Below are 57671 nucleotides of genomic sequence, written 5' to 3' on the forward strand. Positions count from 1 at the left end.
ATACGTGGTTTAGTGGTGCGTGCGTAGCGGTTGGGTTTGATCTATCGCTCTGTTTTATATGTTTTTTATATCAAATTAATAAAGGCGTGACCGGTGTCACCCTGCCAGCGAGCGCCGACAGGGTGGCAAGGCATTCAGCGTTCTGACATGGCCAGTTGGAATTCAGGAGATTGCTGGCGCAGCCAGCGTAGGCGTAACCCGAGCAGCACCGCGGCACTGGATAAGCCAATGATGATGCCTATCCAAAACCCATGCGCGCCCATGGCTGGGACGAGCCAATCTGTCATTCCGAGTACATAGCCAAGCGGCAAGCCCAAACCCCAGTATGCGATCAGAGTGCGCTGGAAAATGGCACGCATATCTTTGTAGCCACGCAGGGCACCAGCCGCGACCACTTGAATGGCGTCGGTGATCTGATATACCGCGGCCAATAACATCAGTGATGACGCCAACGTTGCCACGTCTGGATTATCGGAATACAGGGCGATAATTGGATCGCGCAGCCAAACGGTCAGTAGCGCGGTAATAACAGCTGTGCTCACCCCCAGCCAAATCCCAATTTTGGCGGAGTTGCCTGCTCCCTCGGTGGTGCGCTTGCCCAGCAGGTGGCCGACACGAATACTGACGGCGACACCCAAACTCATGGGTAACATGAAAATCATGGTGGAGAAGTTAATGGCCACTTGGTGCGCTGCGACGGTAATAGAGCCAAGTGGTGCGATTAAAATGGCAATCGCCGCAAATAAGGTCACCTCAAAAAACAGCGAAGCAGCGACTGGGAACCCGAGTCGAAAGAGGCGGATTTGCTCTTTGAGTGCTGGCGCGTAAAGCGAGGCAAAAAGCTGAAGACCACTGAGTTTTTTGCTCACTGCTACATATAGCGCCATAAGGATAGCCATGATCCAATACACCAGCGCGGTAGCGACACCGCACCCCACGCCGCCAAGCTCTGGCGCGCCGAGTTTGCCGTACACAAACATCCAGTTGAGTGGAATGTTTGCCGCAAGCCCGATAAAGCCAATGACCATTGCGGGAATGGTGAGCGACATTCCCTCGCATAAGTTACGAATGGATTGAAACACCAAGAAAGCCGGCACCGCCCAGATTACCGCATGTAAGTAACCGATGGTTTTTTCAGTTAGCGCTGCTTCCACATCCATGAGATTAATAATAAAACCGGCTTTATAAAGAATAAGCCCAATGGGTATGCTCAACAGCAATGCCATATACAGACCTTGCTGAAATTGAAACGGGATCGCAGTGGCTTTGCTCGCCCCATTAAGTTGCGCAATCATAGGGACCATGGCCATTAGCAGGCCAATCCCAAACAAGATGGCTGGCATCCATATACTCGAGGCAACCGCTACGGCGGCCATATCGGTGGCGCTATATCCGCCCGCCATGACGGTATCGACAAACCCCATCGAGGTTTGCGCTATTTGGGCAATAAAAACAGGCACACTGAGCCGAATAATGGCTCTTGCTTCATCGTGGTATTGCTGCACGTTGGCCTCAACATGTTTAAGTGAAAGGGAGGGAGGAATCGATTGCGCGCAATTATACGTGCCAGGAGGCGCGAAAAGGAAGCAAAAGCCGTGTCAATTTTGCATCCCGAACGAGAGCAAACAATGATGACACAAAGAATAGCCCATCAAGACAATGCGACCCTGATACGAGTCGCGTCGGTTAGCTTTGTGTTTGCACTTGGTGATAACGTTACACTGATTTATGGCGCTGCATTCAGTGGGCGTTATAGGGTGCGTGGGCTAAAAAATTTGCTCGTCATCCGCATCGACAAATAAGTTAACGGTTTTATGTAACTCGTCGATTTGCATGTTGTAGTGCACCGCATTGCAGCAGTTGGGGCAATCTTCGTAAAACTCTTGATTGCCGCCACTGAGATCCAGTGTGAGATCAATACGGTGTCCACAGTGCGGGCAGCTTACTAGCCGGTCAGTTATATCATCCATCGTCACAGCCCTTCTTTTATGACAAAGCGGTTACTGTCAGTATAGATGAGGATCGTAAGATGGATAAATGATGAGCGCTGCTCTAAAAGGTGGCATTAACCACTGTACCCGCTTAATGCCACCCAGGAGACGATCGCTACAGCGACGAAAGATTATCCGCACTAAAAGCTTTTAGGCTGGCAAGCTTTTGATCGGCAATCACAAAGCGAGGATCTTCCCACTCATGCGCGGCCGGCACCACAATGGTTTTCATCGAGGCGGCTTTAGCCGCAAGTAAGCCGGTAAAGGAATCTTCAAAGGCGACGCAAGCGTCGGGCTCGACGCCCAAGGCGTTAGCGGCATTAAGATACACTTTAGGGTGGGGCTTACCGTATTTTAAATCCCCCGCCGACTCGACAATTTCAAATGCGTCGCTAAGCCCTAGCGCATCCAATGTCGGATGGATTAGGGTCAGTGGAGACGATGAGGCCAGACCGATTTTTAAGCCAGCTTGACGGCAAATTTGCAACGCGTCTTTAACGCCGGGCATCATGGGTTTTTCATCTTTAACCAGTTCAACCACGCGTGCGACGATCCGCGCTTGCACGTCAGCATTCGATGGCCCCTGCCAAGGCTGGGTACGTGCGTAGTGTTTCACAATTTCATCAATCCGCACGCCTGTGGTATCACGCGTATCTTGTAAACTGATAGAAACGCCGAGCTCGGTCAATACATCAATTTGCGCCCGTTGCCAGAACGGCTCTGAGTCGACCAATAGGCCATCCATATCAAATATTGCGGCAGATAACATCGCCAACCTCTATCTCAGTGTGTGTGTCTGGCATCCTACACCGTGAGTGCGAGTTTTGTCAGCAATTGTTCGGCTTGGTCAAGGTAGGGGCCGCCGAATAAATTGACATGGTTGAGCACATGATAAAGGTTATAAATATCTTTTCGTTGTTGATAACCCTCGTCTAATGGCCATTCAGTCTGGTAGCCGTTGTAAAAGCTTTGCGAGAAACCGCCGAATAGCTCTGTCATGGCGATATCGGCTTCGCGATCGCCCCAATAACAGGCCGGATCAAATAGTACTGGGCCGTTGACGGATAAACCGACATTGCCTGACCACAGATCGCCATGGAGGAGTGCAGGTTTGGGGCGATGGTTAGCCAGTTGCGCTTTGACGCCGTGAATGATGGTATCAATGTCGCCCAAATGCAGTGATTTTTCCGCTGCTAGTTGTAGTTGCCAGCCAATTCGTTGCTCAGCAAAGAAGTGACACCACTTGCGGTGCCAGCTGTTTCTTTGCTCGCTGGTGCCGATGAAGTTATCGTCATCGAATCCGTATTCGACTTGCTCTCCCCAGCGGTGATGACGCGCCAGTTGCTGACCGAATAAATAGGCTTGGGTATCGTCGAGCGATTTAATGGGTAGGAAATTGAGTACCAATGCTGCACTGTCTTTTACCGGCCCGACAAAATACACCCGCGGAACATGAATGTGCTCACTCATTGCCAGTTGGCGCAGGCCTTCGGCCTCGGCCTCAAACGCGGGCAGACATTCTCGCTGGTTGGTTTTAACGAAAAAGCGCTGCTCGCCCCCATCGCTAATGCAATAGGCGTCGTGGATGTCGCCACCGCCGATGGCGGTTTTTTCTCTGATCTCAAAATCAATATCGAGCTGTTCGGATAAATGTAGAGACAGTGCATGCCACATAAGCGACTCCGTTACATCGAGGTGAGGGGAGGTAACTGCCTACATATTAGTCTATTTTAGCTTTAGTGTTCTGTGGAGATGGCGGCAAATTGAATAAAAAACGGCTCATAAGGAGCCGTTTTTGCGGGTAAATACTTTACAGGCTAGGGAGTAAGCCAGAGGGCATTAGTCGGTTATAGGTACCGGTTTGCACCAGCGCATTGGCCTTTTCGATATCAGGCGCAAAGTAGCGGTCTTTGTCGTAAAACGGCACCACGCCGCGTAACTCGGCTTTGGCTTGCTCTAAGCGCTGAGAGGTTTTATTGGGCGCGCGAAAATCAATCCCTTGGCTGGCCGAAAGTAGCTCAACGGCCAAAATGCCGCGGGTGTTGGCACTCATGTCATGCAAGCGACGCGCAGCGAAAGTCGCCATGGAGACATGATCTTCTTGGTTGGCAGACGTGGGCAAGCTATCGATAGATGCCGGGTGAGCCAAGGTCTTATTTTCGCTTGCCAGTGCAGCAGCGGTGACTTGGGCGATCATAAAGCCGGAGTTGACCCCGCCGTTGTTGACCAAAAATGGCGGGAGTTTACTCAAGTTGCTATCAATCAGTAAGGCCATGCGGCGTTCTGATAAGCTGCCGATTTCGGCAATTGCGAGGGCTAAGTTATCCGCAACCATCGCGACCGGCTCGGCGTGGAAGTTGCCGCCGGAAATAATATCGCCATCGTCTGGGAACACGAGCGGGTTGTCAGATACGGCATTTGCCTCGGTGGTGAGCACGTCAGCGGCATGGCGAATTTGTTGCAAGCACGCGCCCATCACTTGTGGTTGGCAACGCAATGAATAGGGGTCTTGCACTTTTTCACAATTTTGATGGCTGTTGCCAATGTCGCTACTTTCGCCCAGCAAGTGACGGTAAGCGGCAGCGGCATCCATTTGCGTTTGATGGCCACGCACGGCATGAATGCGTGGGTCAAACGGCCGTCGGCTACCAAGCGCGGCCTCTACCGACAATGCGCCACAGACAGTAGCCGCGGCGTATAAATCTTCGGCTTCAAACAAGCCTTCAAGCGCAAAAGCGGTAGAGGCTTGCGTACCATTGAGCAGCGCGAGTCCTTCTTTTGGTCCAAGAGTGATGGGCGATAGGCCCGCAATTTTGAGTGCAGCCTCTCCAGAAATGACTTCCCCTTTGTACCGGGCTTGGCCTTCGCCGAGCAGTACTGTGCTCATATGCGCCAATGGTGCAAGATCGCCCGAGGCGCCGACTGAGCCTTTTTTGGGAATGCAAGGATACACCTGGTGATTAACCAGCGCTGCCAGTGCTTTTACGACTTCGAAGCGGATCCCGGAGTAGCCGCGCGCCAAGCTGGCTACTTTCAGTACGATCATAAGACGCACGGTGGCATCATCCATAAACTCGCCAATACCAGCGGCATGAGAGAGCACGATTGAGCGTTGCAGGGTTTCTAAATCGTCTAATTCAATCCGAGTATTAGCCAGCAAGCCAAACCCTGTGTTAATGCCATATACGACGCGGTCTTGAGCGAGGATGTCGGCGACGGTGTCGGTACTGGCTTTCATGGTGGCTTCAATGCCATCCGCAAAAGCAATCTGTACAGATTCACGGCTTACTTGCCGCAGTTGGGAAAGGGTGAGTTCGCCCGGTTGTAATGTCAGTGTGGTCATTTTGCTCTCCTTAGCGCAGCGGCTGGTTAGGTAAATCCAGCAGCGGCAGATCGAGTTGTTCTTCTTTGGCGCAATCAATGGCAATGTCATAGCCGGCATCGGCATGGCGCATCACCCCGGTGGCCGGATCGTTTCTGAGTACTCGCGCCACTCGTTGATGCGCATCGTCGGAGCCATCACACACAATCACCACGCCTGAGTGCTGAGAAAAGCCCATGCCAACACCACCACCGTGGTGCAATGATACCCAGGTTGCACCGGATGCCGTGTTGAGCATGGCGTTCAGCAATGGCCAGTCTGACACGGCATCAGAGCCATCTAGCATGCCTTCGGTTTCACGGTTGGGACTTGCGACTGAGCCTGAGTCAAGATGATCACGGCCAATGACGACCGGCGCTTTGAGCTCGCCATTTTTTACCATATCGTTAAAGGCAAGCGCTAAGCGTGCACGATCTTTGACCCCAACCCAGCAGATACGGGCAGGTAAACCTTGAAATTGAATACGTTCTTTGGCCATATCAAGCCAGTTGTGGAGATGCGGATCATCAGGGATCAGCTCTTTCACTTTTTGGTCGGTTTTATAGATATCTTCTGGATCACCAGATAACGCCACCCAGCGGAACGGGCCAATGCCTTGACAGAATAATGGACGAATATACGCCGGTACAAATCCTGGAAAATCAAAAGCATTATTGACGCCAACTTCTAGCGCCATTTGACGGATGTTATTGCCGTAATCCAAGGTTGCTGCGCCGCGTGTTTGCAGATCGAGCATCGCTTTAACTTGTACGGCCATCGAGGCTTTCGCGGTTTTGACCACCTCGGCTTCGTTGTCTTTACGCTGTGCCGCGGCTTGCTCCATGGTCCAGCCTTGCGGCAGATAACCGTTAAGGGGATCGTGGGCCGAGGTTTGGTCGGTGACCACATCGGGGGTGATATGACGTTCCACCAGCTCTGGGAAAATATCGGCTGCATTGGCCAATAAGCCAATCGACACGGGCTTGCCTTGTCGTTTTGCTTCTTCAATCATGCCGAGTGCTTGGTCCAAGGATGTCGCTTTGCGGTCGACGTACCCCGTACGTAAGCGGTAATCGATGCGGCTTTCATCGCATTCAACCGCAATCATAGAAAAGCCTGCCATGGTCGCGGCGAGTGGCTGCGCGCCCCCCATGCCCCCCAGACCGCCAGTTAAGATCCAGCGGCCTTTGGCGTCGCCATTAAAGTGTTGTTTCGCCACCGCGACAAACGTCTCGTAGGTGCCTTGCACAATGCCTTGCGAGCCAATGTAAATCCAGCTGCCTGCCGTCATCTGGCCGTACATCATCAGCCCTTGCTTATCGAGCTCGTTAAAATGTTCCCAGTTTGCCCAATGCGGGACCAAGTTGGAGTTGGCAATCAATACACGTGGCGCATCTTTGTGGGTGGGGAAGACACCCACCGGTTTGCCGGATTGCACCAGCAAGGTTTGATCGTCGTTCAGGCGTTTTAGTACCTCGACAATCTTGTCGAAACATTGCCAATTGCGGGCAGCTCGGCCAATGCCACCATAGACCACCAAACCATTAGGATGCTCGGCCACGTCAGGGTGTAGGTTATTCATCAGCATACGAAGCGGCGCTTCGGTTAACCAACTTTTTGCATTAAGCTCAGGCCCGGTAGGGGCTTTCACGGTGCGTGAATCGAAACGTGGGTCCGTCATGGTTATTCTCCTTGATCGTTGATGGGGTGCGAGCCTGCTTGCTGCGGACAAGATTGCTGCGGACAAGCTGTGTGAATCATGGTCCACGCCATACGCGCGGCTAAGCGACTGGTTTGCTGGTCGCGGTCATAATGGGGGTTTACTTCTGTGATATCGCAAATAGGGACGGGAATGTGCTGCTTCTGCGCAACGGTGAACAGGTGCCGAATTAACGGCTCAATCACCGCGACTGGCACGCCGTAAGCTGCAGGGGCGCTCACTCCAGGCGCGATACTAGCGGGAAACACATCCATATCGACAGTAAGATAGAGATAATCACAGCCTTGAATAAACTGGGTTAATCGCGCTTTTAACGCCGGTAATGCGTCTACCTGCATATTGATATCTTCTTCTACCCAGCAATGGCGTTGCTCGGCTTTATCGAACAGCGCTTGGGTATTGCTGGTGCGGCTTACGCCAAGGCAGGCATAGTGGAATGGCCAACCTTTTTTGTCACAATATTGGGCGATTTGTGCGAAGGGTGTGCCTGAGCTGCCGGCGTGACTGCGCCCTTGTGGCGTGCGCAAATCAAAATGAGCATCAAAGTTAATAATACCAATCTTAGGCGGCTGCGCGGGGTCGTTGACATGGGAGTGTGTCAAATGACGGGATAAGCCCTGAAAGCTCGCCCATGCAGTTTCATGGCCGCCGCCTAGGGTTAAGACCCGGTGCTGTGGCAACGAACGATGGATTTGCTGACTTAATCCTTGCTGGGCCAATACCAGATCTGCGTCATCACATACCACGGTTCCGCCGTCATAAAGCGGATGACTGTTATGCCAGGCGAGGTTTGCCAGTGCTTGTCGCACCGTTTCAGGGGCAAGGGCTGCACCGAGGCGGCCTTGATTACGCGCTACCCCTTCATCGCAGGCAAACCCATAGATCACGACACCTGGCGGCTGTTCGACGCTGTTATCGTAGGCGCTGATGGTTTGGTGCAAACGCAGACCGCGCTCCCCATCCTCTGGATCAATACGTCCTTGCCACACGGTCATATCAGCAGGAAGATGTTTCATTCTTGATTCTCCTGGTGGGGCGTGCTCTGCGGAGTCGGTGTTGCGGGATACCAGATCCCGTTGACCACTCTTCCGACTAAGGGCGCCGTGCCGACCATATAACTGAGCTCGGCTGGGGTGTCGCACTGCCAAACGGCAAAATCGGCATCAAACCCAACCGCAATTTGACCTTTGTTTGTTAAGCCCAGTGCTTGGGCGGCATGACGGGTAACGCCGTAAAGGTTCTCTTTGGGCGTGAGGCCAAATAAGGTGGAAGCCATGTTCATCATGAGCGTCAATGAGGCAAAGGGCGAGGTGCCGGGGTTGAAGTCAGTGGCGAGCGCAATGGGGACATGATGTTCACGTAATGCTTCAATCGGTGGCATTTGGGTTTCACGTAAAAAGTAAAACGCGCCGGGAAGCAGGGTTGCCACAGTGCCAAATTCGGCCAAAATCTGGGTGTCAGCCTCTGACAAATACTCAATATGATCCACCGAGTAGGCTCCGGCTTTGGCCGCCGCCACACTGCCGCCCAGGTCGCTTAATTGCTCGGTATGGGCTTTAATGTTGAGTCCATGAGCATTGGCAGCCGCATAGATTTTTTCGGCTTGGTCGACGCTAAAGGCAATGTTTTCACAGAACACATCCACGGCGTCAGCAAGCTGTTGCTCCGCCGCGGCCGGGATAATGGATTGACAGATATGCGCAATGTAATGATCCGCATCGTGTTGATATTCCGGCGGTATAGCATGAGCGGCGAGCAAGGTCGTAGAGACATTCACGGGTAAATGCTGCTCGATAGCTTTCGCCACCCGAAGCATTTTTAGCTCATCCTCGAGGGTTAACCCATAGCCTGATTTAATTTCAATTGTTGTGACACCGTCACGCATTAAAGCTTCGGCACGTGGCAAAGCGAGGGCAAGTAATTCTGCGTCACTCGCCGCCCGCGTCGCTTGCACTGTGGAGAGAATTCCGCCGCCTTGTTCAGCTATGGTTTGGTAAGGCACGCCATTAAGGCGCTGCTCAAACTCACCCGCGCGATTGCCCGCAAAAACAAGGTGAGTGTGGCTATCAATGAGTCCGGGTGTCACCAATCTTCCGTTTAACGACTGCTTCGGCCAGTCAAGCTGCTCGGCATCTTGGCCAAGTGCAACAATTTTGCCGTTTTCAACCGCAATCGCGCTAAGGTCTTCGCATTGGTAGCCGTCGCTATTGTGGATATCGCTGGCCATCGTGACCAGTTTTGCATCGGTATATAGGTGTCTCATGATGATGGCCTACCGCTTATTAAATGTCTATACAAATGTATAGACAAATAAAGTGGCAGACACAAGAGAGAATGTAAAAGAACGGTAAAAAATTGTGATCGGTTCGATCTAAATGAAGTTATCTATCCGTTCTCGATGTGAGCTTATAGCGCGATCCTGGATGGTACAGCAAGGCGGCACTGACGAGGGTTTGTTGGCTCCAGGTCCGACGGTGTAATAATAAACAGGGTTCGTCTGATCGCATCGCGAGGGCTTGCTGAATGGTCGAGCTCGCTTGAATGGCTTCGACTGTATGCTCAATGGTATTCACCGGGCAAACCGTCGATAAATACTCGTTTGGGGTGGTTTGATTAAAGTCTTGTGCTAAGTAGTCGGGCGCCAAAGCCGGATTGACCCAGCGCTGTTCAAGTTGCAACGCGATCGCATCACCGTAATGAACAATCTCACTATAAAAGACGGAGGTACCCACCATAACGCCTAAGCGCATAGCAACATCAGCCGGTGCAGAAATGCGTTTCAATGTGCGAATATCACTGTGGTAAGTTTGCCCGCGAGCGTTAACCTCATCGGCGATATTACGAATATCCATTAATGGGGATTCGGCTTTGGGCTCAGTGACAAACGTCCCCAATCTAGGTGTGCGCTCCAGTAAGCCTTCAGCGACTAAATCGCGTACGGCTTTGTTCACCGTCATACGGCTGACGTTAAATTGATCGCATAATTCGTATTCGGTCGGAATACGTGTCCCCACTGGCCAAACCCGTGTCTCAATTTTCTCTTGAATAAAGGTTTTAATTTGTTGATAGCGGGGCGCATTGGCCATAGATTGTTCCTGTTATTATTGTGTATACAAATCAGCATTGCTGAAGTCTAGTGCAAAATCAAGCGGATGATAGGGCGATACTCGTGAATCATTCGTTGGACGGCGAAGAAATTCTTGACGGGATGACTTGCATCACAAATGTCGGATCTTCATAATCAAAACCCTACTCACACTGTGCGGTTACTTACTAATCGCAAAATACACGTTCATGTGCCACTTGGTGTGTGGCACCACTGAGAAGGATTGTTATCAATGCCTCTAATTACTCTCCCTGACGGCAGTCAGCGTTCTTTTGACCACCCAGTTTCAACCTACGACGTTGCCAATGACATTGGTCCTGGCCTCGCTAAAGCTTGTATTGCGGGCCGTGTTGACGGCAAACGCGTTGATGCGTGTGACTTGATTGAGCACGATGCACAGCTCGAAATTATCACCGCAAAAGACGATGATGGGCTTGAGATTATTCGCCACTCGTGTGCGCACCTTTTAGGGCATGCGATTAAGCAACTTTTCCCTGATACCAAGATGGCGATTGGCCCAACCATCGATAGTGGTTTCTATTACGATATCGATATGGATCGCTCGCTCACCCAGGATGACCTGGATGCAATTGAAAAACGCATGAAAGAGCTGGTGAAAACCAAGTATCAGGTTGTGAAGAAAACGGTCAGCTGGCAAGAAGCACGTGATACCTTTGAATCACGTGGTGAACCGTACAAGATTGAAATCTTGGACGAGAATGTCTCTCGCGATGACCGTCCGGGCTTGTATCACCACGAAGAATACATCGACATGTGTCGTGGTCCACATGTACCGAACATGAGCTTTTGTCAAAACTTTAAAATTTTGAACGTGGCTGGCGCGTATTGGCGTGGTAACAGCGACAACAAGATGCTGCAACGAATCTACGGCACCGCCTTTCCCGATAAAAAGCAACTGAAAGCACACCTGGTGCGTTTAGAAGAAGCGGCGAAGCGTGATCACCGTAAACTGGGTAAGCAGCTTGATTTGTATCATATGCAGCAAGAAGCGCCTGGGATGGTATTCTGGCATCACAATGGCTGGACGATTTTCCGTGAGCTTGAGCAATTTATCCGTGCGAAGTTGACCGAATACGACTATCAAGAAGTGAAAGGTCCGTTGATCATGGACCGCGTGTTGTGGGAGCGCTCTGGCCACTGGGACAAATATGCTGATTACATGTTTACCACCCAGTCAGAAAGCCGTGAGTATGCACTTAAGCCAATGAACTGCCCAGGTCACGTACAGATTTTTAACCAAGGGTTAAAGTCTTACCGTGATTTACCGCTGCGTATGGCAGAATTTGGTAGTTGTCACCGTAATGAGCCATCCGGTGCGCTGCATGGTTTAATGCGTGTGCGTGGCTTTACCCAAGACGATGCGCATATCTTCTGTACCCCAGAACAGGTACAAAAAGAAGTCAGTGCGTGTATCGAAATGGTCTACGAGACGTACCAAACCTTTGGTTTCAACAACATCGAAGTCAAACTTTCTACACGTCCAGAAACGCGTGTTGGCTCTGACGAGATGTGGGATCGTGCAGAAAAAGCCTTGCACGAAGCCTTAACGGCGATGGATATTCCGTTTGAAATTCAAGAAGGTGAGGGGGCGTTTTACGGGCCTAAGATTGAGTTTACGTTACATGATTGCCTGGATCGTGCTTGGCAATGTGGTACAGTACAACTTGATTTCGCGCTTCCTGAGCGCTTAAGTGCCACGTATGTAGGCGAAGACAACGAACGTCACACACCTGTGATGATTCACCGTGCTATTCTCGGTTCGTTGGAACGCTTCATCGGTATTCTGATTGAAGAATACGCTGGACACTTCCCAACGTGGCTATCACCGCAGCAAGCTGTGGTGATGAATATCACGGATAAACAAGCAGATTATGCGCAAGAGATTGCGAAAAAACTGCAAAAAGCTGGATTTAGAGCCTCTGCGGACTTGAGAAACGAGAAGATTGGCTTTAAAATCCGCGAACACACTTTGAAGCGTGTACCGTATATGCTCGTTTGTGGTGACCAGGAAATGGAAGCTGGCGAAGTAGCAATACGTACCCGTAAAGGTAAAGATTTGGGTAAAATTAAGATTGATGACTTCCTTGCTCAATTGCAGCAAGAAGTGCAAGATCGAACACTCAATATTGTGGAGGAATAAGGTATTAAAGGCGCAAGAAAAGCCCCGGCAAAGAAAAACGCTCATCGTCTAAACAACGAAATTCGTGGTGTCAAAGAAGTTCGATTGTCTGATGACAGCGGCGAACAACTCGGTATCGTCCCTTTTGATGAAGCACTCGCCAAAGCAGAAGAGGCGACTCTTGACTTGGTTGAGATCAGTCCGAACGCTGAGCCGCCGGTTTGTCGTATCATGGATTACGGCAAATTCCTTTACGAGAAGAGTAAAGCTGCGAAAGAGCAGAAGAAAAAGCAAAAGACTATTCAGGTTAAGGAAGTTAAATTCCGTCCTGGCACAGATGTAGGCGACTATCAGGTAAAACTACGCAACCTGGTTCGCTTCATTGAAGAGGGCAACAAGGTCAAGGTCACTATCCGATTCCGCGGGCGCGAAATGGCGCACCAAAGCATCGGTGTTGACGTGCTGAACCGCTTGAAGGAAGACACTGCTGAAATCGCTTCAGTAGAAAGTTTCCCGACTCGCATCGAAGGCCGTCAAATGATCATGGTCCTGGCCCCAAAGAAGAAGTAATTCTGGCTTCCAAGTAACAAGCGGCTGCGCCTGTTAGGTGCAGCCGCTTTGTTCGCCAAATTGCTATATTATTAACACAATGCGGAGTTATCATCATGTCTAAGATGAAATCCAACAAAGGTGCTGCTAAGCGTTTCAAGAAAACTGCTGGTGGCTTTAAGTACAAGCGTGCAACCAAGCGTCATATCTTGACTAAACGTACTACTAAGAACAAGCGTCAGCTGCGTCCAAATGCTGTTCTGCCTGCGTGCGAAAACGCGCAAGTAGCTCGCATGCTGCCATACGCATAAGTTTTTAGTTTTATAATTTAGTTTAGGAGAGAGATAATGGCTCGCGTAAAACGTGGTGTACAAGCTCGTGCACGTCACAAGAGTGTAATGAAGCAGGCGAAAGGTTACTATGGTGCGCGTTCACGCGTCTACCGCGTAGCTTTTCAGGCGGTAACGAAAGCAGGTCAATATGCTTATCGTGACCGTCGCAACAAGAAACGTCAATTCCGTCAACTGTGGATCGCGCGTATTAACGCAGCGGCTCGCCAAAACGGTATGTCATACAGCCGTCTGATTAACGGTCTTAAAAAGGCATCTATCGAAATCGATCGTAAGATCCTTGCCGATATCGCGGTATATGACAAAGCAGCATTCTCTGTGCTGGTAGAAAAAGCGAAAGCTTCACTGTAAGTTTTACAGTAAAGAATTGCTAAAAAAGGAGAGCCTCGGCTCTCCTTTTTGCTATTCATACCTGCCTATATAATTTAACCCCCCAACTACCTTACTGAAAAAGAAGCATTGTTAGAGCAGGGATTGAGCATCGAAAGGGATGTGATATTAAAAAAGAGGCCAATCGGCCTCTTTTTGATTTAACTATCACCATAGGGGTTAGGCAATTTGTACTTGTTGTTGCTCGATTTCTTCACTGGGCGTAGCATTGGATTCAGCGCCGTGCATCCAGCGGATCAGCGTACCGGATAGAGTCAGCAAGATCAGACCTGAAATCGCTGCTGTCGCGGCAATGCCACCGAAGATCGCCATGGCTCCATAGTCACCCACATGCGAACCAATAATACCTGCAACATAGTTAGCAATCGCGTTAAAGCCAAACCAGGCGCCCATCATTAGAGAGGCCAAACGCAGTGGTGCGAGTTTGGTGACCAGCGATAAGCCAATTGGAGAGAGGCAAAGTTCGCCTAACGTGTGGAAGAAGAACGCGCCCACTAGCCAGAACATCGAGGTTTTCACCGTGGTGTCGCCGCCTTGCTCTAACACGGCCCCGATCATGCACAAAAAGCCAAGCGCCAGCATGAATAACGCCATGGCAAATTTGACCGGTGAACTAGGCTCCTTAGAACCCAGACGCACCCACAATGATGCCGCTATAGGCGCACAGACAATGATGAAGAAAGGGTTGAGTGACTGGAACCAAGCCGCTGGGATTTCAAACCCACCCACCATGCGATCCGTGTACTCCTGGGTGTAAATATTCATCAACCCGCCAGCCTGTTCAAAGCCAGCCCAGAAAATGATCACGAACAAACCCATCAATAAGATGACTTTAAGGCGATCGATTTCTTGCTTGGTCAATGGTGCATTGGTCTTAGAATGATTGGCATCTCGTGCTTGTTGTGCTGCGGGAACACGACCGATATTACCTAGCCAAGTGTTGGCCATGGTTAGCTGGATGATCAAGCTAATCACCATACCAATACCGGCAGCAAAAAAGCCATATTGCCAGCCGTAAGCGCTGCTCACTGTGCCCGCAACAAAGCCGGCTAATAATGAGCCAATGTTGATGCCCATATAAAAGATGGTAAACGCACCATCACGACGATGATCGCCTTCATGATAAAGGTCACCCACCATCGTCGAGATGTTGGGTTTAAATAGGCCAGAGCCCGCAATCAGTATGGCTAAGCCAGCATATAAAGTGTGTACCGTATCTAAGCCATATTGGTGAGCAGGGAAAGCCAGAGTAAATTGACCAATGGCCATTAAGGCACCACCTAGAATCACGGCTCGACGCTGACCGACAAAGTTATCGGCAAACCAACCGCCGATGAGTGGCGTGATATAAACGAGGCCGGTGTAATAGCCATACAGCTCTAGCGCGTCTTTGGTGGACCAGCCTAAACCGCCATTGATGGTTTGATCGGTGAGGTAAAGCACCAAAATCGCACGCATCGCGTAGTAGGAAAAGCGCTCCCACAGTTCCGTGCCGAAGAGTAAAAAAAGTCCCCGAGGGTGACCGAGTATTGTTTTTTGGTTTTCCATAACTATCTAATTATTCGTGAGTTTTGTTGGGCCTGCATTTCTTCAATCGGCGTGCAGTACATTGCCGAAACGTTTGTTGGAAAGATCACCTCGCTACAGTTTGTAACAAAATATGTAAAACTAGATTAATGCTTTTTTATCAAAATTAAAAACTATTATTCAAGCAATAATGCCGTCATTAATGATGGGTTTTATCCGAATGATGAAATTTTGTCGCACTGAACAGCTGCCACCTATAGTGACGTGACAGCTGCTTGCGTCTTTGCGTGGGATCAAAAACAGAGGGAATTATGTGATGGGAGTCACTATTAATATGTTAGCTATCAAGCGAGGGCGTGGCGCAGCCAAAGGGCAATATCCTGATACATGGCCTGGTGGCTTGGATTTGCCTCTGCCTGGCTGGTGACAAATTGATAGAGTGTTTCCGAGTGATAGGTTTGCCCGATCAACTGGCTTGCCAGTATTTCTATCGGCCCTGGCGTTAAGCTATCGGTGAATAGCTGACAGTCGGCGATTTCGCCATTTTTTACATCTAAATGCAGCTCAACGCCCCCCCATTCGAAGCGTTCATCAAACGTATGCATAAATTGCAGGCTTTTGCCAAAATTCCATTCCCAACTGCACTGTTTTTCATAGATGGCGTTAAAGCCTTCGACATCGGGTTTGGCCTCAGGAGAAATGTATTCAATCTCAGCGGTATTGCCATAGTGGTTAAAGAATGCAGCTTTGATCGCATCACACAAAGCTTGGTGGGTGATCTCCGGGACATAATCGGAAATATTCGCTACCCGCGCGCGTACAGAGGTAATGCCCTTGGCTTGCAGCTTTTTGGGATCAGGGTTGAGGTAATCGCCCAGTCGCGACAAGTTGGCATTAATCAATAGGGTGCCGTGGTGAAAGCCGCGATCTTTGGTTTCTTTATAGGCAGAGCCCGATATTTTTCTTGGGCCTTCGGGCGTCTTCATGGTGAGGTCATTACGTCCACTGGCATCGGCATCTATTCCCAGGTTTTTCAGCGCGTCGAGTACAATTTGTGTTGATACCGACTTGTCGTAACCGGGCTTGCCGGCCATAAAGGTAAAGTTAGTATTGCCGAGATCATGAAACACGGCGCCACCACCGCTTTGGCGTCGGGCTAACACAACGCCGTCTTGTTCCATTTTACGAGTGTTGCATTCGCGCCATGCATTTTGACCACGCCCGATCACCACCGTATTGTCGTTACGCCAAAGAAAGAGCACATTTTGCGCTGATGACATGGTACGGAAAATCGTATCTTCCACCGCCAAATTAAACCAAGGGTGGGTCGAGGTGGATACAAACACGCGTAAAGGATGATTGTTGTCTTGCATACTGACTCCAAATTCGTCGAGATCTCGGCTCGTAGCATAGCAAACTCTTCATCTATGCCAACAAAATGGATAAACCGGTAGCTGATGGCGAGGAAAAATGGCTTAAATGCCGTTTAGCGTTTGGCATTAGTCGTGGCATTAATTAGTATGTAAGGTCAATTTATTACCTGTTCTCTCAGTCAATTGGCATTGAGGCGTATAACAAGACGACTCTGTCAGTTTGCTCAGACAATGGGTGAAACCATGATGTCAGCAGGTATTGTCACGCACCTACCTGGTTTGGACTGCCCAACGGGTCGACGAGGAAACAATGCAACAATTAGAAGAAATTCTTGCGAATGCAACCAATGCGGTGGCCGATGCTGCCTCTGTGGCTGCATTGGATGAAGTCCGGGTAAAATACCTAGGAAAGAAGGGTGAGTTAACCGCACAGCTTCAGGCTTTAGGCAAATTGCCTCCTGAAGAACGCCGCGAAGCGGGTCAGAAGATTAATCAGGCTAAGCAAACCGTGCAGCAGACGATTGCTGAACGTAAGCAAGCACTAGAACGTGCTGAGCTAGAAGCCAAACTGGCCGCCGAAACCATTGATGTGAGCCTGCCAGGCCGCCGGATTGAAAACGGTGGGTTGCATCCGGTAACGCGCACCATTGAGCGTATTGAGCAATTTTTTGGTGAGCTTGGTTTTTCGGTGGAAGCTGGACCCGAAGTGGAAGATGGCTTCCATAACTTTGATGCATTGAACATCGCAGCCGATCATCCCGCGCGTACCGATCATGACACCTTCTTCTTTAACCCTGATTTGATGTTGCGTACCCATACCTCGGGCGTTCAGATCCGGACCATGGAAGCCGGCAAGCCGCCATTCCGTATTATTGCGCCAGGCCGTGTTTATCGAAACGATTACGACCAAACGCACACGCCCATGTTCCACCAAGTAGAAGGTTTACTGGTCGATAAAGACATTACCTTTGCCGATCTAAAAGGTATTTTGAACGACTTCCTTCGCAACTTTTTTGAGGAAGATCTCGAAGTACGTTTCCGTCCTTCCTATTTCCCGTTTACTGAGCCCTCAGCGGAAGTCGATGTGCGCCGTAAAGGTGGCAAATGGCTAGAGATCTTAGGTTGTGGCATGGTTCACCCCAATGTCCTGCGGTCGGTGAACATTGACCCAGAGGAATATCAAGGTTTTGCTTTTGGTATTGGGGTTGAACGCCTAACCATGTTGCGCTACGGCGTGAATGATCTTCGTGCGTTCTTCGAGAACGATCTGCGCTTTTTGAAACAATTTAAGTAATCAGTGGGGCAAGGTAATAATGAAATTCAGTGAATCTTGGTTGAGAGAGTGGGTAAATCCAGCAAACGACACCAACGCGCTTGCCCACCAGATCACCATGGCCGGTCTTGAAGTTGACGAGATTGCCCCCGTGGCTGGCGAGTTTAGCGGTGTGGTTGTGGGTGAAGTGGTGGAATGTGGTCAACACCCTGACGCAGACAAACTGCGGGTCACTAAAATTAATGTAGGTAACGATGAGTTACTGGATATTGTCTGTGGTGCGCCGAATTGTCGCCAAGGCTTAAAAGTGGCGGTAGCCATGGTTGGAGCGGTATTGCCGGGTGATTTTAAAATCAAAAAGGCCAAGCTACGCGGCCAGCCATCATTCGGTATGTTGTGCTCGTTCACCGAGCTGGGTATCGATGTGGAATCGGATGGCATTATCGAATTGCCCGCTGACGCGCCGATTGGTACTGACATCCGTGATTATCTTGCACTCAACGATGTCACCATCGATGTGGATTTGACCCCAAACCGCGCTGATTGTTTGAGCCTACGTGGCTTGGCGCGTGAAGTGGGCGTATTAAACCGCACCGATGTAACAGAGCCTACCATTACGCCTGTTGCTGCCAGCATTGAAGACAAAGTATCGGTGCGCATCGATGCGCCGCAAGCGTGCCCACGTTATCTGGGCCGTGTGGTAAAAAACGTTGATCTTAATGCGCAGAGCCCGTTGTGGATGCAAGAAAAACTGCGTCGCAGTGGTATTCGTTCTATCGATCCTGTGGTGGATGTCACCAACTATGTGATGCTTGAGCAAGGTCAGCCAATGCATGCGTTTGATCTTGGCAAGATTGAAGGTGGCATCGTGGTGCGTTTAGCCAAAGAAGGCGAAGCACTGACCTTACTTGATGGCAATGAAGCCAAACTAAATGCGCAAACGCTCGTTATTGCGGATAAGAAAAAAGCGTTGGCGATGGCGGGCATTTTTGGCGGCCAAGAGTCAGGTGTGACCACAGAAACCCAAGATATTCTGTTAGAGTCAGCCTTTTTTGCCCCGGAAGCGATTCGTGGTCGTGCACGTAGCTATGGTCTACACACAGATTCATCTCACCGCTTTGAGCGCGGGGTTGATCCGGCACTGCAAGCCGCAGCGATGGAGCGAGCCACTGAATTATTGCTGGCTATCTGTGGCGGCGAAGCGGGCGAGATTGTGACGGCTGAGTCCACTAACACCTTGCCGGTTCGTGACACTGTCACGCTTCGTCGTACCAAGCTCGATGGTTTACTCGGGCATGCTATTGACAACAAGGATGTCGATGCCATTTTGACCCGCTTAGGCTGTGCGGTGACGACCACCGATCAAGGTTGGGAAGCAACGGCACCAAGCTGGCGTTTTGATATTGCCATCGAGCAAGATTTGATTGAGGAAGTGGGTCGTATCTATGGCTACGACAATATTCCGACCCGTGCGCCGAAAGCTGCGCTCACCATGCGCGAATATAAAGAAGCGGCGATGCCACTCAAGCGTGTACGTGATCTTCTGGTTGACCGTGGTTTCCATGAAGCGATCACTTATAGCTTTGTTGAGCCCAAGCAACAGGCGTTGATTGTGCCGAATGTGGCGCCGTTAATCCTGCCAAGCCCCATCTCGGCGGATATGTCCGCGATGCGCTTAAGCTTATTACCTGGTTTGCTCAATACGGTGGCCTATAATCAAAAGCGTCAACAACCGCGCGTGCGTTTGTTTGAGTTTGGTTTACGCTTCACGCCTGAAGGCGATATGAGCGGTGACATACGTCAAGATAACATTCGCCAAGAGCGGATGCTTGCCGGGGTTATTGCCGGACCAAGTAGCGAAGAGCATTGGGATCTGACCAGCGCAACGGTTGATTTCTTTGACTTAAAAGGGGATCTGGAAGCGGTGCTTGAGCTAACCGGTCAGTTGAATGATTTCCGCTTTGTGTCAGCCTCTCATCCCGCGATGCACCCAGGCCAAACTGCAGCGATTGAGTTTGATGGCAATGTTGTCGGCTATATTGGTACGCTACACCCAGAGCTAGAACGCGAGTTTGGCTTAAATGGGCGCACCGTGGTGTTTGAGCTGGAATGGCAAGCGATTGATACGCGCTTTATTCCTGAAGCGGCCGGTCTGTCCAAGTTCCCTGCAAACCGTCGTGATATTGCGGTGATTGCTGATGAGTCGCTCGCATCAGGCGATGTAGTCGCTGCGTGTTTACAAAGCGGTAATGCGCTGATTAAAGATGCGCAACTTTTCGACCTGTATACCGGTAAAGGGGTAGAAGACGGGAAGAAGAGCTTAGCGATAGCACTTATTTTGCAATCGGATGAGCGCACCCTAGAAGAGGCCGATATCAGTGACGCGGTGTCGGGTGTCGTGCGCAACCTCTCAGAAAAACTGGGCGTGGTCTTGCGAGATTAGCCCCATTTAAGTGAAAAAAGCAGCGGTAACGCTGCTTTTTTTATGCCTAAATGGCCTAACATCTATACGTTTGAAAAACTGAATAAATTCGCTATATTTGTTTATTAATTGTTCAATTATTGATAAAAGCGTCTAATATTGACCACAGAGGTTGTCCATCTATAGACGTACCGGCAGATAAACGTGTAACGTATTGGTTTAAAAGGTCAATTTTTTGGACATGGCGCTATTTTTTTTCATGTAAAAAAGTTGGCGCAAATCAGCCAGTTGGCATACACTTGTTTTTAAGTGGTTTTCGAATGTTCCTAAAATACAAGGGCTAAAGACGCGTAGACCACGTGTAGAATGGCGGTGTCGATACTGCGGTATTGCCAATATGTTAAACAATTCTTGAGGGAAAACCTATGGCGCTCACGAAAGCCGATTTGGCTGAGAACCTGTTTGAAAATATCGGGATTAGCAAACGGGACGCCAAGGATACAGTCGAAGTGTTTTTTGAAGAAGTACGAAAAGCGCTTGAAAGTGGCGAGCAAGTCAAACTGTCCGGTTTTGGTAATTTTGATTTGCGAGACAAGAATCAACGCCCCGGTCGAAACCCTAAAACAGGGGAAGATATTCCGATCACGGCGCGTCGTGTTGTCACTTTTCGACCCGGCCAAAAGCTTAAAGCACGAGTTGAAAATGCAGAAGTTGAAAAGTAAGCCTATATCAACTTGTCGGTGGTGATAGCACCACAATAGAAAGCCGTGTGCCTTTGGTTCACGGCTTTTTAATTTGTCTATACATGATCACATTGTCAGGATAAAACACTGGGGTTATTGGTTATCTCGTTGTAACGTTTTGTTGTCTAGTTGTAATAAAAGGAAGCATTATGCTGACAGCACGCCCAGGCGCCTTTATTGATGCCGCCCTGACCGCGCCTCACGCGTTCCAAGCCGACCAATGGCAGCAGTCGTCTCTGACCTTTACACACCACATGCCCGGTGTGGTTCGCATCCAACCTGACAACCCCACGGTCTCGCGTTGCGTGGTTTTATCTTCGGGGATCCATGGCGATGAAACCGCACCGATTGAGCTGATTGACGGGTTGCTGGCCGATATTCTCAGTGGCGCATTGATTCCGACGGTGCCGTTACTGCTTATTATTGGTCATGCAGAAGCCATTAAAGCCCATACCCGGTTTATCGAAGATAACTTGAACCGACTTTTTGGTGGCTGGAATCAAGAAAAAAACGAAGAACACCACTTGGCTAACCAGCTACAGCAAGCAGTCAGTGACTTTTTTGCGGCGCAGCCCGCGTCAATGCAGCGTTGGCACTTGGATTTACACAGCGCTATTCGCGACTCTTTCCACTATATGTTTGGCGTGATCCCCACGACGTCTAAAGCGACGGATGTACGCCCACTGGCGGCCTTGCTCAACGATGCGCAAATGGATGCGAGTGTTCTGTCACAATCGCCATCCCCCACATTCAGCTGGTACAGCGCCAACCATCATGATGCCTTGGCGGCGACCTTAGAAATGGGGCGTGTTGCGCCACTGTATGAGAACGACATGCGTGAGTATGCACCGCTTAATCAGACATTACGCACGCTCCTTAGCGAGACTGCGTTGCCCTCGACACTGACACCCATGCGTTTTTATCGAGTAACACGCACGTTGACGAAACACACCGAGCAGTTTGCGCTGACGTTTTCATCCTCGGCGAAGAACTTTACGCCGTTTCAGCAAGGTGAATGCTTAGCCACGGATGAAGGCATGAGCATTTATGCTGAGCAAGACGGTGAGGTCGTGATCTTCCCCAATGCGAATGTGCCGGTTGGCCATCGTGCTGGATTATTAGCCACGCCTTTTCGCCCTGATGCCGACCAGCCCTTGTATGTGAATACAACATCAGCGTAATTGCGTACTCTTGCCACACGCTGGGCGTTAGCGCTTTTCAACCGTTGATTCAGTCGGTAAAGTACATTGCATTATTATGTGCTAAATAGATGGTCGAACGACCCATGCAAGTGTCATCACTCACCGCCCGCCAACATATCCGTTGGCGGCGCGCGTTATGTCTTTTTTCCTGTCTTTTGTTGTTAGCCAGTGGCGTGGCGCTGAGTGTGGGAGAGCTCTGGATTAATCCGCTCGCGCCCGATTCGCCATTGGCGCAACAACTGCTGATCCAGCTGCGTTTGCCTCGGGTGTTAGCTGCATTATTGATAGGAGCGTCGCTGGCGATGGCGGGAGCCAGCTTGCAAGTATTGCTGGGTAATCCTTTGGCTGAGCCGGGTGTGCTTGGGATCTCCGGTGGGGCGAGCATTGCGGTCGTCTTATTATTGCTGCTTGCACCTACGTGGGTATCAAGCTCGCATATGGCGATTGCTGCGATGCTAGGCGCCAGTGCCTTTACCTTGATATTGGTGATGTTGGCACGCCGGGCATTAGCCACGTCCCGAATTTTATTGGTGGGGGTTGCCCTGAGCATCTTAGCCGGCTCGGGAGTGACATTGGCATTTTATTTCAGCACCGACTTTAACCTACGCCAATTAATGGTTTGGTTAATGGGTTCGCTATCGGGCATGCGTTTAGAGCATGTTGCGATATTGTCGATAACGTTACCTTGTATTGCGCTATTATGGCGCTACGGGCAAAAACTCGATCAACTCATGCTTGGCGACCAACAAGCACAGCAATTGGGACTTGATACTCATCGGCTGCGTTGGCAGTTGATTGTGCTCGTGAGCATACTGGTTGGGGTATCGGTTGCGACGGCCGGTGTGATCGGCTTTATTGGCCTAATTGTGCCGCATTATTTGCGCTTATGGTTGGGCAGCCGTAATAGCTACTTGTTGCCAATGTCGGCGCTTGCCGGCGCATTATTGCTTGTCTGTGCGGATACCATTGGACGGCTTATTATTCCCTCGGCGGAGTTACCTGTCGGCGTGGTAACCAGTGTGATTGGTGCACCTTTGTTTATTTGGATGTTAGTGAGGGCAGGGTAATGGTGGTTCATGCGCAAGATGTGAGTTTGCCGCCGAGGCTTTTCCCCCTTTCCCTATCCGTTGAAGCCGGGCAGGTGGTGCATTTAATTGGGCCTAATGGCAGTGGCAAAAGTACCTTGTTACAGCTTCTGTCGGGATTAGAGATGCCAGAAGCTGGTCACATCGCGATCAATAGCCAACGTCTCAGCGGTCAAACCCGGCAAACATTGGCGCAGTGGCGCGGCTACCTGATGCAGCATCAACGTCCGGCGTTCGTCATGGCGGTGTTTGAATACCTTAATCTGGTGCTTGATAGTTTACCAAGATCAAGCTTACAAGGACAAAGCTTACCAAGACAAAGCTTACAGCAAATGGCTGGCAGTGCACGTGATGAGGCGGTGAATCATATCGCCTCGCGTTTAGCTGTTTCCGATAAACTCCATCGGCGCATTGATAGCTTGTCCGGAGGAGAGTGGCAACGTGTTCGTCTCGCCGGCGCTTTGTTGCAAGTGTTGCCGTCACTTAACCCTCATGCGTGTCTGCTATTACTGGATGAACCGGCAACTGGGCTTGATGTGGCACAACAAGAAATCATCTACCAAGAAATTAGCATGATGGCAGCAACTTATGGCATTGCGATTGTGATGGCGAATCACGATCTCAACCGGACATTGGTACATGCCGATAAGGTATTATTGCTTAACCAGGGACGCCTTGTTGCCACTGGGCGCCCTGGGCAGGTGTTAACCGATCGCCAACTTTCAGAGGTGTTTGCGACCCCGCTCGAGCAAGTCTCCACGGTAAATGGCCCCGTGATTATGCGTGCGCGAACGAGTTAACTACCACGCGTTGCTAGTCACGTTCATCGTTGTCGATAACCGTTAATTTGGCGCGAATAAAGTCAGCATGATCGACATAAAGTAGATCGGCCGTTTTTCGAATCACGGCTTCCTCTAAGGGGTCGATGTTTTCATCAGCGTAAGCCACCGACCACATGGCTTCGATAAGCAAAATCCGTGTGTGCGGGTCGAGATCGCGTAATTTGTCGGTATATTCATAGAGTGACGTTGCATGCTCACTGTGTTGTCGTGCTTGCTCAAGTAACGATTCAGCTTGCGTGGTCTCAAGCGATAACAGTTGGCAGATCCGTGCTTTCTTGGTCTCCTTCTCCCTTTCATCAATATCATGATCCGCCATGGCGACTTCACTGAGCAGGCCAGCCATCGCTTGATGCCGTGATAAGCCTGCCTGATCGCCCTGTTGCCCCAGATCGGCCGCAAAGGCAGATTCTAATTTACTAAATAGCTGTTTAAGCATGGCGCTTCTCCCTACTGCGAAGTCATTTAGGTCTGTCATAGAATACGGCGCGAATCCTATGCAGGTTTGATTCTTTTTACTTTGTGATAGGATGCGACACCAATCAACCTTAWTTATCGGCTGTGACACTGATAAACGCCTTAAAAGATTAAGCAGTAAGCAGGAATCGCCTTGAGTTCACGTCATCACAACACGCCAGACACGCTATTTGCAGCCTTAAACGATTGTATGCTGCAAGACCGTTTTCGCTTTAAAAAACGCATTCACGGTGCGCAGAAAATCAATAAAAACGATGCCAAACAGGCCGTTTACGATCAAATCGCCGCGGATATGGCGCAAAGCATGCAGCGCCTTTTATCACGACAAACGAGCACGCCCACCATTAGTTATCCTGAGGCATTGCCCGTTAGTCAGAAAAAAGACGATATTGCCGAGGCTATTGCCAACCATCAGGTAGTGATTATTGCCGGTGAAACGGGATCGGGTAAAACCACTCAGCTACCCAAGATTTGTATGGAATTAGGGCTGGGTGTTGCAGGGACCATTGGTCATACGCAGCCACGTCGCTTGGCGGCGCGATCTGTTGCTTCTCGCATTGCCGATGAGCTTGATGTCGAGCTTGGCCGTAGTATCGGCTATAAAGTGCGTTTTAACGACAAGGTGTCAGATGCGACTCAAGTAAAGCTGATGACTGACGGGATTTTGTTGGCAGAAATTCAGCATGATCGTTATCTCAATCAGTATGACTGCATTATCATCGATGAAGCGCATGAACGTAGCCTCAATATCGACTTTATTCTCGGCTATTTGCGCGAGTTGCTGCCAAAGCGTCCCGACTTAAAAGTCATCATCACCTCGGCGACCATCGACCCAGAACGTTTTTCTAAGCATTTCAACAATGCCCCCATGATTGAGGTGTCTGGCCGCACTTATCCGGTTGACGTGCGCTATCGTCCGTTGGCTGCTGAAGACGATGAAAGCGACCGCGATCAGCTTGAAGCGATTAGCGAAGCCGTCGATGAGCTTTGCACCGAAGGGCCAGGCGACATTCTGATCTTTATGAATGGTGAGCGAGAAATTCGTGACACGGCCGATCACTTGCAACGTCGCCAGTTACGGGATACCGAGATTTTACCGCTCTATGCTCGGCTTTCTGCCGGCGAACAAAATCGTGTTTTTCAATCTCATTCTGGGCGACGGATTGTACTGGCCACCAACGTCGCAGAAACCTCGTTGACGGTCCCGGGGATCAAGTATGTGATTGATCCGGGTACGGCGCGCATTTCACGCTATAGCTACCGCACCAAGGTACAGCGGTTGCCCATTGAGCCAATTTCGCAAGCCAGTGCCAACCAGCGTAAGGGCCGTTGCGGGCGTGTGTCAGAAGGGATTTGTATTCGCCTTTATAGCGAAGACGATTTTTTAGGTCGACCTGAGTTTACCGATCCGGAAATTCTTCGAACCAATCTGGCGTCGGTGATTTTGCAAATGACGGCGCTTGGTCTGGGTGATATTCAAGCCTTTCCGTTTGTTCAGCCACCTGATAGCCGTCACATTAAAGACGGTGTGCGCTTACTCGAAGAGCTGGGGGCAATTAAATCCGGACAAGTGGCCTCCAAGCGTCAGCTGACGGGAGTGGGCAAAACCCTGGCCAAGCTTCCGATTGATCCGCGTTTAGCGCGCATGGTGATTGAAGCGCCTAAGTATGGGGCACTCAATGAAGTGATGGTGATTGCTGCCGCGCTGGCGATTCAAGATCCGCGTGAGCGTCCGGCGGACAAACAGCAACAAGCCGATGAGCAGCACCGCCGGTTTGCCGATAAAGAATCCGACTTTTTAGCGTATGTCAATCTGTGGGGCTACGTGAAAGAGCAGCAACAATTGCTGTCGAATAACCAGTTCCGCAAGCAGTGTAAAAAAGACTACCTCAACTACCTGCGTGTACGAGAGTGGCAAGATGTCCACTACCAAATTACCCAGGTAATGAAAGAGCAAAACAGCGCATTTAACCAAGAGCCGGCAAACTATCAGGCTGTGCATATGGCTTTACTCGCCGGCATGTTGAGTCATATTGGTTTAAAAGACCAAGAGAAGAACGATTACCAAGGTGCCCGCAATGCACGTTTCCATATTTTTCCTGGATCGGGCTTATTTAAAAAACAGCCTAAATGGGTGATGGTGGCCGAGCTGGTCGAAACCTCCAAATTATGGGGGCGAATTGCCGCGCGGATCCAACCCGAGTGGGTCGAACCCTTGGCGCAGCATCTGATTAAGCGCACCTACAGTGAGCCGCATTGGTCTCGGAAGCAGGCGGCGGTCATGGCAAGCGAAAAAGTGACCTTATACGGGATCCCGATTATTGCCAGCCGCAAAGTAAACTATGGCCCGATTGATCCTGTGCTCAGCCGCGAACTATTTATTCGCTCGGCGCTGGTTGAAGGCGACTGGCAGACTAAGCACGCCTTTTTCCGTCAAAATCAAAAGCTGCTTGCAGAGGTAGAAGAGCTAGAGCTTAAATCGCGTCGCCGCGATATTTTGGCAGACGATGACACCTTGTTTGATTTTTATGACCAGCGTCTCGATCACAGTGTGGTCAGTGGTCGCCACTTTGATAGCTGGTGGAAAAAAGCCCGTCAGGACGATCCCGATTTACTGAATTTCGAAAAAGCCATGCTGCTGCAAGGTGATGCGAGCCATGTCACCGAGTTAGATTATCCCAACGTTTGGTATCAAGATAACGTCAAACTCAAGCTCAGTTATCAGTTTGAACCTGGGCAAGATCATGATGGGGTCACGGTGCATATTCCGTTACCAATTCTCAACCAGGTATCTGAAGAGGGCTTTGATTGGCATGTGCCGGGTCTGCGTCATGAGCTGATTGTCGCATTGATCAAATCCTTGCCTAAGCCGTTACGTCGTAACTTTGTCCCGGCCCCCAACTATGCCGATGCAATCTTACAGCGCGTGACGCCACTAGAGGCGCCTTTGCTAGATAGTATGGAAAAAGCCCTTAAGCAGATGTCAGGGGTGACGATTGCGCGTGAAAGCTGGAACTTCAGCCAACTTCCAGAGCATTTGCGGATGCAGTTCCGCGTCGTCGATGATAAAAATCGAACCCTCGCGGAAAGCGAAGATCTGAACGCGCTCAAGGTGTCACTCAAAGATCAGGTTCAGGCCACCTTGTCGGACGTGGCAGATGATGACATTGAGCAGCAAGGGATCACGCAATGGCACTTTGGCCGTTTGCCATCGCGTTATCAGCAAAAAAAACATGGCTTTGAAGTCAAGGCTTACCCGGCACTGGTGGATGAAAAAGACAGCGTCGCGATTCGCTTATTTGAAACGGAAGATCAGCAACTAAAAGCGATGCAGGCCGGACAGCGCCGGTTGATTTTACTCAATGTGCCATCGCCGATTAAGTATCTTCATGCACATTTACCCAACAAATCAAAGCTGGGGCTGTACTTTAACCCCTATGGGCGTGTGCTGGATTTAATCGATGATTGTATTGCTTGTGGCGTCGATAAATTAATTGCTCAGCACGGCGGCCTTACTTGGGAAGAGGCCGAGTTTGAGTCGTTAAAAGAAACCGTGCGTGCAGAGCTAGGCGATACAGTGGTCGACATTGCTCAGCACGTTGAGCAAATCCTGACGCATGCGTTTACTATCAACAAAAAACTGAAAGGCAAAGTAGATTTGTCGATGGCATTTGCTATGTCTGATATTAAAGCGCAATTGGAAGGCTTGATATACAAAGGGTTTGCCACCTACTGTGGTTGGGAGCGGCTGCCGGATATTTTGCGCTATATGAAGGCGATAGAGCGTCGACTAGAAAAATTACCCGTCGATCCGACGCGCGATCGTAACCATATGCTCAAGATAGAGTCGGTCATGAACGACTATAAAACGCTGTATAACAAGCTGCCAAAAGGAAAGCCGGTGCCTGATGAGGTGAAGGCGATTCGTTGGATGATTGAAGAGCTACGCGTGAGTTACTTTGCTCAGCAATTGGGTACCCCGTACCCGGTGTCTGATAAGCGGATCAAAAACGCAATGGCTGCGCTTTAATTGTGGCAACCTTCTGCCACCGTCGACTTGCGCGTGTACGTCGGTCTGCGGTGAGCTGATTAAATTACTTAACTATCAATAGCTAATGAAACCGTGTCTTTATGGCACGGTTTTTGTTTTTGTCAATACAGGCACGCTAACTAGATAGCCTGTATTGCAGTGGCAAAACAAGGAGCACATCATGATGCGATTCATTCTTCCCTCTTGGGGACTTGGGCTGTTGGGCTTACTTACGTTGAGCATCTCTCATCCCGTATTGGCCAGCTTTAAAGATGACGTCAGTGGGCTATATCAATCCCTTCACCTTGAAGGAGAGGTGTCTTATCACGCTTTTGCCGATGCCTACCGTCACTTTTCCCAGCATCACAGTGCCAAACCTGTGATGACGTTGATTGATTATGGTAAGCCGTCGACCGAGAAACGCTTTTGGGTGATTAATGTCAAAACGCGTAATGTCCTTTTTCGTTCGTACGTCTCGCATGGCAAGAACAGCGGGAATCTGTATGCCAAGACGTTTTCTAATCGCGTCAATTCGCGACAAACATCCCTCGGCATTTATCGTGCAGCGGAAACGTATCACGGCAAACACGGCTATTCGCTGCGCTTAGATGGCCTCTCTGAAGGTTTGAATGATAAGGCGCGTGAACGGGCAATTGTGATTCACGGTGCTGACTATGCCAATCCCGCCATGATTGAGCAAAGCGGTCGTCTTGGACGAAGCTGGGGATGCCCGGCATTACCCACTGATTTATCATCTCGTGTGATTGATGTGATCAAAAATGGCACCTTCATCTATGCCTTTTCCCACCAGGCATAAAAAAGCCCGCAAGTCAGTTATCACGATGCATTGCAAAGCTCACTACCGAACAATAACTGTTGCTAGCTTACTGCCAAAATCATCTTCCTTTTACCGCTTAGGCTTAGATTCTGGTTAGCCTTTAGCCTTATGCGATAAGGAGGACAATGATGCGATATATTAACCGGCTCAGTATTGGTTTGCTTTCTGCTTGTGTGCTATCCCCGGCCATATCATTGAGTGCTCCATCGGCACCGGCATTGATGCACGGCGTGGATGGGCAGTTAGCGTCACAAAGCTATCAAGGCTTTTGGGCGAGTGAGAAGCTAGACGGCATTCCAGGGGAATCCCATTCATGCACCGCAATCGTTTCTGGCTGCCTTGCCTAATGTGCCCCTTGATGGGGAGTTATGGGCTGGGCGCGGTGAATTTCAAACCGTATTGCGAACGGTGCTTGATAAGACGCCAAATGACAGTGACTGGCAACGTATTGGTTTTTACGTGTTCGATCTTCCACAACATCCAGGCCCCTTTGCTGAGCGCTATCTGGCATTAAAACGTCTGGCCGAGCAAGGAGGCGACGTGATCCAGTGGGTTGAGCAGCAGCCGGTGGCCAATGACCAAGCACTGGCCGATCGCTTGGCTCAAATCACCGACGCGGGTGGCGAAGGGCTGATGCTGCATCATCCAGAGAGTTATACCTTGGCGCGCGCGTTGATAGCTTGGTCAAGCTTAAGGCTTACCAAGAAGTCGATGTGTCTGTGGTGGGAATGAATCCGGGGCAGGGACGTTTGACCGGAATGATGGGATCACTCCAAGTGCAGATGGCGGATGGCACTGTGTTTAACGTTGGCTCTGGTTTTACCGATCAACAGCGTCAACGCCCGCCTGAGAAGGGGCAGACCATTGTCGTACGTTATAACGGCGTGACGGATAAAGGGATCCCACGTTTTGCCCGCTTTATACGAGAAAAAGTCGCACTCTAGGCGCGACTTGACTCGCTTGTTGTTCGGCGGCTAGTGAGATGCGGTTGTCGATGAGCCTGACGTTGCTGTCTTGGTCACGGTATCCGAGGTTGGGTGCCCGAGGTTGGGTGCCGCAATTGATGGTCAAGACATTGGCAATCGGTGCTGTACTTTTTCTTGCCGGTTTTTCCGATCCCAGGGTTGAAGCTGTTGGTTGGATCAAGCTGATGATAAAAGTTGGCTAAATCGGGCTCTGCCGCATAAAGGTGTCCCACATTATGCTCTGCCGGATATTTCGCGCCGCGGGTTTCTAATTGCGCCAGCATCTTAGCTTTGATTGCTGCCACGTCTGCGCCTTTTTTGATCACATAGTCTTGGTGAAACACATGACAGAAGAAATGGCCGTAATAGAGCTTTGTCACTATGTTTTGTTCAATCTCTTCGGGCAAGTGTTCTTGCCATTCGGTTTCATTACGTTTTAGTGCAATGTCGAGAGCCAAAATGTCTTCACTATCCCGGTGGTGCATAATGTGATAGCGGATCGCTGCACCGGCGGCGGCAAAACGATGCAACATCGCTTTTTTGGCTTCATCCGCATTACAGGCAAAATAGTCACTGTCTGGGTGCTCGGCAAAAAAGCGGCTTAAAAAGGCGGATATCTCATTAATGCCCTCGTCAGAGGCTTTCACGATCAAGTGATGCTCATATCGATCGCGAAATGCCAACATGCGTTTGGGTAAATGCTGAGGAAATAATTGACTGGCATACTGCATCACTTTGTCGGGTAAGGACTTAGGCAGCAGCGGTACTTTGTCTAACCAGGCGGTGATCTGGGCTTTTAAGGCAAACATCTTGGGGATTGAATCGGTACCCAGTTGCCCAATCGCGAGAAACACGTCTTTTCCGTAACGCTCGGCGATATTAAAGGCATCACGGTGCATGTATTCACCGACCTCTGGCAAATGCGACAATTCAGACAGTACACGTCGACGCAGCGTATTGAAGACATCTGGATCATTGGTACCCAGATAAAAAACTTGCTCGCGCTCAGGGATAGGATAGGTGTCTAGTCGCACAGCGAACACAGCGAGTTTACCGGCACACCCGCTTACTTCATGCAGGCGACGTTTATCTGCGTTATAACGAGCAGGGCTGTCGGCATCGACATCACGCAAGATGTGCTCATAGTCATGGGCGGAGGCTTTACGGTCGTCAAACACAACGTCTTCGCGACGGTAATCCCCTTTTTCAACGCGAGAGAGTATGGTTTCTGGGTCGTCACCCAGGGCAATACCTAAATGGTTGACCAGTACTAATTCACCGTGTTCAGTCAGTTGCGCGAATAGCGAATATTCCGTATAAGCTGGGCCACGCTTCACTAGCGCTCCCCCTGAGTTGTTCGCCACGCCGCCGACAATTGAGGCGCCAATACACGACGAGCCGATGACCGAGTGAGGCGCTCGATGGTGGGGACGCAACGTTTTCTCTAAGTGATGCAGTGTGGTGCCAGGGAAACTGATCACTTGCTTGCCATCATCAATCAATTGTAATCCGTCGAGGCGGGTGGTGTTGATAATAACGACATCACGATCATAGTCATCCCCTTTGGGCGTAGAGCCCTCGGTTAACCCCGTGTTAGCCGCTTGCATAATCATGACCACATCGGCTGCAACACAAGCTTGTAGCACGCGCCATTGCATCACTAACGAGGTTGGAAAGATCACGGCCAGTGCCGATCCGCCCCCAGAGCGCCACCCCATGCGATAGTGCTGGGTTTGGCTTTTATCGGTAAGGAGGTTGTCTTTGCCCACGATGTCCGTCAACGTCGAGAGAAAAGTTTGCTGCTGGGTTGACGACAAACGTGATGGGGTATTCATAAGCGTTCCTTTCCTTCATGTTTCAAAGGCTGGGGTCAGCCTAGCTGGCCCGCTTGTGGTGAGGCAGGCCGAGAGACGCTCGGCCTGATGGATTGAGATTACGCTACAGTGAGCACATCAGCAAATTGCAGTATGTTCACCAATATAATGCCAATAATGCCGGCCGCGACTAAATAATACAGCGTGGGTAAAATCGTTTTTCTGAGCGTCGCGCCTTCTCGCCCAAGTAAGCCAACGGTTGCAGAGGCGGCGACGACGTTGTGTATTGCAATCATATTGCCAGCGGCCGCGCCAACGGCCTGTAGAGCAATGACAACCACCGTCGATGCGCCCAGGGTCTGTGCGACTTCAAACTGAAATTGACTAAACATCATGTTCGAAACGGTGTTTGAACCGGCAATAAATGCGCCTAATGCGCCAATTGTTGCACTCAGCGCTGGGAAGCCATCGCCGACCAGATCAGCGGCAAATCGTGCGGTCATCACGGGCATACTGACGAGTTCGGCACCGTTCACGCCTGAGTTGATAAAAATACGCACCATTGGAATCGTAAAGACCAAGACAAAGCCGGCGCCGATCAGTGTTTTACTCGACTCCCGTGCAGCTGTCATTAGTGGGGCTAATTGACGAGCTTGTAATAAGACGGCGAGTAAGGCCACAAATGCCAGAATGCCCCCAGGGAGATATAAAGGCTGAATGGCGGCATTGATGCCCGTTTCACCAAACAGAGCGGAGAAACTTAAGCTCACATCCGTGAGTGCGGTTTTAACGGTTGGGCTGATGCGGCTAATCACCAAGAAGACAGCTAATAGTATATAGGGCGTCCAAGCCATTGCCATGCTCATGGGTTTATCTTGGATTTTAAGGTCCATTTTTAATGATCCTAGCCAATGTGTCGGCCACGTGGATTCATCATCAAAGTCCCACTGCGTCTTGGGAACAAGAAATCCTTTCCGGGCGGCTATCGTGACCAGCACAATACCGACGAGCCCGCCGAGTAGTGATGGAAACTCCGGGCCGAGCAGCCAGCCGGTGAGCGCGTAGGGAACCGTAAAGGCTAAACCAGCAAAAATCGCAAAAGGCGCGACCGCCAAGCCTTCTTTCCAGCTTTTATTTTTTCCAAAAAAACGGGTCAGCATCATAGCCATGAGCAGCGGCATAAGGGTGCCGATCACCGCATGAATAAACGAGACTTGCGTGGTAATTGCCTGCAAGTAGGTGGCCCAATCGCTGCCGTTGGCGGTGAGGGTCTGACCAATAGCATGACTGTCTAATCCTTTATTAACCCCGACGATAATGGGGGTCCCCACGGCGCCGAATGACACAGGGGTTGACTGGATCATCATGCCGACCACTACCGCTGCAAGCGCAGGGAAACCGATGGCAACCAAGAGTGGCGCGGCAATTGCAGCAGGTGTCCCAAACCCAGATGCTCCCTCAATAAAAGAGCCGAAACACCAAGCGATGATAATGGCTTGTATTCGCCTGTCGTCCGAGATAGTGGTAAAACCATTTCGAATCACGGTGATCGCGCCTGTGTGCTTTAACGTGTTAAGTAAAAGGATGGCACCAAACACGATCCACAGGACAGCGGCGGTGATAATGAGTCCTTGGGCAATAGAGGCCGATACGCGGGCTGCGCTCATTTGCCACTGGAATAGTGCGATCAAGACTGTCATGATAAAGGCAACCGGCATCGCCTTTTTGGCAGGCCAGTTTAACCCCACCAGTAAAATAGCAGCCACCACAATGGGTGAGAACGCAACGAGGGCGTAGAGGGTATCTGTCATAAGTATTCCTTAGTTGGGCGTCTCTTCCGTTAAATCACGTAAAAAAGTGGCGTCACTCATGTGTTGTTATTTTGCTGACAGCTCGGTGACGTAATGTTAACAAGGTGTGACATTACGCGTTTACATTTCTCTGATATATGGAAATAATGAAAATAATTACTTCCATTACTGACACAATATGCCTAAAACAGATGATCTCGTTCTTTTTGCTCAAGTTGTTGAGTATGGTTCTTTTAGTAAGGTCGCGGAAATAAATTCCCTGACAAATTCCGTAGTTAGCAAACGTGTTAAAAAGCTTGAAGAAGGCTTAGGCGTGCAGCTTTTGTACCGTACAACGCGCAAACTGACCCTTACTGATGCAGGGCGTACCTTGTACCAAGGTGCAAAAACTGTGAAGCAGGCCGCTGATGAAGCGTTTGATGCTGTTGCAGGACTTGGAGAAGCGATTACTGGGCAGATAAAGATATCCGTCCCGACAATCTCGGGTGAGTTATTGTTAGCCGAAGCGGTCGCTGAGTTTTGTGGTCAATATCCCGGCTTGAATATTGATATGTCTTTGAACAACCGCTTCGTCGATTTGATTGATGAAGGCTTCGATTTAGTGATCCGTACAGGGTACTTGGAAGACTCGAGTCTTATCGCTCGCCATATTCTCGATTCTCAGTGGGTCGTATGTGCAGCACCAGGCTATATTGCTCGCCACGGCAGGCCTCAGCACCCCATTGAGCTTAAACAGCATAACTGCTTGCAATACGCGTATCAGACCACAGGTGCGAGTGATTGGGAGTTTAAAGGCGAGGATAAAAATCAAGTCATCAAAGTGACAGGTAATCTGTCTACGGATAACCCGATTGCATTGCGCCAGGGAGCGTTGAGTGGTCATGGGATCGCTTATGTGCCGCGCTGTTTGGTGTATAACGATTTAATCGAAGGGGATTTGATTGATCTTTTCCCTGATCAAGTGGGAAAAAAACTTGGGATTTACGCGGTTTATCCGTTTACACGTCAACCGCCGAAAAAGGTACGCTTATTGATTGAGCATATTCGCAATAAGTATTTGGCTATTCAGCACTGCTTCTAGTTGGCACGGCTTCTAGGGAATCAGTATTCACTGGGCGATTTCATCACTGTGAGTGGCCCTGACTAGCGAGCTTCAGGGCCGATAGGACACTATTAAGTCACGGGGCTATATGGTGCTGTAAGCGTCTTTTCGCTGATTAAATCGCTCAACCAGGTCTTGAATTGCCGCTTCGCAATAGGGGCGTAATCCACTGGCTACCATGGTCTTGCATCCGTGACCGACTTGTTGGCCGTTAACGATAAAATCGAAGGCGAGCTCGACTTTTCCTCGTTTTCCGCTGACATGCATTGCTGAATCGGAGAGCTCGACTTGCGCAGAGGCAATCGATAAATCGTCGAATGCTAGGCTCATTTTTTCATACATCACCAATGGGCGATCGGTGTTTATCATCATCTGTTGCTCACGCATCAGTGGCACCATGATGTGGGGGAAGTTCTTACCAGAAAACTGAACATAATGAGTAGCTATTTCGGTCGCCAATGCCTGATCATGGCGCACCGCGCCGCGTCGAGTCATTGTTAGGTAGCGCTTTTGATCATCGTCGACGACAGTGACTTCCTCATCTGTTTCAACGATAGTTAAAGGGGTGTTGGCACTGATCATGCCATTAAACTGAATTTCAATTTCCTCACTGATCCCCGTTTTTGCGAGCAAAATAGAAAGGAGCAGATCTCCCGGCACACAAAATCGTGACGCATCGGTATCATGAATGGGGTTAAAGTCACCGGCAACGCGTTTCGCAAAGTCACTCGCTTGTTGGCGAGTAAAAATCAGTTTTCCATCTTGCTCAGAATAATAATGTTCTAAATTCATAGTGAGTAACAGATACGAGAAATAAGCGGCCATTGTAACCCAAGCAGTACCAAGCATTGGTCTAGCCAGTCGTTACATCGCTTATTTGTGAGTTATGTCAACGACTAAGGTCTAAAACCACAATGCTTCAATGGTAAAGGCGAGAGTGGTATAAATGGCGTAGGTTAATGAATTATCAAGGATAGGCGTATGACATTCCCTTATCAACACATCGTAATTTTAACCGGCGCTGGCATATCAGCGGAATCAGGGATAAAAACATTCCGTGATCAAGATGGCTTGTGGGAAGAACACCACATTGAAGATGTTGCAACGCCTGAGGGGTTTGAGCGCAATCCAACATTAGTGCAGCAGTTTTATAATGATCGCCGTCGACAATTACAGTCGGGAGTGAGCCCAAACCTTGCCCATAACGCCTTGGCTTACTTGGAAAAAACAACCCATGCCTCTGTGCTGGTGGTGACACAAAATATTGACGATCTCCATGAGCGAGCTGGCACCCATCATATTATTCATATGCATGGCGAACTATTAAAGGCACGCTGTAGTCACTCTCAGCAAACCATTGATTGGAAAGGTGATATTTCGGTTTCTGACCACTGTCACTGTTGTCAAATGCCGGCACCTTTGCGGCCTCATGTTGTTTGGTTTGGTGAAATGCCATGGGGCATGGGGAAAATCCATGAGGCGTTAAATAAAGCGGATTTGTTTATCTCTATAGGGACATCGGGGGCAGTGTATCCCGCGGCGGGCTTTGTGCATGAAGCGGCAATGCATGGCGCGCATACAATTGAAATCAACCTCGAACCCAGTGCGGTTGAGAGCGAGTTTGATGAACGGCGCTACGGCAAAGCAAGCACCTTAGTGCCTGAGCTGGTGGATGAGATACTGGCGCTTGAGCGATAAATCAGGGGCGTCTTTGCCCCTGACAGTCTAGTACAGCACGCGGGATCACATACCGGCTTTTAAGCGTTGAAAATAATCTTCATAAAGTCGGTTAGCGTCACCTACATCGTTTTGCCATTCGCCGGCAGCCATCACCGACTGTGGTGGATAAATTTGCGGGTTATTTTTAAACGCGGCAGGCAATAACGGATAGGCGGCTTTCACTGGCGTTGGATAACCTATCTGCAGGGCAAGCTTAGCGGCGTTTTCCGGACGTAAGAGAAAATCGATCATTTTATGCGCGGCATCGACGTTTTTAGCATCCGCTGGAATCGCGAGGCTATCCATCCAAAAAATTGCGCCTTCTTCTGGCCACACCATGTCGATCGATGCGCCTTCTTGACGCGCCATGTAGGCACTGCCATTCCAAAGCATGCCTAGGGTGACTTCGCCCGCTAAAAACGGGTTAGCCGGAAAATCAGAATTAAAGAGCAATACATTTGGCATCAACGTTTTAAGTGACTGATAGGCCGCTTTTATTTCTTCCGGATCTGTGGTGTTGGCAGAGTAACCGAGTTTTCGCAGGGCAATATGAAATAGCTCTCTGGCATCATCCATCATCAACAGTTGGCCTTGCCATTTGGGATCCCATAAATCAGCCCAGCTCGAGACATCGGCTTTGTCCATAAAGTCGGTGTTAACGCCGATACCTGTCGCTCCCCAAATATAGGGCACAGAATAATCATTGTTAGGATCAAAAGGTTTGTTCAAGTTAACCGGATCCAGACCTGAAAAATGCTGGAGTTGCGATTTGTCGATTTTTTGTAGCATGCCTTGCTGACGCATTTTAGCGACATAGTAAGTTGACGGCACCACAAGATCATAGCCCTCAGGATGCGTTTTCAGTTTGGCATACATGGTCTCGTTTGACTCATAGGTGGAGTACATCACCTCAATACCCGTTTCATCGGTGAAATCTTCAATAACCGAATTAGGGATATATTCAGACCAATTGTAGAAATACAAAACATCATTGTTCGCGGCGGTCGCGGTAGACGTGAGTAATGCACCGAACAGGGTAAGCGCAAAAAAGGGGGACCATTTAACCATGGTGAGCTCCTCGTAACACAAAAAGGAGGGCGGCTGACCTGTCAACTGCCCTGGGGAATGGATTATTTTAGTCGATCTTTGGCTAGCCATTGTGAGCACATGACCAGCACGAGTGACACAATCAGCATAATGGTGGCAAGGGCGTTAATTTCTGGCGACACGCCGACTTTTACCATGGAGTAAACTTTGAGCGGCAAGATTTCATAACCTGGCCCGGTGACAAAAGAGCTGACGATGACATCATCCAGTGACAAGGTGAAGCTTAGTAACCAACCCGCTGCAACCGCGGGAGCGGCAAGCGGTAGGATGATTTTGGTCAAAATAACCCATTCGCTCGCGCCTAAGTCACGTGCGGCTTCAAGCATTTTGACATCAAAACCATTTAAGCGGCTGTAAACCGTTACGACTACAAACGGCAGGCAAAAAGTAATGTGTGACAGCAGCAAGGTCAAAAATCCTAATTGTGCGCCCATTAAGATAAAGAGCGCCAACAGCGAGATAGCCATCACGATATCGGGCGACATCATCACCACGAACAGCATACCATTGACAAACTGCTTGCCGCGAAAGCGATAACGAAACAGTGCTACCGCGGTTAAGCTACCTATAATAGCGGCCGCACTAGCAGAAAAAATAGCAATGGTCAGTGAGTTCCCCGCGGCTTGCATCAGGCTATGATTATTTACAAGTTCCTCATACCATTGCCAAGTAAAGCCTTTCCAACTCATCCCAAACTTGCTCGCGTTGAACGAATTGACGATCAAAATCAGAATTGGGATATATAAAAAAGCATAAACCAAAGAGAGGAAGCTGCCTTTAACAAAGCGATTCATGATAATGCCTCCTTACGATTCATCCATTTCCCCACACGCCAATAGGCAAATAGCAGCAGCCCCATGAGCACCGTCAGAGAAATACTGGCCGCGGAACCAAATGGCCAATCGCGAACATTGAGGATTTGGCTCTTAATCACGTTACCGATCAATAGGTTTTTCGCCCCACCTAATAAGTCAGAGACGTAGAACATGCCGAGGGCTGGAAGAATCACCAGTAAACTACCGGCAATAATGCCTGGCGTAGTAAGTGGTAAGATCACGCGCAAGAAGCATTGTAACTTGTTGGCGCCCAGATCGCGTGCCGCCTCTAAGTAGCTGTTGTCCAGTTTTTCAATGCTGGAGTACAACGGCAGAATCATAAACGGCAGCAAGATATAAACGAGACCGATCATGACCGCATATTCGGTGTACATAATACGGATAGGGCGCTCAATGATCCCAAGCCACATTAGGCTTTCATTGAGTAACCCTCTCGTGCCCAGAAAGATTTTGAGGCCATAGGTGCGGATTAATGAGTTAGTCCAAAATGGCACAATGACTAAAAAGATCATCATTGGACGCATTTTTTTGGGCATCTTGGCAACAATAAAGGCAAACGGGTAGCCGATAAGCAGACAAATCAGCGTCGCTAACGCTGCCATGTAGAAGGAATGCCACACCACTTTAGCGTAGAGAGGATCGAGAAGTTTTGCGTAGTTACTCAGCGTGAACGTCATCTCGATAAGATTGGCGTCATCGCGGGTTAAAAAACTGGTGACGATGATCATTAGGTTGGGCAAAAAAACAAACACCAACAACCAGCCGACCACCAAACCAATAATGGCTGTTTGAAGATTAAGCTTTTTCATCGGCCAATACCACCTCCCAGCTCTCTACCCAGGTCAGGGTGACTTTTTGATTCAGAGAGTGGTCAACATCTGGATCGTCTTCATTAAAAAACTCACTGACCATCACGGTTTGCCCTGACGGAAGCTCGAGCACTGAATCCAGGGTCATGCCTTTATAGTTACGCTCGCGTACGTAGCCGACAATACCGTTAGGCTCCGCATCATCGCTAATTTCTTGTAGGCGAATGTCTTCAGGGCGCAGCAATACCTTGACTTTATCGTCAGGCTTCACATCAAGCTTGCAGAATACCTCGCACTCACGGGATTCAATACTGGCCCAAATGCGGTTTTCATCGATGCGTTTAATCACGGTGGCATCAAAGACATTGATTTCGCCAATAAACCGGGCGACAAACAAGTTCTTTGGCTCTTCATAGATCTCACGTGGTGAGCCGTCTTGTTCGATTTCGCCTTCACGCATGACCAGTATACGGTCAGACATCGACAACGCTTCTTCTTGATCATGGGTGACAAAGATAAACGTAATGCCGAGTTTACGCTGAAGCTGCTTGAGCTCCATTTGCATTTGCTTACGCAGTTTATAATCGAGTGCAGAGAGCGATTCGTCGAGCAGTAAGACGCTTGGTTTATTCACCACAGCACGCGCAATCGCAATACGCTGCTGCTGACCGCCTGACAACTGGTGGGGCTTGCGTGAGGCATAGTGGTCCAGCTGCACCATGCGCAGTGCTTCCATCACACGCGGTTCGATCTCATTGCGGTTCACACCTTGCATACGTAAGCCAAATGCCACGTTTTCAAACACACTCATGTGGGGAAATAAGGCATAGCTTTGAAACACAGWGTTGACGTTGCGTTGTTCGGCAGGCAAATCGGTGACATCTTGACCGTCAATGATAACCTGGCCGCTGTCAGCGTCTTCAAGCCCCGCAATTAAGCGTAATACGGTTGTTTTACCACAACCCGAAGGACCGAGAATGGTGAGAAATTCACCGTCATTCACGCTTAAATTGAAGCGGGAAATAATTTCTTTGCCGTCGAAACTTTTGGTTAATGACGCCAGCTCGACAACCGGTTTGTGAGATAGATGGGTGTGATTCAATGGTTCGTTCTCTCTCTACCTGGCAAATTGTCTTGTACATACGTACCCATAAAACAGACGGCGCATAATAGACGCGCACAAGTCGAAGTTAAAGCAATTTTTCTCCCCATTTAATGCATTTCCTTTCATGACTGGCGTGGATAGCATCCTTGACGCTTTTCAGTGCTCACACAGACAACTTTGGGTTATTTTTCCCGGATTCGTCAGAATGATTTTTAGCTATGGGCGACAGTCAGATATACTGTGTGCATCAGTCATGATAGATAACGATTATGAGTCAACAAGAATACGATAATGCGATACACATGGGCGGGTCGATAGAAACCGCACTGAATGGCCGTTACCGCCTCGATCCGTTTGAGATCATTAAAGAGGCTTTCTCGCAGACCTTAAAACACTTCTGGTCTTTCTTACCCGCGGCGCTGGGCTTATTTGCGACTCAAATTGGTATTCTAATGCTAATGCTTACTTTGTTGCTGGGCGCACCCTCGCATTTGTTTGAGGCGCTTGTCGGGCAACGGGAGCTTACCACCGATATGATCTCCTCCGTGTGGCTAGCTAACTTCACGTCAGAGGTGTTGATTGCACCTTTATATGCTGGGGCAAGTTTGATGGGACTTAGCCATGCGATCGGCTTTCGTTCCAAGCCTCGTCATCTGCTAAAAGGGTTAGCTTTCGCATTACCCGTCACTGTGGTGATTTGCTTGTCCGCTACGCTGCAAAGTGTCGCGAGTTTGATTTTTCCGCTGCTTAGCCTTTATGTTGCGATGGTTTTTTCCATGGCGCCGTTATTAATTTGCGAGAAGCGTGTCACACCCATGAAAGCTTTGAGTGTGTCTTTCCGCGCGGTAAACAAAAAGCTGTTTCAGATGGCAACCATTTATGCGGTAGTGGGTGTGCTATTTCTCATTTCTTTTGCCACGGCTGGCTTTGCATTGGTTTGGGCGTTACCCTTCCTTTTCAATGTTAAAGGCGTGATTTACCGAGAAATGTTTGGCGTAGGGGTCGAAGTGACCGTGTCACCCAAAAGCGAGAATAATCCCGACAAATCAAACGCGTCATCACCCTCGTCAGGCCAGGATACATTTGATGCCTGAACCACGCTAAGCCCGTATGTGGAGTATCGATGAAAAAAGTAATCAGTGTATTGGCGCTATTGGGGATGATCAGTTTCCCTGCAAGTGCCGAGACATACCGTTTTAGTTATAGCAAACTCTTTACCCAACTAAAGCACAATACCGAAGAGGGTCACCCTGATATCGGTGTGGCGTACTTTATGGTATCAGCGGATTCTGGTCAGGTCTGTCCCATCTCACGAGCTTGGATGCGAAAAAAAGAGCATTATGAGGAATTTACCATTCCTGCCTCGCAAGCTTTGCCGTTGCCGTTGGATAACCAGCTGCGTAAAGTGAATCCCGATGTCTTTGTTGAAACACCGTCAACGCTAAATTGTGATATTTCATTCCAAGTGTTGGTGGATAAGCCGGTCGGAAAGACGCTAACCAGCCAACAAGTTCGCGACTGGCTACCACAAATGGATACCATGATGGAAAACCTGGGTGGGATGTTTGCCTCTTGGTTTATGCCTAAAACGCAGGGGGTGGTGATCCATTTTTCGCCCTCGGCGACAGGGAAAATAACCAGCAGTGAAGGGCAGGATTATACCATTGATGATCATCAAGCTATCATTGATGCTAGCGGCCTTGGGCAAGAGGTTAAATTAACTCTGCCTGAGGCACCCATTAAAGTATCACCTTGGCTCCCGAAAAACGGTTAACTGCTTGCTGATCTTAGAGGTTGTTAACGCTAAGAGCGGTTAAATTCGAACGATTAGGGAAAGAAAAAAGCGCTCACTAAACCAGTGAGCGCTTTTGTGATTCAGTAATCACACTGTGATCTTATGCCTTGAGATTGACAATATCGAGTGATAATTCAGGGTCTACTTCAACGACCGCTTCTGAGTCAGGCACCGGGTCAGTAAAACTTTCCTTATCAAATGCGGTATCGCCATCACCTTCATAAGCCATGCCTGCTGCGACTGATTTAAAGTCGAATAATGTCGCATCGGCAAGGTGTGAGGGCACCACGTTTTGCATCGCGCGGAACATGGTTTCAATGCGTCCCGGGTAACGTTTGTCCCAGCCCTGTAACATCTCTTTGATCACTTGGCGTTGCAAGTTAGGCTGAGATCCGCACAGGTTACAAGGAATGATAGGGAACGCTTTCTGCTCTGAATAACGTTCTATATCTTTTTCGCGACAATAGGCCAATGGACGAATCACAACGTGTTCGCCATTATCGGAGACGAGCTTGGGCGGCATGCCTTTTAGTTTGCCACCGTAAAACATATTTAAAAACAACGTTTCCAGAATATCATCACGATGGTGTCCAAGCGCTATTTTGGTAGCGCCTAACTCTTTCGCCGTACGGTATAGAATGCCACGACGCAGACGCGAGCACAGTGAGCACGTGGTTTTTCCTTCTGGCACTTTTTCTTTAACAATCGAGTAGGTATCTTCTTCGATAATCTTATATTCGACCCCCAATTCGTCTAAATACTCGGGGAGAATGTGCTCAGGGAAACCTGGCTGTTTTTGATCCAAGTTAACGGCGATTAACTCGAACGAGACAGGGGCACTTTTTTGCAGACTTTGCAACATATCAAGCAGGGTGTAGCTGTCTTTGCCGCCTGAAAGGCAAACCATAATGCGGTCGCCATCTTCAATCATATTAAAATCTGCAATGGCTTGGCCTGTATTCCGGCGAATGCGCTTTTGCAGTTTATTAAACCCGTATTTTTGTGCTTTGCTCAGCTCTTGCGTGCTCATAAGTACTATCGCGTTGTCAGGCAGTCTAAACGCATTAAGCTGCCAGTGTGCATGAATGGCGGGTATGATACGGATTTTGACTATAAATGCTAGTCACTATAAAGGCGGGATGAATATAAACAAGACAGCCAACAACAGGCGGTGAGTTGCACTGCCTGTTGTATGGGCGGGTGACAATGACTTAGTCGTTGGCTCGGGGATCGAGCGGGCTGATATATCCATCAGGCTTGATCGCAAGCAGATCGCAGTCGAGCTGATCAATCATATGCTCTGCTGTGTTGCCGATAAAGACAGCCGATAGTCCAGTGCGGCCAGTTGTTCCTAGGATCACCAACTCTGCATCTAACTCTCGTGCGATATTAGGAATGACATCCTCTGGCAAGCCTTCTTGAACATGGGTTCGCGTCTCTTCGATGTGATGGCGCTGACGCAGTGCCTTCATGGCGGTGAGATGGTGGCCTCTGACGGCATCGGTATAAGCACTAGGATCAAAGTCAGGTAGCTCAATAGTAATATTCACCGGTGTTGCTGGGTAGGCGTTCGCAAGGTGTAGCTCAGCGCCCAGCATCGCACTCATCACGTTGCCTTCATCGACTAATTTGTCGTTGAGTTCGGCGTGGGTTTCTGTTTCTGAAGCCACGTGAACGGACGCGACAATTTTACCTTTATCCGGCCAACCATGCTCTTTTACCAATAACACAGAGCTGGGACATTTACGGAGTAAGTGCCAGTCCGTTGGGGTAAAAATCACTGAACCTAGCGTGTCGTGCTTGTGCGTCGCTTTGACGACAAGATCATGCTGATGACTGAGTACGCGCTCGACAATCGCTTCGTAAGGACGGTTGTGCCAAACGACGACTTTTTCAATCTCACAGTCTTGTGCATTGTGGGACTGAATGATCTCATTCATCCATTCTTCACGCTGGTGCATGACACCTTGACGCATGGCTTGTCGTTCATCAGACGAAAGCATCGAGGTCATTTCATAGGAAAAGTCGTAAATGGCGAGAAAGAGCGTAAGCTTAACCGCAGAATCACTTCGTTGGCTGAGCGTGACCGCACGTGATAACGCGGGTTGTTGTTCTTGGGAAGGATCAATAACGACGAGAAGGTTGCTGTACCTGGACATATCTGCCTCCTTTGCACAGATGCATCGGTTACTGTCACTTTAACCTAGTTGACCGGGTAGCGCGAAATAATTCATGGTTCCGATAGCAAAAAAGAGAAATGGCGCATTAAAGCGCCATTTATTAACAACTTATTTACCCAAAGAAGGCTTAAACCAAACACTCTTCGTCAGCAAGGCGTGCCAGCTCTTCTAAGTCTAACACTGTAATATATTTACCCTTTACCGCGAGAATCTCTGATTTTTGGAAACGGCCTAATAGACGACTAATGGTTTCCACCGTTAGACCCAGATAGTTACCAATGTCACCACGAGTCATGGTTAGTCGAAACTCACGCGGTGAAAACCCACGTTGTGCAAAGCGTTTTGAAAGGCTATACAGGAAAGCGGCTAAACGCTCTTCTGCTGTTTTCTTCGATAAAAGCAAGATCATGTCTTGATMACCTTTTATCTCGTTGCTCATTAGTCGCATGATTTGCTGACGAAGCTTTGGCATCTTGCCAGATAAATCGTCGAGCGTATCGTAGGGGATTTCGCAAATCATCGATGTTTCTAACGCCTGAGCAAAACTTGGATGCTCATTATCGTTAATGGCATCAAAGCCAACTAAATCGCCTGCGAGATGGAAAGCCGTAATTTGCTCATCACCTTGTTCAGTGATGGTATAGGTTTTAACCGTTCCTGAGCGTATCGCATAGAGCGCTCGAAGATTATCACCGGCTTTGAACAATTCTTGGCCTTTCTGAATAGGTTTTTTGCGCTCAATGATGCTATCCAGTTGATCCAACTCTTGCTCATTTAACGTAAAGGGAATGCAAAGCTGGCTTATACTACAATCCTGACAATGGATCGCACAGCCACCAGACTGAACCCGCCGAGTGATGATCTTATTCGACACCATACACCTGCCTGATTTTGAAAACGTCAATTAACATATTACACCATTATCGTGTGCTAGGTCGACCTTATATAAGGAGTTTCAATGCACCTTGTAAGGTGTAGAGGCCATAAACTGCCAACATTATGGCACCTGTCAAGCGTACTAGACGATTATTCAGTATTGGTTTAATTCGTTCTGCAAACGCGCCAACCGTTAACATTGCCGGTAGCGTTCCGAGCCCAAACCCTAGCATAACTAATCCGCCGCCAGACGCACTTCCCGCAACGGCAGCCCAACTGAGTGCTGAATAGACAAGGCCACAGGGTAACCAGCCCCACACCACACCAAAAGGGTAGGCATAGAGGGGAGAGCGCAACGGCATCAACTTAGAAGAAAGAGGCGAAATATAGCGCCAGAGCTTGCTACCGATACGCTCAATATAACTCAGACCATTCCATAATTGCGCCATATAAGCGGCCAGCAATAGCATCATTACTGCGGCAAAAAGTCGCAATACGGCAAGGTGGTGAGTGAGGTCAGAGAGCGCGAGCAACGAGGCAACTGCGCCCCCAATGAGTGTGCCCGCTACGATATAAGAGGTTATCCGGCCTAAATTGTACAAAAGAATATAGGGCCATTTGGCACGCTCAGCAGGCACCCCGAAGGACATGGCCGCTGCGACACCGCCACACATACCGAGGCAGTGGCCAGCGCCGAGCAAGCCAATCCCTAACGCACCGATAAAATCAACGTTTGTCATGATGTGAAGAGTCAGTGTTATCAGCGTCATTTGACTGAGGAGTGGGCTTTTTCTCTGGTTCTTCTTCATCGAAAAGAATAGAAGAGCCTTGACGCTCAAGATCTTCAAACTGATCGGATTTTACCGCCCAAATAAAGACGACGCCGGCGACACACACCAGCATGATCGCAATCGGAATCAAGATGTACAAACTAGCCATAACGCTATCCTTATTTTTTATTGAGCAGGCGCAGCGAGTTAGACACCACAATAATGGAGCTAGCAGACATTCCGACCACAGCAACATATGGCGCGACAAAGCCCATGGCAGCCAAAGGCAAAATGGTCACGTTGTAGCCCAATGCCCAGGCTAAGTTTTCTCGAATGATCCGTCGCGTTTGTTGAGCAAGACGTCTTGCAGTTAGCAGTTTTTCTAAATCATCACCAAGAAGTACCATATCGGCGGATGACTTCGCGATATCGGTTCCGCCTCCCATGGCAACGGATAAATGAGCACCCGCTAAAACGGGCGCATCATTTACACCATCGCCGATCATCAAGGTAATTGTACGACTATCAAGGCTTTGAAGATATGACAGTTTGCCTTGAGGAGACACGCCAGATACAACAGAGCCTATACCGAGCTCATCAGCGACTTGTTTGACATTGCGTGACTGATCGCCGGTTAACATTGTCGTTTGGATGCCCGCGTCCTTGAACGCGGCAAGTAATCTGGCACTACTGGGCCGGATGGGGTCGATAAGCGAGAATGCCGCGACCGGTTTGTTATCGCAGCTGAGTATGACCGGATACGATTGGTAGCTTTCAGCCCCGTCTGATAACGCGAAACTGGCTTTACCAATGCGCCAATATTGGCTATCGATAGTGCCACTCACGCCTTGCCCGATATGATTATCGGCAGCGCCGACGTTGACTTTTTCCGTGGCCCGAGCCTGAAATGCGTTCGCTATCGGGTGATTGGCGAACGCTTCCAGGCTAGCGGCAATATTGATCACCTGTTGCTCTGTCAACGTGTCGCTGTTGATCTCAATCGTACTGATCTGCACGGTGCCTTCGGTTAATGTGCCGGTTTTATCGACCACTAATCGATTCACTTTGGTTAACGTTTCTAAGACATGTCCTCGACGCAACATAATGCCGAGTTGACCAAATGTTGACGTCGAGCAGGTCAACGCGGTAGGTGTCGCTAACGACAGCGCACAGGGGCAGGTTGCAACGAGCACCGACAGCATGATCCAAAAAGCATCATCAGGTCGAGAAAAGTGCCAATAGAGCCACGTCGATGCAGAAATAATGAGAATAGCAGCGACAAAATAACGCGCAATTTGGTCCGCCAAAACAGCGACTTTGGGCTTTGCCATCTGTGCTTCATCTTGTAGGCGAACAATGTGCGCGACGAGCGATTCTTTATGGTTATTAATGACGGTGATGTCGACATTGCCCTCAACATTCATGGTGCCGGCATACACGGTATCACCGCTTTGTTTGGTTTGTGGCAACGACTCTCCGGTCAACATGGCTTCGTCTACTGATGTTTTGCCTGACAGGATTCGCCCATCGGCGGGAAAAGGCTCTCCCGGTAACACCCGAACGTGATCATCGACCTTTAAGCTGTTGGCCGGAACGGTTTCACCCGTAAGGTGACGTGCCATCTTCGGCACCAATTTCAATAAATTGGCACTGGCTGCTGCCGCTGTACGCCTGGCGCGCATTTCTAAAAAGCGCCCCAACAATAAGAAGAAGGTGAACATTGCCACCGATTCAAAAAAGACCTCACCTTTACCTGTTACCGTTGCGTATAAGCTCGAGAAATAGGCAAAAAGTAGGGCAATCGAAACGGGGACATCCATACCGAGCGTTCTGGCTTTTAGATTACGCCATGCATTAGTGTAAAAAGGTAAGGCGGAATAAAGTAGAACAGGGGTGGCAAAGATAAGACTAATCCAGCGGAAGTAGTTGCGAAAGGTTTCATCCATATCGCCAAACACTTCGAAATACATTGCCACCGCTAACATCATCACCTGCATTGTCGCGAGGCCAGCAATCCCTAACCGATAGAGATATTGCTTCATATTACGATGGTATTGCTGCTCTTGCTTATCCGCTTCAAAAGGGGCTGCTTTATACCCAAGATGATGAATGCGTGTGAGTATTGTGCTCAGTGATGTTTCGCTATCATCCCAACGAACCAGGGCACGGTTGGTGGTGGTGTTAACTTGAATATGGGTAACCCCCTTGGTTCTCTGCAATTGTTTTTCAATCAGCCATGCACAGGCCGCGCAAGAAACGCCATCTAATGAAAGAGGGACTTCTTTTTGATCGGCAACATCACGAACAAACTCTTGTTGTATATCTTGGTTATCATACAAAGTCAGTGATTTAAGCTCTTCTGGCACCAACTCTGCTTTATCCGCGTTCTCGGTACGATACTGATAATAAGAGCTCAAACCACTGTCTACGATAGTGGTTGCCACAGCCTGGCAGCCAGGGCAACACATAAGGCGAGGTTTATCGAAGATCACGACTTGGAAGGTGTCGCCTGTTAAAACAGGATCACCACAGTGATAACAGGGAGTAGTCATGGTTATTGTTTACCGCTTAACGTCAGGGTATTCGAGAGAGGGAAATTAATACGACCGTTGACCTTCCACTGTTTGTCAAACGACGCCAGTTCTATAAACCAAGGGCCTAACATAGGCTCGGCCAAATCGATATGATAAATACCAGCTTGATTTGGGTTTACCATGACATTCACGTCCTTACGCTCTAAGGTACGATGTTGTATGTGAACTTTCAGCGTCGGAAATGTGTCAAGTTGCCCTTTATCAAGTGCGATGGCAATTGCGTCTTCAGTCGCTGACAGTTGCGCTGAAATACCAAGTTGGTCTGCGACTTTCAACTTCGATAAATCAAGGTTAATGGCTTTTCCTTTCTTGTAATAGTCTTCCGCAACAAGAGAAACCGCATTTTTTTGAAATAACGCAAAGGTAGATAGACTCGCGACGACGACAGTCGCTGGTAGGGCGATAAGGAACCAAGGCCAAAACTGCTTGTACCAGGGGGTTATCATCTGAAGCTCCTTGGGATGAGCATTAGGAAGCCCCTGCAAGCAGGGGCCAGTTTATACGTAAGTCTCTATTCTACTTCAGGATTACTCAAACGCCATACATAGGCAGAGAGTATCTGAATTTTTTCTTCGCCAAGATGCGCTTCCCATGCGGGCATAACACCTTGACGGCCACCACGAATGGTTTGTTCCACCGCTCGACGTGAGCCACCGTATAGCCAGATGTTGTCGGTTAAGTCCGGCGCACCGAAAGCAGGGTTACCTTTACCATCTGTTCCATGACAAGCGGCACATACCACAAATCGGGTTTTACCTTTTGCAGCCATTTGCGGGTCGACTTTACGGCCTGACAAACTTAACGCGTAAGCGGCAACTTCTTGGACACCCTCTTCACCCATGGTATCTAGCCAAGCTGGCATATTGCCTTTTCGGCCGTGGAGCAAAGTGGCTTTGATGGTTTCAGGTTCACCACCGTATAGCCAAGCATCGTCCGTTAGGTTAGGGAAGCCGGCTTGACCTCGTGCATCCGACCCATGGCAAGCAGCACAGTTTTGGCTAAACAAACGTTGGCCAACCTTTAAGGCTTCTTCATTGCGCGCAATTTGTGTTATCGGACGCAGTGACTTGCCATCTTCTTGATAAGCGAGTTGACGGAATGCCTCACCAAACACTTTGTCTGCAGCGTCGAGTTCCATCGCGTATTGGTTAATGTGCTGAGCTTCTTGTGCCTTCGCCATTAACTCGCGTGATTCATCAACGTTGCTAACATTTTGGTAAGAGCTCTTCCAACCTAATACACCAGCAAAGTTACCTAACCCCGGGTAAAGGATGAGGTACCCCAAACCAAATACCAATGTGGCCCAAAACATGTATGACCACCACTTGGGAAGTGGGTTATTCAGCTCACGAATACCATCGTAGTCGTGACCCATGTCATCGCCCTCTGCGACGCCCATTTTATCTTTGGTCGTCCAAATGATAAGGGCAGCACAGCCAGCAATCGTGCCGAGTACGATGACTGTTACGAAGATACTCCAAAACGTACTCATTAGCGATTATCTCCTGTCTTGTTATTGGGCTTATCCTGACCCTTTTCTTCTTCGTCGAAAATCAGGTTAGCCGCTTCATCAAAGTGTTTTTTGCGACGTTTGCTATAAGCCCAAACAACGATCCCAATGAAGCTAACAAATAGGACCACGGTCCAAATACTATGAAAGGTGCCGATATCCATAGGCCCTCCTTATTACTTCATTGCGTGACCTAGTGACTGAAGATAAGCAATCAACGCTTCTATCTCCGTTTTGCCTTTAACCGCGGCTTCTGCGTTCTTAATATCTTCATCGGTGTATGGCACACCAAATTGATCGCGGAACACTTCAAGCTTCGCAGCCGTTGTCTCTCCGTCTAGCGTATTTTCTGCTAGCCATGGGAAACCAGGCATATTCGATTCAGGCACGACGTCACGTGGGTTAATCAAGTGAACGCGGTGCCATTCGTCAGAATACCGATCCCCAACACGGGAGAGATCAGGACCTGTACGTTTAGAACCCCATAAGAATGGATGCTCCCACACGCTTTCACCTGCAACGCCGTAGTGACCATAGCGCTCAGTTTCGGCCCGGAATGGACGAACCATTTGGCTGTGACAAACATTACAGCCTTCACGGATGTAAATATCACGTCCTTCCATCTCTAAGGCTGTATACGGACGAAGGTTATCAACCGGTTCAGTGGTTTGCTCTTGATAAATCAGTGGTGTGATTTCCACTAAGGCGCCAAAACTAATGGCGACAATGATTAAGATCGCGAGCAAGCCTGTGTTTTTTTCTACTATCTCGTGGCGATTTGAACTCATTTAATCGTCCTCCTTACACCGCAGGCTCAAGCGATTTCAAGCTAGCTTCCGGCGCACGAATCGTTTTATATGCGTTGTAAGCCATCAAGAACATGCCTGATAGGAAAATTGCACCACCGATAAAGCGGACAAAATAGAACGGGTAGGAGGCTTCTAATGACTCCACAAAGCTGTACGTCAATGTGCCATCCGTATTCACTGCGCGCCACATCAAGCCTTGCATGACACCAGAAATCCACATCGCGACGATGTAAAGTACGGTACCAATGGTGGCTAGCCAGAAGTGTACGTTTACCAGTGAAACGGAGTACATACGCTCTTGACCAAACAGTTTTGGAATCAAGTGGTAGATAGAGCCGATTGACACCATCGCAACCCAGCCGAGCGCACCAGAGTGTACGTGGCCAATCGTCCAATCGGTATAGTGCGATAGCGCATTCACCGTTTTGATTGACATCATCGGCCCTTCAAACGTCGACATACCATAGAAGGACAGGGACACGATTAAGAAACGCAGAATCGGGTCATAACGTAGTTTATGCCATGCGCCAGAGAGGGTCATAATACCGTTAATCATACCGCCCCAAGAAGGCGCAAATAAGATCAGCGACATCACCATACCCAGCGACTGAGTCCAGTCAGGCAAAGCCGTATAATGAAGGTGGTGAGGTCCCGCCCAGATATACAGAGAGATCAGCGCCCAGAAGTGGACAATAGACAAACGGTAAGAATAAACAGGACGACCAGCTTGCTTGGGAACGAAATAATACATCATACCCAGGAAGCCAGCTGTCAATAGAAACCCGACCGCATTATGTCCATACCACCACTGTACCATTGCATCGACTGCACCGGCATAAATGGAGTAAGACTTCATCGGTGAAACTGGGATTGCCATGCTGTTAACGATATGCAAGACAGCAATGGTCAAAATAAAGGCACCGAAGAACCAGTTCGCAACGTAAATATGCGAGGTTTTACGCTTAATTAATGTGCCAAAGAACACGATAGCGTATGCCACCCATACCACCGCAATGGCGATATCGATTGGCCACTCTAGTTCAGCGTACTCTTTGGAGGTGGTGTATCCCATTGGCAACGAAATAGCTGCTGAAAGGATAATGGCTTGCCAACCCCAGAAGGTGAACTCTGCTAACTTCCCTCCGAATAACCGTGTTTGACAAGTACGTTGTGCAACATAATACGACGTTGCAAACAGCGCACTGGTGCCGAATGCGAAAATCACTGCGTTAGTATGCAGTGGACGCAAACGGCTGTACGTCAAATACGGAACATCAAAGTTCAGTGCAGGCCACACTAACTGAGCGGCAATAAGTACACCTACCGCCATGCCCACAATACCCCACAAAATGGTTGTTAGAGTAAATTGGCGGACAACGCGGTAGTTGTAGTCTTGTTCAAGCTGCTTAACTTGGCTCATATTGCATGCTTCCACTTTTGGTTAACTACACTCACGTTTGATACGGACGAAGCCTCCGCTTCGTCTATTAACATACCTTTTTTACTAAATCGCTCGGCTGCGTACGGTTTTTAACCGCTTTATACACTCCGTTGCTATTTCTTTGTAAAAATGGCATTTTCGACCAGAATCATACTGTAGATACTGGTTAAAAAACAGGGGCTAACCCACACACTTCGTGAGGCTTACCTCCCTTTCTGATAAAACTTTGACCTCTGTAACATGGAGAAGGCCACACATGGCAGCAGAAAAACTCACTCGCGGGCGATTAGCGCAAATTATCGTTATGCTTACACTTTTAGTGATCGCCTTCTTTTGGCGCACGGTCATTTATACGCCAGGACTGACAATTATAGATTGTAAGGATGCGACTGGTTTTTGTGGCACATCACAATCTCAAGAAAAAGTCACGTATGAATGGATAAGGAAGACTGACACTATATATTTTTCTTTAGTTTCAGAGAGTAAACCTCACTCCGCGTACTGGGATCAAAAGGGGAAGCAATCACCTGAGCTAAGCATAAAACAGGTTCAAGAAGGGGAAGGATACCGGACTAATTGGCAATGGTCTCGTCACGATCTCCCTACCGATATGGGTATATTTAACGTTGTCTTTGATCGGTATCAATTTAAATTTAATTACCCAGAAAAAGGATAAATAAGTGCGGTTTATATCGTATTTATCGATGCAGTGCTTTATTACTAAAGAAAATGCTTATTTATGGTGGTTTTTATATTTACACAGTTACAGTTTAACGCTAAAAACTTGATTATTAATGCGTTTTGATTCTTCCCCTAAAAGAAAGCAAACCAGTGGTGATAAAACTTCGCACTTTTCACGCACTGATAATGTTTCATCACCACTGTYAAAATTGTGATCCAACCAGAAAGTGACACTGTTAATCCGTTGCAAGAAGTTTGTGTCCGGTATGTCATCGAGACGGGGCTTTATTAGCCCCCCATGTGGAGAAATCATGACACAAGCCGCGTCAGCTTGACAAAATTGATCTAAAACTGGATACCCCAACAGTCGCATGTACCGTTCACCGTCTTTGGCAACCTGAACTACGCCAGTTAGCGGTGCAAGTTGAGATACACTTTGCGATAAGGCAGCGGTAAGAGCGTCGACGGTAAGCGCCGGAACTGATTTAAATCGAACTCTAGGTTCATGAGCAACGATATCAAGTGCAGAGGCCTGATTGTGATCGATAATAATGGGGGTATAGCCTTGAGCGGCAAGTTGATAAGCAATCGTGGCGCCTAAAGTGCTCGCGCCACCCAATAGCGCAACGGGTCGACAATCCATGTTCAACGCTCAATTGATATAAAGGGCGTATAGGATACGTCAGTTTAGAATCTATTTCAGCCACCGAGAACAATGAATTGATCGCTTGATACATGTATCATTAGCACTGTCATACACTCATATTCCTATCAACGTAACGGTGACATGAAGATAGCAACGGCACGAACTCAAGCTGATGACGCAGTACAAGCCGCCTATGCATTGGCGCGCACCATCAAAACGCGTATCAGTACGCCTAAGCTTTTGATGATCTACTTTACTGAGCATTATGACGTTCAAGCGCTTCAACGTACCTTATATCGTCTTTTTCCGGGCGTACCACTCATCGGCTGTTCTACGTGTTATGGCGTGATGACCCAAAATGGATGTACCAGCGGTCCTGCGGCAGCTATCTGGGCATGCAGTGATGATAAAGGGAGTTATGGCTCAGCCTTGGTCTCCCATCAAGCACACCGCCATGTGCGCGACTCGGCGCGTATGGCACTGACTCAAGCGATTGAAGAAAGTGGGCGATGCGGCGAGTTACCCAAATTGATTGCGTTGCACAGCACGCCTGGTGAAGAAGAGGCAACCTTATCGGCAATCCGAGAAGAGCTAGGCGTATCTGTTCCCGTCATCGGTGGTTCGGCCGCGGCAGAAACAGTCGGTGGAAACTGGGCTATTTTCGATCATAAGCAAACAGCAACGTCCGGCATCGCGATCAGCGTTTTTTATCCCTCAGCTCGGGTCAGTTACTCGTTCCATTCTGGCTATGCACCGACTCAAAGGCATGCGACGGTGACGGATGTGCGTGGTCGCGCATTGGTGAGCTTAAATCATCAACCTGCTGCCGAAGTGTATAAACGCTGGTACGAGTCAGAAACTGGATTGACTCTTGATCCTACAGATTCGCTTTTCTCTCAATCTACGCTTTATCCGCTAGGCACTCAAACCGGCACAATACATGGTTTGCCATACTACACATTGTCGCATCCGACATTTATTAATGCGCAAGGTCATATGGAGTTATTTTCTCAGCTTGAGGTTGGCCAAACTGTCTATTTTATGTCGGGAACCAGCGAGGGGCTCATTTCGCGAGCCAGTCGAGTAGTGGAGTCAGCAAATGATCATGCACTGTGTCAGCCTGAGCCTCTGGGTGGATTAGCGATCTACTGCGCTGGATGCATGTTGCATGTAAAAGATCGCCTCGACCAAGTGGCTGATAATATCAATACGGCCTTGTATAACGCTCCTTTTGTATGCCCCTTTACGTTTGGCGAGCAAGGTCTCTTTAAAGGGGGAGAGTTATCTCACGGTAACTTAATGATCTCGGCTGTGCTATTTCATAAGGATTAATCAAGATGTCGAAACGCTTATCGGCTTCTGAACGTTCAGACTCTGAATCGTTGCAAGAAACCTTATTTGAACTCAGCCGCGTTGAGGCCAGAGAAAAACGGTTAAGAGAAGAGAACGATGCAATTCTGTCTGCCATTTCTGCTATGACAGAAGCCACATCGAAGACAGATATCTTTGCGTCATTGCTCGACGTTATTCATCGCTATGTGAATTTTGATAGTGCGGTCGCGCTGAGTCGCAATCGTGAAACGGAAGATGCGTTTCGCTGTTTAGTGTCTACGGAGCGATTGCTAGAAACGGTAACGTGGCAAACAGGGGACGTGTTTCACCGTTGTGTAAAAGGAGAGACGGTTGCTATTTATAAGCCAGGCATGATCAAAGAGCTTCACTGCTTAACCCATCAATATGCCAGTTATCTTCAAGGTACAGCACTGATCAGCGGCTTAACGGTCAATGACAGCGAAGTCATGCTGATTTTATTTTCACATCGTCGTGATTCGTTCAATAACGAAGCTCAGCAGGTCGTCGATCGATTTCGTCCATTGATCGAGCGGACCATTATGGATATCGACTATCGACACCGCTTGCATGCGCTTGTCAGTAGCCGAACCCAGGAGCTTAATGCTAGTCGTCAACGCTTCCAGGATTTTGCACAAACAGCAAGTGACTGGTTTTGGGAGCTTGATAATGCGTTTCAGCTCACGTATCTATCTTCGCCTAATACAGATATCCATATTGATGCCGAGGCATTGCTGGCGAAAATAAAATCAGATAAAGAATTAAAAGCACGGCTTGAACAGCTTATATCCCGCGAAGAATCTTTTAGTGACATTGAGTGGCATATTGCATCTCGTGCGCATGACTACTGGGTAAGCCTCTCTGGCCGACCTTGCTACAATAAAAAAGGGCAATTGTCAGGCTATCGCGGCACCGCCAAAGATATTACCGCCACCAAGCGTCGCGTGGTCGAGCTGCAACAAGCGCGTCGTCAGGCTGAACTGGCCAATAACGCCAAATCACAGTTTCTTGCTGTAATGAGCCACGAAATACGAACGCCGCTAAATGCGGTATTGGGCTTGATTGATGCACTACAACATTCGCGGCTAACCTTAGAGCAAAAAGAGTGGGTAGGGCAGATGGATAAATCCGCTCAACTGCTATTGACATTAATCAGTGATGTGCTTGATTTATCTAAAATTGAGTCAAATCGTTTTTCCCTCTCTCCCTCCTTAATGAAGCCAAGTGACTGTGTCACTAACGTTTATCAACAGCTCATTGAACGTGCCGATAAAAAACGTATCTATTTATCCGCATCAGTGTCTCCCTCTGTCCCTGATACGCTTTATATGGATGAGAATCGCTTTACTCAGATTTTACTTAACCTAATAGCCAACGCATTAAAGTTTACCGATCAAGGCGGTGTGACAGTGTCACTTAATACGGATGGTGATGTACTGATCCTGAGGGTAAAAGACACGGGAATTGGCATTGATGAAAGCCAGATTGGACGCATTTTCGATCCCTTTACCCAAGCAGACGGCAGCATTACTCGTCGGTTTGGTGGAACAGGCCTTGGTTTATCCATCTGTAAAAAACTGGTTGAGATGATGGGTGGACGTATCGATGTGGACAGTGAGCTTGGCCAGGGCACAGACTTTTGTGTTCGCTTGCCCATTGTTGCGACCCCACAAGATGCCGAAAAACATCAGCCAACGCCGGCGATACCGGCAGGCAATGTGCAACCTATGGTGATTTTAGTCGCTGAAGATAGCCGCGCCAATCAGATGGTTGTGCGTTTGATGTTAGAAAAGCAAGGCCACACTGTGGTGCTTGCATCAAACGGCGAAGAAGCGCTAGAGCATGTAAAGCAGACTGAATTTGATATTGTTTTAATGGATATGTCGATGCCAGTCATGGATGGCATTGCTGCGACAAAAGCGTTACGCGCATCTGGCTTTAAGCAGCCGATTATTGCTTTAACTGCCAATGCCATGGACGAGGACAAGCAACGCTGTGTTCGGGCTGGCATGAACGACTTTGTCACTAAGCCAGTGCGAGCAGCGAGTCTGAGTGCGGTGCTTTACACGCATCAGCCGTTAACGCTTTCTGATCACTAATTATCGCTGAGTTGAATCGAATTAGACCAAACGTGTTGGAATAATGACGATTAAAGGAAGTAGTAATTAGCTATTTTATGGTAAATAGCTAATTACGTTCAATGGCAACCAAAAAGAGCAGTGCGCGATAGCATGACCCCACATAGAAACCTTATCTAATACTATATTTAACATAATCTATATAATGCGCACTGATGTTGGGAGTGTAAATGAGTCATTTAGTCATGTCTGGTTTG

The 57671-nt window shown here is 48.9% G+C and carries 53 protein-coding genes; 22 read left to right on the forward strand and 31 right to left on the reverse strand.

Annotated features, from left to right (window positions below):
- Positions 1–134: 134 nt before the first annotated feature.
- The 9 genes from BZG78_RS10365 to hutC all read right to left on the reverse strand — a co-directional run bounded on the left by BZG78_RS10365 (position 135) and on the right by hutC (position 10158).
- Complete coding sequence (locus BZG78_RS10365) at positions 135–1505, reverse strand: MATE family efflux transporter (RefSeq protein WP_021023663.1); 1371 nt, start codon at positions 1503–1505, stop codon at positions 135–137.
- A 261-nt stretch (positions 1506–1766) separates the two neighbouring features.
- Complete coding sequence (locus tag BZG78_RS10370) at positions 1767–1970, reverse strand: CPXCG motif-containing cysteine-rich protein (protein WP_021023665.1); 204 nt, start codon at positions 1968–1970, stop codon at positions 1767–1769.
- A gap of 136 nt (positions 1971–2106) precedes the next feature.
- Entirely contained in the window at positions 2107–2760 is a 654-nt protein-coding gene (hxpB, locus tag BZG78_RS10375; RefSeq protein ID WP_021023666.1) for a hexitol phosphatase HxpB, read from the reverse strand.
- Positions 2761–2795: 35 nt separating this feature from the next.
- Positions 2796–3665 (reverse strand): fructosamine kinase family protein, encoded by an 870-nt coding sequence (locus BZG78_RS10380; RefSeq protein WP_077661155.1) that lies wholly within the window; start codon positions 3663–3665, stop codon positions 2796–2798.
- Between the two features lie 136 nt (positions 3666–3801).
- Positions 3802–5334: a histidine ammonia-lyase gene (hutH, locus tag BZG78_RS10385; RefSeq protein ID WP_077460498.1), complete on the reverse strand. Its 1533-nt coding sequence runs from the start codon at positions 5332–5334 to the stop codon at positions 3802–3804.
- A 10-nt stretch (positions 5335–5344) separates the two neighbouring features.
- Positions 5345–7033 (reverse strand): urocanate hydratase, encoded by a 1689-nt coding sequence (gene hutU, locus BZG78_RS10390; protein ID WP_077576018.1) that lies wholly within the window; start codon positions 7031–7033, stop codon positions 5345–5347.
- Between the two features lie 2 nt (positions 7034–7035).
- Complete coding sequence (gene hutG, locus BZG78_RS10395; protein ID WP_077661156.1) at positions 7036–8088, reverse strand: formimidoylglutamase; 1053 nt, start codon at positions 8086–8088, stop codon at positions 7036–7038.
- A complete protein-coding gene (hutI, locus tag BZG78_RS10400) occupies positions 8085–9335 on the reverse strand; it encodes an imidazolonepropionase (protein WP_077661157.1) in 1251 nt (416 codons plus the stop codon). Before hutI ends, hutG begins: the two co-directional genes overlap by 4 nt.
- A gap of 118 nt (positions 9336–9453) precedes the next feature.
- The gene (gene hutC, locus BZG78_RS10405) at positions 9454–10158 is read right to left on the reverse strand and encodes a histidine utilization repressor (RefSeq protein ID WP_077661158.1); all 705 of its coding nucleotides are present in this window, start codon (positions 10156–10158) and stop codon (positions 9454–9456) included.
- A 252-nt stretch (positions 10159–10410) separates the two neighbouring features.
- Here hutC and thrS point away from each other — a divergent pair, with 252 nt between their 5' ends.
- From thrS to rplT, 4 genes are all read left to right on the forward strand, one after another.
- On the forward strand, positions 10411–12339 hold the full coding sequence (gene thrS, locus BZG78_RS10410; protein ID WP_077576016.1) for a threonine--tRNA ligase: 1929 nt from the start codon (positions 10411–10413) through the stop codon (positions 12337–12339).
- A gap of 3 nt (positions 12340–12342) precedes the next feature.
- Positions 12343–12888: a translation initiation factor IF-3 gene (infC, locus tag BZG78_RS10415; protein ID WP_077460504.1), complete on the forward strand. Its 546-nt coding sequence runs from the start codon at positions 12343–12345 to the stop codon at positions 12886–12888.
- Between the two features lie 95 nt (positions 12889–12983).
- The gene (rpmI, locus tag BZG78_RS10420) at positions 12984–13178 is read left to right on the forward strand and encodes a 50S ribosomal protein L35 (RefSeq protein ID WP_025673304.1); all 195 of its coding nucleotides are present in this window, start codon (positions 12984–12986) and stop codon (positions 13176–13178) included.
- A 36-nt stretch (positions 13179–13214) separates the two neighbouring features.
- Positions 13215–13568, forward strand: a complete 354-nt coding sequence (gene rplT / locus BZG78_RS10425) for a 50S ribosomal protein L20 (protein WP_025673305.1) — start codon at positions 13215–13217, stop codon at positions 13566–13568.
- Between the two features lie 198 nt (positions 13569–13766).
- Here rplT and BZG78_RS10430 read toward each other — a convergent pair whose 3' ends face one another.
- Together BZG78_RS10430 and BZG78_RS10435 are read right to left on the reverse strand one after the other, a co-directional pair.
- Complete coding sequence (locus BZG78_RS10430; RefSeq protein WP_077460505.1) at positions 13767–15155, reverse strand: peptide MFS transporter; 1389 nt, start codon at positions 15153–15155, stop codon at positions 13767–13769.
- Positions 15156–15478: 323 nt separating this feature from the next.
- On the reverse strand, positions 15479–16507 hold the full coding sequence (locus tag BZG78_RS10435; protein WP_077661159.1) for a lipoate--protein ligase: 1029 nt from the start codon (positions 16505–16507) through the stop codon (positions 15479–15481).
- A 310-nt stretch (positions 16508–16817) separates the two neighbouring features.
- On the opposite strand from BZG78_RS10435, the gene pheS reads away from it, so the two are divergent.
- The 6 genes from pheS (at position 16818) to BZG78_RS10465 (ending at position 24032) form a co-directional block, all read left to right on the forward strand.
- A complete protein-coding gene (gene pheS / locus BZG78_RS10440; protein WP_025744396.1) occupies positions 16818–17801 on the forward strand; it encodes a phenylalanine--tRNA ligase subunit alpha in 984 nt (327 codons plus the stop codon).
- A gap of 19 nt (positions 17802–17820) precedes the next feature.
- On the forward strand, positions 17821–20223 hold the full coding sequence (gene pheT, locus BZG78_RS10445; RefSeq protein ID WP_077661160.1) for a phenylalanine--tRNA ligase subunit beta: 2403 nt from the start codon (positions 17821–17823) through the stop codon (positions 20221–20223).
- Positions 20224–20627: 404 nt separating this feature from the next.
- On the forward strand, positions 20628–20924 hold the full coding sequence (gene ihfA, locus BZG78_RS10450) for an integration host factor subunit alpha (protein ID WP_077460508.1): 297 nt from the start codon (positions 20628–20630) through the stop codon (positions 20922–20924).
- Positions 20925–21094: 170 nt separating this feature from the next.
- Complete coding sequence (locus BZG78_RS10455) at positions 21095–22126, forward strand: succinylglutamate desuccinylase (protein WP_077661161.1); 1032 nt, start codon at positions 21095–21097, stop codon at positions 22124–22126.
- Positions 22127–22215: 89 nt separating this feature from the next.
- The gene (btuC, locus tag BZG78_RS10460) at positions 22216–23214 is read left to right on the forward strand and encodes a vitamin B12 ABC transporter permease BtuC (protein WP_242413012.1); all 999 of its coding nucleotides are present in this window, start codon (positions 22216–22218) and stop codon (positions 23212–23214) included.
- Entirely contained in the window at positions 23214–24032 is an 819-nt protein-coding gene (locus BZG78_RS10465; protein WP_077661162.1) for an ATP-binding cassette domain-containing protein, read from the forward strand. Before btuC ends, BZG78_RS10465 begins: the two co-directional genes overlap by 1 nt.
- 13 nt (positions 24033–24045) lie before the next feature.
- Here BZG78_RS10465 and BZG78_RS10470 read toward each other — a convergent pair whose 3' ends face one another.
- Positions 24046–24510, reverse strand: coding sequence for a TerB family tellurite resistance protein (locus BZG78_RS10470; RefSeq protein WP_077661163.1), 465 nt, complete (start codon positions 24508–24510; stop codon positions 24046–24048).
- Between the two features lie 228 nt (positions 24511–24738).
- On the opposite strand from BZG78_RS10470, the gene hrpA reads away from it, so the two are divergent.
- The 5 genes from hrpA to BZG78_RS10495 all read left to right on the forward strand — a co-directional run bounded on the left by hrpA (position 24739) and on the right by BZG78_RS10495 (position 30360).
- Positions 24739–28578 carry an ATP-dependent RNA helicase HrpA gene (hrpA, locus tag BZG78_RS10475; RefSeq protein WP_236719508.1) on the forward strand — a complete coding sequence of 1280 codons (3840 nt, stop codon included), beginning with the start codon at positions 24739–24741 and terminating at the stop codon, positions 28576–28578.
- Between the two features lie 181 nt (positions 28579–28759).
- On the forward strand, positions 28760–29395 hold the full coding sequence (locus BZG78_RS10480) for a murein L,D-transpeptidase catalytic domain family protein (protein ID WP_236719505.1): 636 nt from the start codon (positions 28760–28762) through the stop codon (positions 29393–29395).
- Positions 29396–29541: 146 nt separating this feature from the next.
- Complete coding sequence (locus BZG78_RS10485; protein WP_131826076.1) at positions 29542–29763, forward strand: hypothetical protein; 222 nt, start codon at positions 29542–29544, stop codon at positions 29761–29763.
- A gap of 61 nt (positions 29764–29824) precedes the next feature.
- Positions 29825–30148 (forward strand): hypothetical protein, encoded by a 324-nt coding sequence (locus BZG78_RS10490; protein WP_131826077.1) that lies wholly within the window; start codon positions 29825–29827, stop codon positions 30146–30148.
- Positions 30145–30360: a hypothetical protein gene (locus BZG78_RS10495; RefSeq protein ID WP_077661167.1), complete on the forward strand. Its 216-nt coding sequence runs from the start codon at positions 30145–30147 to the stop codon at positions 30358–30360. Before BZG78_RS10490 ends, BZG78_RS10495 begins: the two co-directional genes overlap by 4 nt.
- Positions 30361–30434: 74 nt before the next feature.
- Here the strand turns inward: BZG78_RS10495 and dld are convergent, their stop codons facing one another.
- Complete coding sequence (dld, locus tag BZG78_RS10500; RefSeq protein ID WP_077661168.1) at positions 30435–32216, reverse strand: D-lactate dehydrogenase; 1782 nt, start codon at positions 32214–32216, stop codon at positions 30435–30437.
- A gap of 98 nt (positions 32217–32314) precedes the next feature.
- Positions 32315–34006 (reverse strand): L-lactate permease, encoded by a 1692-nt coding sequence (locus BZG78_RS10505; RefSeq protein WP_077661169.1) that lies wholly within the window; start codon positions 34004–34006, stop codon positions 32315–32317.
- 178 nt (positions 34007–34184) lie between these two features.
- On the opposite strand from BZG78_RS10505, the gene BZG78_RS10510 reads away from it, so the two are divergent.
- The gene (locus BZG78_RS10510; protein WP_077460515.1) at positions 34185–35087 is read left to right on the forward strand and encodes a LysR family transcriptional regulator; all 903 of its coding nucleotides are present in this window, start codon (positions 34185–34187) and stop codon (positions 35085–35087) included.
- A gap of 105 nt (positions 35088–35192) precedes the next feature.
- Here the strand turns inward: BZG78_RS10510 and BZG78_RS10515 are convergent, their stop codons facing one another.
- Positions 35193–35900, reverse strand: coding sequence for a DUF3581 family protein (locus tag BZG78_RS10515; protein ID WP_025744392.1), 708 nt, complete (start codon positions 35898–35900; stop codon positions 35193–35195).
- A 189-nt stretch (positions 35901–36089) separates the two neighbouring features.
- On the opposite strand from BZG78_RS10515, the gene cobB reads away from it, so the two are divergent.
- A complete protein-coding gene (cobB, locus tag BZG78_RS10520; protein ID WP_021023193.1) occupies positions 36090–36806 on the forward strand; it encodes a Sir2 family NAD+-dependent deacetylase in 717 nt (238 codons plus the stop codon).
- Between the two features lie 45 nt (positions 36807–36851).
- Here the strand turns inward: cobB and BZG78_RS10525 are convergent, their stop codons facing one another.
- The 4 genes from BZG78_RS10525 to potA all read right to left on the reverse strand — a co-directional run bounded on the left by BZG78_RS10525 (position 36852) and on the right by potA (position 40681).
- A complete protein-coding gene (locus BZG78_RS10525; RefSeq protein ID WP_077661170.1) occupies positions 36852–37895 on the reverse strand; it encodes an extracellular solute-binding protein in 1044 nt (347 codons plus the stop codon).
- A 62-nt stretch (positions 37896–37957) separates the two neighbouring features.
- Positions 37958–38728, reverse strand: a complete 771-nt coding sequence (gene potC, locus BZG78_RS10530) for a spermidine/putrescine ABC transporter permease PotC (protein WP_077460517.1) — start codon at positions 38726–38728, stop codon at positions 37958–37960.
- On the reverse strand, positions 38725–39579 hold the full coding sequence (gene potB / locus BZG78_RS10535) for a spermidine/putrescine ABC transporter permease PotB (protein WP_077661171.1): 855 nt from the start codon (positions 39577–39579) through the stop codon (positions 38725–38727). Before potB ends, potC begins: the two co-directional genes overlap by 4 nt.
- Complete coding sequence (gene potA, locus BZG78_RS10540; protein WP_077661172.1) at positions 39566–40681, reverse strand: spermidine/putrescine ABC transporter ATP-binding protein PotA; 1116 nt, start codon at positions 40679–40681, stop codon at positions 39566–39568. The genes potB and potA overlap by 14 nt, the downstream gene beginning before the upstream one ends.
- A 272-nt stretch (positions 40682–40953) precedes the next feature.
- Here potA and BZG78_RS10545 point away from each other — a divergent pair, with 272 nt between their 5' ends.
- Positions 40954–41778: a hypothetical protein gene (locus BZG78_RS10545; RefSeq protein ID WP_077661173.1), complete on the forward strand. Its 825-nt coding sequence runs from the start codon at positions 40954–40956 to the stop codon at positions 41776–41778.
- 29 nt (positions 41779–41807) lie between these two features.
- Positions 41808–42458 carry a DUF2987 domain-containing protein gene (locus BZG78_RS10550; RefSeq protein ID WP_077460519.1) on the forward strand — a complete coding sequence of 217 codons (651 nt, stop codon included), beginning with the start codon at positions 41808–41810 and terminating at the stop codon, positions 42456–42458.
- A 121-nt stretch (positions 42459–42579) separates the two neighbouring features.
- Here the strand turns inward: BZG78_RS10550 and ttcA are convergent, their stop codons facing one another.
- The 11 genes from ttcA to ccoN form a co-directional block, all read right to left on the reverse strand.
- On the reverse strand, positions 42580–43509 hold the full coding sequence (gene ttcA, locus BZG78_RS10555; protein WP_077661174.1) for a tRNA 2-thiocytidine(32) synthetase TtcA: 930 nt from the start codon (positions 43507–43509) through the stop codon (positions 42580–42582).
- Positions 43510–43690: 181 nt separating this feature from the next.
- Positions 43691–44638: a universal stress protein UspE gene (gene uspE / locus BZG78_RS10560; protein WP_021023201.1), complete on the reverse strand. Its 948-nt coding sequence runs from the start codon at positions 44636–44638 to the stop codon at positions 43691–43693.
- A gap of 148 nt (positions 44639–44786) precedes the next feature.
- The gene (locus tag BZG78_RS10565; protein ID WP_077661175.1) at positions 44787–45536 is read right to left on the reverse strand and encodes an FNR family transcription factor; all 750 of its coding nucleotides are present in this window, start codon (positions 45534–45536) and stop codon (positions 44787–44789) included.
- A gap of 64 nt (positions 45537–45600) precedes the next feature.
- On the reverse strand, positions 45601–46275 hold the full coding sequence (locus BZG78_RS10570; RefSeq protein ID WP_077661176.1) for a sulfite exporter TauE/SafE family protein: 675 nt from the start codon (positions 46273–46275) through the stop codon (positions 45601–45603).
- On the reverse strand, positions 46262–46474 hold the full coding sequence (ccoS, locus tag BZG78_RS10575; protein WP_077661177.1) for a cbb3-type cytochrome oxidase assembly protein CcoS: 213 nt from the start codon (positions 46472–46474) through the stop codon (positions 46262–46264). The genes BZG78_RS10570 and ccoS overlap by 14 nt, the downstream gene beginning before the upstream one ends.
- 10 nt (positions 46475–46484) lie before the next feature.
- The gene (locus BZG78_RS10580) at positions 46485–48857 is read right to left on the reverse strand and encodes a heavy metal translocating P-type ATPase (protein ID WP_077661178.1); all 2373 of its coding nucleotides are present in this window, start codon (positions 48855–48857) and stop codon (positions 46485–46487) included.
- 2 nt (positions 48858–48859) lie between these two features.
- On the reverse strand, positions 48860–49345 hold the full coding sequence (locus tag BZG78_RS10585) for a FixH family protein (RefSeq protein WP_069362406.1): 486 nt from the start codon (positions 49343–49345) through the stop codon (positions 48860–48862).
- A gap of 65 nt (positions 49346–49410) precedes the next feature.
- On the reverse strand, positions 49411–50391 hold the full coding sequence (ccoP, locus tag BZG78_RS10590) for a cytochrome-c oxidase, cbb3-type subunit III (protein ID WP_077647425.1): 981 nt from the start codon (positions 50389–50391) through the stop codon (positions 49411–49413).
- Positions 50391–50573, reverse strand: a complete 183-nt coding sequence (locus BZG78_RS10595; RefSeq protein WP_077460525.1) for a CcoQ/FixQ family Cbb3-type cytochrome c oxidase assembly chaperone — start codon at positions 50571–50573, stop codon at positions 50391–50393. Before BZG78_RS10595 ends, ccoP begins: the two co-directional genes overlap by 1 nt.
- A gap of 12 nt (positions 50574–50585) precedes the next feature.
- Positions 50586–51197, reverse strand: coding sequence for a cytochrome-c oxidase, cbb3-type subunit II (ccoO, locus tag BZG78_RS10600; protein ID WP_077460526.1), 612 nt, complete (start codon positions 51195–51197; stop codon positions 50586–50588).
- 13 nt (positions 51198–51210) lie between these two features.
- Positions 51211–52638 carry a cytochrome-c oxidase, cbb3-type subunit I gene (gene ccoN / locus BZG78_RS10605; protein WP_077460527.1) on the reverse strand — a complete coding sequence of 476 codons (1428 nt, stop codon included), beginning with the start codon at positions 52636–52638 and terminating at the stop codon, positions 51211–51213.
- A 277-nt stretch (positions 52639–52915) separates the two neighbouring features.
- On the opposite strand from ccoN, the gene BZG78_RS10610 reads away from it, so the two are divergent.
- Positions 52916–53335, forward strand: a complete 420-nt coding sequence (locus BZG78_RS10610) for a hypothetical protein (RefSeq protein WP_077661179.1) — start codon at positions 52916–52918, stop codon at positions 53333–53335.
- An 87-nt stretch (positions 53336–53422) separates the two neighbouring features.
- On the opposite strand, the gene BZG78_RS10615 is transcribed toward BZG78_RS10610, so the two are convergent.
- The gene (locus BZG78_RS10615; RefSeq protein ID WP_131826079.1) at positions 53423–53959 is read right to left on the reverse strand and encodes a hypothetical protein; all 537 of its coding nucleotides are present in this window, start codon (positions 53957–53959) and stop codon (positions 53423–53425) included.
- A gap of 168 nt (positions 53960–54127) precedes the next feature.
- Here BZG78_RS10615 and BZG78_RS10620 point away from each other — a divergent pair, with 168 nt between their 5' ends.
- Both BZG78_RS10620 and BZG78_RS10625 read left to right on the forward strand, forming a co-directional pair.
- On the forward strand, positions 54128–55318 hold the full coding sequence (locus BZG78_RS10620; RefSeq protein WP_077661181.1) for an FIST N-terminal domain-containing protein: 1191 nt from the start codon (positions 54128–54130) through the stop codon (positions 55316–55318).
- A gap of 5 nt (positions 55319–55323) precedes the next feature.
- On the forward strand, positions 55324–57435 hold the full coding sequence (locus tag BZG78_RS10625; RefSeq protein ID WP_077661182.1) for an ATP-binding protein: 2112 nt from the start codon (positions 55324–55326) through the stop codon (positions 57433–57435).
- The last annotated feature ends 236 nt before the right edge of the window (positions 57436–57671 follow it).

Source organism: Salinivibrio sp. MA351 (assembly GCF_001996065.1).
GTDB classification, from domain to species: Bacteria; Pseudomonadota; Gammaproteobacteria; order Enterobacterales; family Vibrionaceae; genus Salinivibrio; species Salinivibrio costicola.

What these genes read in the sequence shown, in the direction of transcription:
- BZG78_RS10370 (WP_021023665.1), bottom strand. Translation starts at nt 1,970, where the DNA reads ATGGATGATATAACTGACCGGCTAGTAAGCTGCCCGCACTGTGGACAC.
- hxpB (WP_021023666.1), bottom strand. Translation starts at nt 2,760, where the DNA reads ATGTTATCTGCCGCAATATTTGATATGGATGGCCTATTGGTCGACTCA.
- BZG78_RS10380 (WP_077661155.1), bottom strand. Translation starts at nt 3,665, where the DNA reads ATGTGGCATGCACTGTCTCTACATTTATCCGAACAGCTCGATATTGAT.
- hutH (WP_077460498.1), bottom strand. Translation starts at nt 5,334, where the DNA reads ATGACCACACTGACATTACAACCGGGCGAACTCACCCTTTCCCAACTG.
- hutU (WP_077576018.1), bottom strand. Translation starts at nt 7,033, where the DNA reads ATGACGGACCCACGTTTCGATTCACGCACCGTGAAAGCCCCTACCGGG.
- hutG (WP_077661156.1), bottom strand. Translation starts at nt 8,088, where the DNA reads ATGAAACATCTTCCTGCTGATATGACCGTGTGGCAAGGACGTATTGAT.
- hutI (WP_077661157.1), bottom strand. Translation starts at nt 9,335, where the DNA reads ATGAGACACCTATATACCGATGCAAAACTGGTCACGATGGCCAGCGAT.
- hutC (WP_077661158.1), bottom strand. Translation starts at nt 10,158, where the DNA reads ATGGCCAATGCGCCCCGCTATCAACAAATTAAAACCTTTATTCAAGAG.
- thrS (WP_077576016.1), top strand. Translation starts at nt 10,411, where the DNA reads ATGCCTCTAATTACTCTCCCTGACGGCAGTCAGCGTTCTTTTGACCAC.
- rpmI (WP_025673304.1), top strand. Translation starts at nt 12,984, where the DNA reads ATGTCTAAGATGAAATCCAACAAAGGTGCTGCTAAGCGTTTCAAGAAA.
- rplT (WP_025673305.1), top strand. Translation starts at nt 13,215, where the DNA reads ATGGCTCGCGTAAAACGTGGTGTACAAGCTCGTGCACGTCACAAGAGT.
- BZG78_RS10430 (WP_077460505.1), bottom strand. Translation starts at nt 15,155, where the DNA reads ATGGAAAACCAAAAAACAATACTCGGTCACCCTCGGGGACTTTTTTTA.
- BZG78_RS10435 (WP_077661159.1), bottom strand. Translation starts at nt 16,507, where the DNA reads ATGCAAGACAACAATCATCCTTTACGCGTGTTTGTATCCACCTCGACC.
- pheS (WP_025744396.1), top strand. Translation starts at nt 16,818, where the DNA reads ATGCAACAATTAGAAGAAATTCTTGCGAATGCAACCAATGCGGTGGCC.
- pheT (WP_077661160.1), top strand. Translation starts at nt 17,821, where the DNA reads ATGAAATTCAGTGAATCTTGGTTGAGAGAGTGGGTAAATCCAGCAAAC.
- ihfA (WP_077460508.1), top strand. Translation starts at nt 20,628, where the DNA reads ATGGCGCTCACGAAAGCCGATTTGGCTGAGAACCTGTTTGAAAATATC.
- BZG78_RS10455 (WP_077661161.1), top strand. Translation starts at nt 21,095, where the DNA reads ATGCTGACAGCACGCCCAGGCGCCTTTATTGATGCCGCCCTGACCGCG.
- btuC (WP_242413012.1), top strand. Translation starts at nt 22,216, where the DNA reads ATGGTCGAACGACCCATGCAAGTGTCATCACTCACCGCCCGCCAACAT.
- BZG78_RS10465 (WP_077661162.1), top strand. Translation starts at nt 23,214, where the DNA reads ATGGTGGTTCATGCGCAAGATGTGAGTTTGCCGCCGAGGCTTTTCCCC.
- BZG78_RS10470 (WP_077661163.1), bottom strand. Translation starts at nt 24,510, where the DNA reads ATGCTTAAACAGCTATTTAGTAAATTAGAATCTGCCTTTGCGGCCGAT.
- hrpA (WP_236719508.1), top strand. Translation starts at nt 24,739, where the DNA reads ATGCTGCAAGACCGTTTTCGCTTTAAAAAACGCATTCACGGTGCGCAG.
- BZG78_RS10480 (WP_236719505.1), top strand. Translation starts at nt 28,760, where the DNA reads ATGATGCGATTCATTCTTCCCTCTTGGGGACTTGGGCTGTTGGGCTTA.
- BZG78_RS10485 (WP_131826076.1), top strand. Translation starts at nt 29,542, where the DNA reads ATGATGCGATATATTAACCGGCTCAGTATTGGTTTGCTTTCTGCTTGT.
- BZG78_RS10495 (WP_077661167.1), top strand. Translation starts at nt 30,145, where the DNA reads ATGAATCCGGGGCAGGGACGTTTGACCGGAATGATGGGATCACTCCAA.
- dld (WP_077661168.1), bottom strand. Translation starts at nt 32,216, where the DNA reads ATGAATACCCCATCACGTTTGTCGTCAACCCAGCAGCAAACTTTTCTC.
- BZG78_RS10505 (WP_077661169.1), bottom strand. Translation starts at nt 34,006, where the DNA reads ATGACAGATACCCTCTACGCCCTCGTTGCGTTCTCACCCATTGTGGTG.
- BZG78_RS10510 (WP_077460515.1), top strand. Translation starts at nt 34,185, where the DNA reads ATGCCTAAAACAGATGATCTCGTTCTTTTTGCTCAAGTTGTTGAGTAT.
- BZG78_RS10515 (WP_025744392.1), bottom strand. Translation starts at nt 35,900, where the DNA reads ATGAATTTAGAACATTATTATTCTGAGCAAGATGGAAAACTGATTTTT.
- cobB (WP_021023193.1), top strand. Translation starts at nt 36,090, where the DNA reads ATGACATTCCCTTATCAACACATCGTAATTTTAACCGGCGCTGGCATA.
- BZG78_RS10525 (WP_077661170.1), bottom strand. Translation starts at nt 37,895, where the DNA reads ATGGTTAAATGGTCCCCCTTTTTTGCGCTTACCCTGTTCGGTGCATTA.
- potC (WP_077460517.1), bottom strand. Translation starts at nt 38,728, where the DNA reads ATGAATCGCTTTGTTAAAGGCAGCTTCCTCTCTTTGGTTTATGCTTTT.
- potB (WP_077661171.1), bottom strand. Translation starts at nt 39,579, where the DNA reads ATGAAAAAGCTTAATCTTCAAACAGCCATTATTGGTTTGGTGGTCGGC.
- BZG78_RS10545 (WP_077661173.1), top strand. Translation starts at nt 40,954, where the DNA reads ATGAGTCAACAAGAATACGATAATGCGATACACATGGGCGGGTCGATA.
- BZG78_RS10550 (WP_077460519.1), top strand. Translation starts at nt 41,808, where the DNA reads ATGAAAAAAGTAATCAGTGTATTGGCGCTATTGGGGATGATCAGTTTC.
- ttcA (WP_077661174.1), bottom strand. Translation starts at nt 43,509, where the DNA reads ATGAGCACGCAAGAGCTGAGCAAAGCACAAAAATACGGGTTTAATAAA.
- uspE (WP_021023201.1), bottom strand. Translation starts at nt 44,638, where the DNA reads ATGTCCAGGTACAGCAACCTTCTCGTCGTTATTGATCCTTCCCAAGAA.
- BZG78_RS10570 (WP_077661176.1), bottom strand. Translation starts at nt 46,275, where the DNA reads ATGACAAACGTTGATTTTATCGGTGCGTTAGGGATTGGCTTGCTCGGC.
- ccoS (WP_077661177.1), bottom strand. Translation starts at nt 46,474, where the DNA reads ATGGCTAGTTTGTACATCTTGATTCCGATTGCGATCATGCTGGTGTGT.
- BZG78_RS10580 (WP_077661178.1), bottom strand. Translation starts at nt 48,857, where the DNA reads ATGACTACTCCCTGTTATCACTGTGGTGATCCTGTTTTAACAGGCGAC.
- BZG78_RS10585 (WP_069362406.1), bottom strand. Translation starts at nt 49,345, where the DNA reads ATGATAACCCCCTGGTACAAGCAGTTTTGGCCTTGGTTCCTTATCGCC.
- ccoP (WP_077647425.1), bottom strand. Translation starts at nt 50,391, where the DNA reads ATGAGTACGTTTTGGAGTATCTTCGTAACAGTCATCGTACTCGGCACG.
- BZG78_RS10595 (WP_077460525.1), bottom strand. Translation starts at nt 50,573, where the DNA reads ATGGATATCGGCACCTTTCATAGTATTTGGACCGTGGTCCTATTTGTT.
- ccoO (WP_077460526.1), bottom strand. Translation starts at nt 51,197, where the DNA reads ATGAGTTCAAATCGCCACGAGATAGTAGAAAAAAACACAGGCTTGCTC.
- ccoN (WP_077460527.1), bottom strand. Translation starts at nt 52,638, where the DNA reads ATGAGCCAAGTTAAGCAGCTTGAACAAGACTACAACTACCGCGTTGTC.
- BZG78_RS10610 (WP_077661179.1), top strand. Translation starts at nt 52,916, where the DNA reads ATGGCAGCAGAAAAACTCACTCGCGGGCGATTAGCGCAAATTATCGTT.
- BZG78_RS10620 (WP_077661181.1), top strand. Translation starts at nt 54,128, where the DNA reads ATGAAGATAGCAACGGCACGAACTCAAGCTGATGACGCAGTACAAGCC.
- BZG78_RS10625 (WP_077661182.1), top strand. Translation starts at nt 55,324, where the DNA reads ATGTCGAAACGCTTATCGGCTTCTGAACGTTCAGACTCTGAATCGTTG.